Consider the following 57,671-nt stretch of genomic DNA (forward strand, 5'->3'; position numbering starts at 1 on the left):
GGCAAGAACCGGGAACACGAACAATCCGGGGAACACCGGACGGCCGAAGACAAAAACAACATGAGCATGTCCAACTTCAGTGGTAACAAAAAGCGCGTTCTGGCTTCGCGCAAATGGATCATTACAGCAGCATGCGGTTTATTCATCGCTGCATCGATCGGATTCGCAGGCAAACAATACGTTGCTGCAAACACCGTTCCATATTACAAAGTGATGGTCAAAGGCAATGAGATTGGCACCATCACGGATGAGGCGCAATTACAGAAATTATTTGCAGACAAAACTGAGGAATTCCAAAATAAATATCCAGAAGCGGAAATGGTGCTGAACACAGACGGTATCACGACCGAAACCATTAAAGCATACAAGCCCGTAGTGAACAGCGATGAGACGCTGGACAAGCTCGGTGACATGCTGACTGCCTATGCCAAGGGTGTAGAGCTCAAGGTAGACGGTGAAGTGATCGGCATTGTGAAGGATCAGGCAACAGCTGATGCGATTCTGGAACAAGTGCAGAACCAATACATATCGGCATCGGCTGTGCGCAGTTCGCTCAAGACGAAGTCGGTATCGGCAAACTCATCGAAGAAAGCTGAAGGGCCAAGCACAACGCTGAAGTCCGTTGGCATCAAGGAAGATGTGGCAACAGATGTGGTGAAGGCTGATCCAAACAAATTATGGGATGTGTCCGAGGCGGTTAAAGCTTTAACCGTTGGTAAAGACGCGCCTGTAACCTATGTCGTGCGTGAAGGAGATACGATCTCTTCCATCGCTGCGAAATACGAAATTACACAAAGCGAGATTCGCCAACATAATCCGGGCATCAAGGAAACGTCGCTGCAAATTGGGGACGAGCTTACGCTGACGGTGCCAAAGCCAGCGGTTACCGTTAAATCGGTGGAGCAGGTTGTTGAACAGATTGAGATTAAACCACAGGTGGAAGTACGCAAAAGTGCTGAGCTCAAAGCAGGCACAACGAAAGTGGTGCGTCCAGGTCAAAGCGGTCTGAAAAGCATGCAATATCGGATAACGAAGGAAAACGGTGAAGTCGTTCAGGAGGAATGGCTTGGCCAGGAAGTCATCAAAGCAGCGGTTACTGAAGTGGTCCTGAGTGGAACCAAAGTAGTCGGTGAAGGTTCAGGCGAATTTGCCTGGCCGGTATCCAACGCTACGATGAGCAGCAGCTTTGGACAACGCTGGGGTCGTCAGCACAAAGGTGTCGATCTGGTTGGTAACCGTGATGTGAAAGCGTCTGATGAAGGCGTGATTACTTTTGCAGGACAGAAGAGTGGTTATGGCAATGTTATTATTATTAACCATCGTAATGGGTACGAAACACTTTATGGACACTTGAACAGCATCGGCGTTAAGGTTGGACAAGTCGTTGAAAAAGGCGAGAGCATCGGCGTAATGGGCAACACGGGTCGTTCGACAGGAACACATCTGCATTTTGAGATCATCAAGAACGGAACGGTTGAAAATCCGATGACGTACTTGAACTAGTTATATCGCAATCCAGAGCAAGGTTGGCAGTTGATGCTGGCCTTGTTTTTTGCTGCTGTAAAAATTTTTCATTTTGGAGTACACATTGACCCTGAACGGGATGTGACGGTGCTTCAGGTATGTTAAACTATAGACTATAGGCAACAAGCCATATGATATGGACGATAGTCAAAGAATGAGATAGAAACAAGTTCAACGAGGCTTTGATTCAAGCTTAATATAAGAGAGATAGACCGCTCACGCGGATCAAGCAGGATATAGGGGTGAAGACAGCCGATGCAGGGGAAGATTTTGGTGGTGGACGATGAACAACCCATTGCGGACATTCTGAAGTTTAATTTGGAAAAAGAGGGGTACGAGGTCATCTGCGCTTTCGATGGCATTCGTGCGGTTGAACTGGCGTTATCCGAGAAGCCGGATCTGATGCTGCTGGATCTGATGCTACCGGGTAAGGACGGCATGGATGTGTGCCGCGAGGTGCGTGCCCATCTGGAGATGCCGATCATTATGCTGACCGCCAAGGATGGCGAGATTGACAAGGTGCTCGGTCTGGAGCTGGGTGCGGATGATTACGTGACAAAACCTTTCAGTACACGCGAGCTTCTCGCACGGGTGAAAGCACAGATGCGCAGACGGCAGAAGCTTGCCATCACGGCTGAGGCGCCGGAAGACGAGGAGAAGCAGGTCATGCGTTTATTTGATCTGGCATTCGATATGGATATGTATACAGCTTACAAAGGTGGAGAACCGCTGGATCTGACCCACCGTGAGTATGAGCTTCTCTATTACATGGCGAAGCATTCGGGTAAGGTCATGACCCGTGAACATCTGCTGCAGGCTGTATGGGGATATGAATATTTCGGGGATGTACGTACCGTGGATGTTACGATTCGTCGTCTGCGTGAGAAGATTGAGGAGAACCCGAGCAAACCGGAAACGATTCTGACTCGCCGCGGGCTGGGTTATCTCGTGCGCAGTCCCAAAAGCGTGGGGATATAATGGGGCGATTCTCGCGATTTTCGTTCTTTCGAACGATTCAGGCGAAACTGATTATTATCTATGTACTGCTGATTCTGATTGCGATGCAATTGATCGGCGTTTATTTTGTCAGTGCGATGAAGAACTCGCTGACCAGCAACTTCACGGAGGATTTGCAGGCGCGGGCTGAGATGCTGTCTGTGCTTGTGGGTGAGACGATGGCTGGTGGAGAAGCCGAGGCTGGCGAGGACAAAACGGAAAATCTGCGTGTGTTGGTAAACAATCTGTTCAACATTAACGGGGCCGAGATTCAGGTGCTGGATGCCAGCGGCAAAGTGCTGACCACTTCGCTAAGTTCCCATTCGGACTATGTTGGGCGCAAAAATACCCAGACCGTTGTCAGCCGTGCGCTGCAAGGCATTCGGGACAATGAGGAATATATCGTAGACGAGGATAATGTTCGCAAAAAGGTCGTTGCCAAGCCAGTGTTATCCGGCGGCAAGATTATTGGCGCGGTGTACATCGCCGCCTCGATGAATGAGTTATATGCCACAATGGAGGGCATTAACAAGATTTTTATTTCCGGCATTTTGATCGCCTTGGTATTAACCGCAGTGCTTGGTGTTATTCTGTCACATACGATTACGCAGCCGATCAAGGAAGTCACCCGAAGGGCGACGGCGGTTGCGGAAGGCAACTTCGACCAGCAGACCCCTGTATTCGGAACGGATGAGATTGGACAGCTCAGTCGGGCGTTCAACTATATGACCAGCAGGCTTCGCGATGCACTCTCCCAGAACGAAGAAGAGAAGGAGAAGCTGACGTCCATTCTCACGAATATGAGTGATGGCGTGGTCGCAACAGATGAATATGGAAAAGTCATTCTGGTGAACCGGCGTGCCAGCAGTATTCTGGGCATGCGTCCAGCGGACATTGAGGGACGACACTTTGCCGTACTGCTCGGCATTGATCCGGAAGATGCTGAAGCGTTAGCCAGTGGCTTCACGGGTTCGACGCTTCTCCAGATTGCGCCTGCTGGACAAGAAGACCCCGTTGTCATCCGTATGACATTTACACCGGTTCATCGCCGTGAGCTGGGCATTACGGGTACAATTGCTGTGCTTCAAGACGTTACGGAGCAGGAAGAACTGGAAGCATCGCGGCGTGAATTCGTGGCGAATGTATCCCATGAGCTGCGTACACCGCTGACTACCATTAAGAGCTATGCAGAAGCGCTGGATGATGGCGCTCTGGAAGATCCGCAGCTCGCTGGACGATTCGTTGGGGTCATTCAGAATGAGACGGAGCGCATGATTCGATTGGTTACGGATCTGCTGCACTTGTCACGACTGGATTCCAAGGAAGCTTTGCTGCGTAAACAGCCGACGGACATCATGGAGATGCTGGAAGAAGTATCAGACCGTTTTTCATTCCAGATGCATCAGAAGGATATTCAACCTGTGCTTTCTGTGGAGAACGGGATTCCAGCGGTTCCGCTGGATCGGGACCAAATTGATCAGGTACTTGATAATGTCGTGTCCAACGCGCTGAAATACACGCTTGAAGGTGGCACAATCACCATTGCAGCCAGACGAAATGATGATCATACTCTCGCTATATCGGTGACCGATACGGGGATGGGGATTCCACAGCGGGATCTGGATCGCATTTTTGAACGGTTTTATCGGGTAGACAAGGCTCGTTCCCGCAGTATGGGCGGTACAGGGCTTGGTTTGTCCATTGCCCGGGAAATTGTGAAGGCTCATGATGGTCATATCTCACTGGAGTCCGAGGTGGACGTGGGGACGACGGTAACGTTCACACTGCCCATGCGCGAGGAAGGGGGTGAGCACCTTGAAAGAGCGGATTAAATCTCTGGTGCTTGCTTCCCTCGTCGTTGCCAGCTTGGTACAAAGTTATTTCCTGATCTATCGTTTGCCCGGTGGGGGCGATTCGATTGTCACGTCAGAGACGAACTATGTGAAGACCGAGAATATGGGTCAGGAGCGCAATATTGAAGAGTTAATTTTTCCTGATCAGATGGTTATTCATCTGGGAGAGGACAAACATACGGTGTTTTATCCGGGCAATACGTTCTACCAGTTGATTTACTCACGGTTGCAGGGTCGTACGTTTGATGATTTTCAGCGACGTAGCGTGCAATCCATCAATTGGGATCAGATTCGCAAGGAGAATCCTGGCTTTGAGCTGTCGTTCAAGGAAGGCATCCCTGTAGCGTTATTACAGCGCGTGATGCGGCTCGGGACAGACTCTCTCTTCCAAGGGGAAACGATTAATCGGATCTCAATATATACAGCAAAAAATGAGACGAAGGCTCACGCACTGTTCTTTAGCGCCAAAGGCGATGTGGTCTACGAGGCGACGCAGGCGGATTTGACGGTACAGGACGTACAGCAGCACGTCGACTTCGGCAGCAACTGGACACCTTATACGCTGATGGATGGTGGATATTATATCCCGGCGGAGGCACTGGAAACCATTGAAGCCGACGTGCCTACAGGCCAATTCACTGTCGAGCAGATGCAGCGCAGCCTGTTCTTTGATCCAAGCATGACCCGAAACATTCGGGAAAAAGACGGTTCGGAGATCTATACGGATAGCAAACGCAGTCTGCAAGTCAAACAGGAACAACGCTGGATTAGCTACACCGACCCGGCGGCACCGCCTGCGGGACAGATTGATGCAGCGAAGGATGCGTTGTCCGCGGTTGATTTTGTCAATCAGCATGGCGGCTGGAAAGGTCGATCACGCATGATGCTGGATACGACCGATACGAAGACAAAGCTCCAATTCCAGCAATATTACAGCAGCTTCCCGATTATGGACTCAATGCAGTTCCGGTTCGGCACGATCAGCATGGAAATGCAGCAGGAGACGGTATCCAGCTATGAACGTTCGCTCGAATATCTGAACGAAGGTGCGGAGACGAAGAAATCGGTCAAGCTGCCCGGTGGGGACAAGCTGAAGGCGCTCATCCAGAAGGTGGCGGGCACCAACCGTAAGGTTGTAGACGTGTATCCAGCGTATCGTCCATCCAGCATTGAGGACGGGCTGAAGCTGATCCCGGTATGGGTAATCCGTTTTGGAAACGGGGAGGAAACCACCGTTTCTTGATGGGTTATAGGATATGAAGTCATTTGATATTCGGGCGAGGTTTAAGATCACACGTTAACGGAGGGGGCAGAAAAAACCTGAAGAAGCGAAGCGCTCGCCTTTATCACCGGATTTCTCCCTTAGGAAAAGGGAATCAAGAAATCTGGGGATAACAGCGATCGGAAGGTTGTTCTGACTGCGGAGTGAAAAGTGTGATAATAGTCGTTTTTATCAAATGGAGGAGGTGGATGTTTTGGATTGGGGACGGGCGAAAAATGTATTGATCTATGCCTTCCTGCTGCTCAATCTGGTGCTGGGATACCAGATCTGGATGGATGCGCGGGAGACGGCCGGAGCCAATCTGGACTTCACCTCGCTGGCAGATAATACACAGCAGGCGATGGAGGAAAAGGGCATTCAGGTATTGGCTCCTATTCCAAATGAAACGCCGAAGCTGCCGAAGCTGTCGTATGAGTTTATTGAAGATAACAAGGCAGGCATTGAGGTTGGACTGGAAAAACCTGTAGACAGCAAGCTGATCTTCTCGCAAAGCGAGCTGGAGGATGCACTGCAGGACGAAATTCCCCAGATCGGTACGTATCGATGGGATCAGCTGATGGCAGAGGATGGGGCATTTGTGCTTCATCCGTTGGTGGATGGCAAATGGCCGCTCTTCAATGTCAGTCTGGAGCTATTCTACAGCGACCAGAAAATTACGGGTTACCGTCAGACTCCGGTGCGGATTACGACAGCGGAGGAGAGCGATCAGCAGGTGCTTCCGGCGTCGAAGGCGCTGGGTACGCTGATCGAGAACTTTTTGCCGAATGATGCGATTGTCAAAGATATTCAGCTGGGCTATTATGGCCAGTTGTTCAATTCAGATATGCAGGTAGCGATGCCGGCATGGCGGTTCGTGCTGGAAAGTGGCGAAGTGTTGTATGTGCAGGGCATCAGTGGGGATGTATTCAGTCCCAAGACAGACAAACCAGGGGAGTAATGCGTTATGGGGATTTATTTTACCGTGTTATCCAGCGGTTCGACAGGTAATGCCACGGTCATACAGCATGGGGGCACCTCTCTCATGATTGATGCGGGTCTTAGTGCGAAGCGATTGGATGCACTGTTTCAGGAAAGGGAGATTTCTGGGGCAGAACTGGACGGGATTCTGGTTACACATGAACATTCCGATCACATTAAAGGACTAGGCGCGATGTCTCGGAAATATAATTTACCAATCTATGCAAATACGAGTACGTGGGCGGCACTGGAGAAGTCCGTTGGGGCGATTCCAGAGGAAAACCGGAGGGTATTTGAGACGGGTGAAAAGCATGATTTTGGCTCCCTGCGCGTGGAATCCTTTGGCATCTCCCATGATGCTGCGGAACCGGTAGGGTACACGTTCGATGATGGCAGTGAGAAGCTGTCCGTTGCGACGGATCTCGGGTATATGAGTGACAAGGTTCGCGATGCGATCTCGGATTCGGATGTTCTCGTGCTGGAGGCGAATCATGATGTCGAATTGCTGCGTATGGGGCGGTATCCATGGAACACCAAGCGCCGCATTCTGAGCGACATCGGCCATTTGTCGAACGAAGCGGCGGGAGCTGCACTGAGTGAATTGATGAACGGACGCATCAAGCGCACGTATCTGGCACATTTGAGTCGGGATCATAATATGATGGATTTGGCGAAAATGACCGTGCGTGATGCGATGGAGAGCCGTGGATGCTTTTATCGGGATCATGAGTTCAAGCTCTGTGATACGTATTACGACCGGCCTACGCCATGGGATAGGGTGGGTGAGCCATAAAGCTGTCGAGTTCGGTGGCTTTGCGCTCCACTTCCTCACGAGTCAGAATGCCTTTGTCGATGAGCAGTTCAATAATCGTGCTTAGAGCAAGGGTGTTGCGGTAGTGTTCTTCCTTGAGATCGGCCAGCTTGGCCGCCATATGAACTTCATCCATGGGTGTGAGTGTACGCGTGCGATCCATAGTGTGAATCCTCCTTCTATGAAGCTTCGAATTGTTTTTTACTATTATTGTAGTCAGGCTGAGTGGAAAACATTCCTCTTTTTGCCGCTATAATTACACGTAAGGGACGTGTATGCTGAACCAGGGGCCGCATTTTGCTTGAGAAGATGAAAAAGTTCACGGAAATAGGCCAAATTGCGCTTAGCGAACCGGATTTTGTGGTGATAGATACTAGAGACCTTTATTGTTAAGCGCGTTATAGCGGAAATTTCCGTTAATCTTCGTAATTATGCAACTTTTTGGGATTTGACGTGTTTAGTATATAGGGAGCTTTATAAAAAGAGGCTGATTTGCGCGCAAAAAAACATGTCGTAGAATGCGAGAGCATTTCTGATAGAGTCACAGACAGGATGAGATGTTCGTTCTGTTGTACATAGACGCTTCATTTCGAGTTAGCAGGGATGGCAGCGATATGCAAAACGATTTTTTATGCAGGAACGCATGGAAGAATGAGTTGGTATTTACGGTACACGCGTAACGGAGGACACAGAACGAAGCTGGAGAAGCGAAGCGTTCGCCTTTATCCCCAGAGTTCATCCTATGGAAAGGGATCGAGGAAATCCGGGGATAACAGCGATCGGAAGCTCGGCTGTGGCCGGAGTGGGGTAACGTAAGGACACAGTCGTTGGCCATGCGACAACGATTAGGCGGCAGTCAGGGTCTTGATGCGTGACAACGAAGGGGAGAGGATCACGATGGGATTGTTTGGAGACGATTTTTATTCAACCAAAGTATCAAGACGCGCCGAACCTGAACAGAAAGGTAAACTTCAGATCATTCGCCCTGGTGGCAGGGGCAGGGGACGTGACCGCTGGCAGAATCCACGCAAGTCACGCTCGGGCTTTAGTTCCACGGTCAAGGTAGCCGTGATCAGTTCGGTAGTTAGCTCCATCGTGACCGTTACGCTGTTCAGCTTCATCATGCAGCCCTCAGTGTTACCTCTGGCGAACGCTGCAGGGAACGGCGGAGGAGGTACACAGACAGCGCAGGCTGCAGATCCGTACGATCGGATTATTCAAGCAGCGGCGAAGGTTCGACCTTCCGTGGTGAGCATCGTGAACCATAAAACGGGCAGCAGTCTGTCGATGGAGGACTCCGCACTGGGGTCAGGGGTCATTTTCAAGAAGGAAGATGGCAAAGCCTACATCATGACCAACCATCACGTCGTAGAAGGTGCGAGTGATCTGGAGATTATGACGGTGGACGGGGAAACGCACAAGGCGAAGCTGGTGGGTAAAGACCGGGTGAGTGACATAGCCGTATTGTCCGTACAAGATGAAAAGGGCATCGGTCCTGCCGCAGAGCTTGGCGATTCCAGCAAACTTCAACGGGGTCAAACTGTGCTGGCGATCGGGAATCCGCTCGGCCTGGGCGGCACGCTGACATCCGGTATTGTCAGTTATACAGATCGGATCCTTCCGGTATCCATTAATCAGGACGGTGTGTACGACTGGGAACAAAACGTAATTCAGACGGATGCGGCGATTAACGAAGGCAACAGCGGCGGTGCGCTGGCCGATCTGAACGGCAAATTGGTCGGCATCAACACGATGAAGATCTCGGATACAGGCGTTGAAGGCCTCGGCTTTGCGATTCCGATGAACGAAGTGATGAAAACGGTCGATTCCCTGCTGCTGAACGGCAAAGTGTCACGTCCATATCTGGGCGTGTATACCGTCGATCTCAGCAATCCGTATGCCCCACTGGATGATGAGCAGCGCAAGGATCTGAAGCTTCCATCCCACGTAGATAGTGGTGTGGTTGTTTTGGAAGCGTCCGGTCCGGCATCTGATGCGGGCATGAAACTGAATGACGTCATTACGGAATTTGATGGGCAAAAAATTACCTCTACGCTTGATCTGCGGAAATATCTGTACGATAAGAAGAAGATCGGCGATACAATAGAGATCACCTTTTACCGGGATGGCAACGCCGAGAAGGTGTCGGTGAAGCTGACGGATAAACCGGAATAAAGAGAATGGCTTTGATGTGCTTGGCACATACAGAAATAGGATAATAAGAGAGAGTCGATCAACTCGTTGGTCAGCTCTTTTTTATTGCACCGATTCATGAGTTGATTATAAGCTAAATTCATGGGGTTAAATGGGAAGTTTTGTCGTTTCGCAATGACAGGCTAGGACCAGAGCCAAAGTCTCTGTTATAGAGGATTCCGGTTATGATACACTGTTGAGAATGTGTTGGTGATGTCGGGTTATGCGAGTAACATCTGTTTGTCGATCTGCATTCTCAGTCCGGAGTGGAAGGGGTTATTTTAATGAAACGTTTGACGAAAACCATGCTGGGGGGAACCGGTCTAGTATCTGCCCTTTTTGTTTTGTCTGCATGTACTTCCGAAGTACCCCCATCAGGGTCTGTTGATGTTAATGGTTTACAGGAGAAGATTACAGGTCTGGAGAAGAAACTTGCGGACCAGAGTGAGAAGAATAGTGAGCAGAACAAGAAGATCGCCGAACTTGAGAAAAAGTTGGAGGAACTGAATACTACCGTGATTGCGGTAAATGAGGCTGGTGGCAAAGCGCCTGCTTCCCCAGGAAGCAACGGATCGGCCGGGAAGGGCGATGGGGTGCTGATTACATTTGCCCAGTATGAAAAGCTTGAGGTTGGCATGTCGGTTGAGGAAGTTATCGAGATCCTTGGCGGAGAAGGTGAGGCATTGAGCGAAGCAGAAAATATGGTGGTCTATAACTATAAGGGCACCGGAAGCACGGGAGCCAATGCAGTCATCGCCATCCAGGGAGGCAAGCTGTTAACGAAGGCTCAGTTGGGGCTGGAGTAAGATTGATATTCGTGAGGATGGAATCGAATTAGGTAGATTTCGTATGTGCAGTAATCTGAATAGATGCAAATGAACGGAATAGGTAGGCTCGGAAATTAGTGAAGTGTTACTTTGGGATCCCCTCGGGGTGTCGAGAAGTGACGCTTTTTTGGGTTGGATTTTGCTGAAATGAGAGGATTGGTTGAAGTTGGACACGATAAATGGGGACTAGGGGTTTCTTTTCCGCGGCAGGTGTGATAGAACTGAGAAGTGGCTATCCTGTATGGATAAGCGGTTGTGAATCGGGAGCATAGCTGGATACAGAAAGGATGCTTGAACGGATGTACGTTGTATGCAAAGAACACGTGGACATCGCCATCGACATGTTTGTTGATGAGTATGAGGACGCTCCAGATATCGTTGATCTGAAGGAGACGGAATTTGCCGATTGGGACCCGCCTGCGAAGTGCGCCGAGTGCGAACAAAAGGCCGAGTATCTGGTCGTCTAGCGTACTGTGTAGGCATCCGCAGTTGGTGCGTCTGTCATGGATGCACTCGCTCGCCTGCCATCCGGTATGAACATCACAGGTAAGGAGCAAAGAGAGCGTGTCGGAGCGCTCTTTTTGTGTTTTTGGCGTGTTTTGGCTGTAATTGCGTGTCTCGGATTCTTTAGATTTTAAAGGAGCCGAAATGGGGCTAGCTAAGGTGTGTGGAGTTCGTTAGCTTTATTTATTGGAACAAACGATGCGTTGACGCATCTTACTTATAGATTATTTCGCAGGACGATTAGGAGGAATGGATCTTCATGTTGATTCAGATTATTGGCGTAGGCAAACTGAAGGAAAAATATTTGACGCTGGGCATTCAGGAATATGCCAAGCGCCTCGCCCCGTACATCAAGTTTCAGATGATCGAGGTCGCAGACGAAAAGGCGCCCGACACTCTGAGCGAAGCCGAGGTGCGGGTGGTGAAGGAGCGCGAGGGCGAACGCATTCTCGCGCATGTGAAGAGCGAGGCGCATATGGTCGCGCTCGCGTTGGATGGCCAGCTCTGGAGTTCCGAGGAGCTGGCTGTGGAAATCGACAAGCTCGGCACCTATGGGACGAGCCATGTCGTATTTGTCATCGGAGGAAGCCATGGGCTCTCCGATGAGGTGCTGCGCCGCGCGAAGCAGCGCTTGAGCTTCGGGCGCATGACCCTGCCGCATCAGCTCATGCGGCTGGTGCTGGTGGAGCAGATTTATCGGGCGGTGAAGATCAATCGGAATGAACCGTATCACAAATAGGGCGAAAAATTCTAAGCAGCCACTCGTTCCCAATACTCATTTTTCAGCTTATTATTTTCACTGTGCCAGTCATAAAGGAACATATTATTTGATGACCACCGAAAAATGAAGTATATCGAAGAAAAACCATGTTTGGCTTGTTAGCCAAAACACGGTTTTTTTCATTGTTCCACGGAACGCTAATCGGCTGTCACAGTCAAATTCGGCTGGATTTGGAGATATGGAAGCCAGACTTATTCACAAACCTACTATATTTTGTTCATATGTCCGGCTATCGTAAGTATTTTTATTAATCATAATTCTTATAAAAATGTTTTATTTTGTTATTATATGTACTATAATACTTATGTACTACTATTCTATTTTCCGAAAATAATTCGGTATAGTTTAGAAAAAAACTAAGAGGTACAATTTATGAAACATAAAAAGGCATTATCTGTATTACTTTTAGGAGCAGCATTAAGTATAAGTGCAAGTAGTGTTTTTGCCAGCGATCATTCCACTCCTATTACTGTTTCTAGTGAATCAATTACTTCTAATGGTAGTTATATTGACGAATTTCAAAAAAATCAACCAAGAATAAACAATTTAGTTATTAGTGATGCTGGAGTTTCAATGAGCAATGGTACATATGAAAGAACTTGGAATCAACCAGCAGCATGGAGTTATTATAGATTCTCTGTTAAAAATACTACAGCGACATCAGTAACTGTTACTATTCAAGAGCATGGTAACAGTAAAAGTCATACTTTAGCTGCTAATTCAAGTAACACATGGAATGCAGCAGGTGTTCCTGCTGGTGATCATACAATATCTGTAACAACATCTGATGGAAGAAAATTTATAGGGGATGTTGCGGTAACAATATCCAATTCTTTTCCTTTTTAAAGTAAAATAAAAATCAGTATATAAGTCAGACCTCTAAAACAATGTTTTAGAGGTTTTTTTACTGGATTTCTTAAAATTGAAAAGAACATTGAAATCTCCCTTTCCTGCACCACTACAGGAGCTATGCCCCCAACCAATAAAAGTACACGGCATGAAGTAGAGTAAGTATCCAGCGCCTTGTCATGTCACTATGACAGGTTTCCAAATACTCCTCCCCGAACCGTACGTACACGTCTCCGCGTTTACGGCTCCATTTTTCAATCTAGCTTCCCGTTGTGTAAATCCAGATGGGAGCTTCTGCAAAGAGCGAGGGTTTTCCGCTTACGCTCAATCATTCGCTTTTCCCATCTTTTCTTTCCCTTCAAATCCTTGAGCTTTCTTACGTGATGCATTTGAAGGGACACGCCCTCCATTTCACACCATTCACATTTGCTGGATAGAAGGCGGTCATCGAGTTTTGTCCGATTATAGATATAATTCCTTTTGTAATCTGCAAGGAGATCCACTTTCGAATCGGACTCCTCCGATTGCCCCTTTTTAAAACCTGCACTATAGAAGAAGGCAACTTTCGACCCTTTTTTTGTGTCGTATCTGACTCCAAAATGACCGTTAATTCTAAACTCAGCGTTGATTTTCCTAACGCTAGTTTTATACTTATTGGCGAACGTCTTGTACATGCTGTATTCCATAATGTGCTTGAAGCTATCCAGCTTGTAATAGTTGTATATGCCTCTAAATTCGGCATTGTAAGCCAGTAGTATTTCTAGGTCATCATTTTGTAAGTCCTCAATGAATGGATTTCTGAGAGATGGAACTTGAATTCATTCAAATTGATTCAGAGAAAATGTTGCTGTGGAATTACTTCAAAAGCATTAATGATGACACTAATGTTGAAATGTTACTGCATTCATACTTCAAAGTGCTAAAGAGTGAGATGAAATCTGGTGACAATCAAAATAATAAGAAATAAAGAAGCCACTCCATTTTTCTGGAGTGGCTTTGTACTCGGCTATTATACGGTGAACGGTATAATAGCGATCGTGATAAAGCAAAGGGTCGAGTGTTAAATCAGCCGTATGGAGACTGTGCAAAGACTACATTGTAGCTTGAACGGCGGCTATTTTCTACCTAGTGTCTCCCAAATTCCATGGAGCCAGGAGTCGAACTCAGCATCTTTGTTGCCCTCGTAAGTATCATAAATATCGAGACGTGTCTTTTGCAATTTTTCCTTAAATTGCTCAAATGTGTGACCTTCAGGAAGGCTTTTTTTAATCCGTAGCAAAATTTTGTTAAGACCTTTAAACAGCTCACCTTTGTTTTTGGCAGGCATTTGTACATCTTCATCCAACTGCTTGAGCTTGAGATATGCGGCTTCGCGCACTTGAAACACTTGATCATTTTTCAAAACATAATGTAGCAACTGTATGGTAGGGACTGTATCCCAGTTTCCCAATTCGTTCACCGCATTCAGTCTGTCTCTCCAGCTTGCCGACCGATTAGCCGCTCGTTTGAGCTCTTCAAAGTTTTCCGGTAGTTCGTTAACTGTTCCAATATCATGGTTGTTCGTCAAAGTTCAATCTCCTTAATCATCGCCATCTCGGCAGAATGATGAATGTTAATCAGGTGAACACCATTATAGCACGAACCTGGCTAAACTACTTCATTAAAGCCGATTGGTTAGCTTAAAAATCACATTGACCAATTTATGTTAGGCCGCTTGTTTTTGTATGTTAATCACAAGGGTGGCTTCTTTTTCATCAATAATAGGCTGTAGGTTACGGTAATTGCAATTTACCTTCACGTAATGTAAAATTACGTGATGGAAAAAACATGAAGGAGTGGGAGTATGAGGTGGAAACGAAAGACTTACATTCAGTCGACTTGCGTAATTTCATATTTCCATTCCATTAGGACACTAAAGCATTTATTGCTTTAGTGTTTTTATTTTATGGGGGTGTAATAATTGTCAAGGTACAAAAGGATTCTCGTTAAGCTAAGTGGTGGAGCAGTAGCAGGAAACTCTGAATTTGGTTTTGAGCCAGAAAGGTTAGACCATATTGCGGATGAAATTATGTCAGTAGTAAACTTAGGCGTTGAAGTATCGTTAGTTATAGGTGGGGGTAACATTTTCAGAGGTAATATGGCGGAAAGCTGGGGGATAGAAAGGGCAGAAGCTGATAACATTGGGACGCTTGCGACTGTAGTAAATAGTTTAATGCTTCGTGGAGTTCTTAAAGCCAAGACCAAAAAGGAAGTACGAGTAATGACGGCAATACCTATTACTTCAGTTGCAGAACCATACATCCGTCTAAGAGCAATCCACCATCTAGAAAAAGGCTATATTGTAATTTTTGCAGGGGGGAACGGTCAACCTTACGTTACAACAGACTATCCTTCAGTACAAAGAGCCATCGAGGTTAATTGTGACGCTTTATTAGTTGCAAAGCAAGGTGTTGATGGTGTTCTTAATGCAGACCCTAAATTTGATAAAGATGCAAGGAAATTTCGTTCGCTTCATTACAACGACGTTTTAAAACACAACTTAAAGGTAATGGACCAATCAGCTTTCATTTTAGCAAGAGACTACAATCTGCCAATGCATTTGTTTAACTTCGATAAACCAGGCTCGATGAAAGAAATTTGTGAAGGTAAGAATAACGGTACGATAATTAGTGGCGAATCAGTTTTAGAGTTGGAATGAAATATGTTAGAAATACTACTGATATGTATATCTTGTGGTCAAACTGTACTTTGTGCTTAGATACATCACGGGGAACCGTATCATAAATAGGGCGAACAATTTTATTGCGATTTCACTAATAGGTTTGGCTCTGCCCAACTTAAAATATCCACGACAGTAGCTTCATCTCTTCTGTACAATGAGGAAGTTAATCTGAAAGAAAAAAGCTCAGTACCTTTTTTGGCTACAGGGATAATGGTCACAGGCATACAACCTTCGTCATGGACATACGCATATAGCACTGCTATAATGGACGTATGAACACATATGACAAAATATTGGCAGCAGCTCTTAAGGTACTCGAAGAGGAGGGTGGAGCCCAATTTACGACGCGAGCCGTAACTGCGATCGCGCAAGTAACGGCTCCTACACTCTACCACCATTTCGGCAATGCCGATGGACTCCTGAGTGCAGCTATAGTGGAAGCGTTCAAACAGTTATTTGAAAGCAAGATTGCCGCAGTGGAGTCCATCATTCCAGAGATGGCTCTTCGTCAAGGATGGGATGACTATGTCCGCTTCGCGGCAGCCCGTCCTCGGATTTATGCGGCGATGATGGGGCGGTTGCTCGAGGGCGCCCATATCGAGGCGGCAGATCATTCGTACCAAGCACTAGTGCAAAATGTTCAGAGAGTCGCTGCCGAAGGCAAATTGGCTGTGTCAGCCGAAGCTGCGGCAGATCTGGTCTGGGCTTCCGCCAATACGGCCTCTTGGCTGTACGTGACGGCTCAGATTCGTAAAGCCCCCCCACCCCAATCCGACGTCGTTGATCTCATTCGGGAAAGCGTAATGCAGATCATTTTGATCCAAAGGCCGGACGCCGATTCAAAATGAGGGATTCGATGACAGAGCCTGGAGACTTTAGGCAAAGCCCTAATTTAAGAGACGTATAAGAAAGATCGCCTATCCAACCTGGACCTCCAGGAGGATGGCGATCTTTTTTATGTTTGGAGGATGCGAGCATTAGTTTTCTTGGATTTGTGCCAAGTATTTGGAGAACTGTGGCAGTCTTGGCACGAAGAGGCTGACCCCCATTTCCATAAGTTCAACGCAACGATAAATCTCAACCCCTCCCGCCATGGTACTTCGTGAGCGCCGAGTGCATCACGCAACGCCCGCCAAAACGATGTTCGGGCCACAGGACAACACTTTGAAAAAAAATGTATAGCACTGCTATAGACAGCTATATATAGCGGTGCTACAATAACCGTATAGCAGTGCTATACCGTGATCCATATCTTATCAAACCTAGGAGGGTTACTATGTCATTCAAAACTCAAGAACTGGTCATAGTCACAGGTACGTCCAGCGGCATCGGTAGGGCTACCGCGGAGCAGCTGGCCGCTGCAGGATTTCACGTTTTGGCGGGGGTTCGCCGTCAGGAAGATGCCGACAAAATTAAACAAAAAAATATCGAACCGGTGATTCTCGATGTTACCAATATCGACACACTAAAGGCGCTGGCCGAACGGGTGGAGAAAGATCCGCTTGGTCGCCCTTTGCGGGCAGTGGTCAACAATGCCGGCATCGCCGTTAATGCACCTCTTGAGATGGTTCCGCTCGATGAATTTCGCCGCCAGATCGAAGTCAGCGTGATCGGACAGGTCGCGGTTATTCAGGCGCTCACACCGGCCTTGCTGAACAGCGGCGGACGCGTAGTTAATATTGGTTCGCTTGGCGGCAAGGTCTCCATGCCTGGTTTCGGGATATATTCGGCAGCAAAGTTTGCCATGGAAGCAATCAATGACAGTCTCCGGAGGGAGATGTCTTCGTTTGGCCTCAAGGTGATCATGATCACTCCGGGTGGTGTCAGCACTGGTCTGTCGGAGCAAGGGATTACGACAGCGGAGCGGCTGGCCAAGTTGATGACGCCGGACCAGCACCGTCGCCATGATCGTCTTTTTGACGCCGTGAAGGCTCAAGCTGAAACGTGGGCAAAGGACGGTATACGCCCCGAGAAAGTGGCAGCAGTGGTTTCACGAGCAATCCACGTAAGTAAGCCGCGCACCCGCTATACGGTCGGTCGCGATTCGGCACTGCTGACCCGACTGGTCCGTATTCTCCCAGACAAACTCCTCGATCGGATGCTCCGCAGCCAGATGAAACTGCAGTAACGGGCAGTTTCACGAATCCTCTTGGACAGAAAGCTAAAATGGGGGAATGAAATATGCCACAAAACAAGTTTGAACATGCCATTATTGTAGGTGGATCTTTAGGTGGTCTAATGATGGGGCTTGCGTTATCTCGTTCTGGTTATACAGTTACCATTCTTGAACGTGCAGATTCATCATTAAGAAATGGTGCTTTTATTCGTTTACAAACAAAGCCTTATCGTAATAGTGAGATTGAACGAGAATTAAGACACTTGGCATCCAATGGTAACAACAATGTTGAAGCCTGGTCAGCCATTCAAGAACGTTTGCGCAATGCGGTCGCTAAAGAACCTGGTATTACCCTTCAGCACCATACACGAATTGTTAGTATTGGGCAAAATGAATCATCTGCTTGGGCTACCAGTGAAAAGGAGCAGACGTTTAAAGGTGACTTTTTGATTGGCGCAGATGGATATCGCAGTATTGTCCGCCGTTATTTAAGCCCTGACAGACCATTTGCAGATTATGCTGGCTATCTGGTTTGGGTAGGGAAGGTGGACGAAGAACTGCTGCCAAAGAAAGACTGGAAAAAACGGCAACTTTCGAGTGCTTATTTTAACAATAGTGCTGCCGGTACATTGACAACTGCGGTGATGCCAGGGGTAGAGGGGGGGACCAATCCTGGCCAGCGATGGATAGGCTTTTGCTGGTTTGATCATTCGCATAATCAATTGCTGTCTGAATTAGGCGTGTTAAAGGACGGGATTGCCCAGCATTCCTTATACGGTGAAGCTATTCCGGATTCGCTACTGGAAGAACTATCACAAACCAGCCAAGCCAATTGGAGCAAAGAAGATGATGCAATTCTGCAAATCGCGATTAAGGATCGCAGTTTAATCGGGGCACCTGTTAATGAATACATCCCTAATATATTGTCAAAAGGAAGAATAGCCATGATCGGCGACGCAGCTCATACCATGTCGCCAATGACTGGCGCAGGCTTTAATGACTCACTTGACGATACGGTTGCCATTATGGACTCCATTAAACGGTATCCGAATTCGATAACAAAAGCTTTGGGTGAATACCAAACACGTCGTTTAGATGTGGTTCGTCAAGATGTTCTTGCGGGCCAAGGCTTTAATCGTTCTTTTGGACGATTATAACAGCATTAAACTAAGCCATTGATACACTGGCATTTCAAGCATAAACGGGGAATTCCCCCATTTGAGAAAACGGTAAAGTAAAAAAATACGAAGTATTTATAAATTAGGAGGAATTAGCATGAACGATACAAAGAACCGTTACGTTACTGTACTCTGGGAGGCGAGAGCTAAGGCAGGGAGAGAAGCCGAGATGAAGGCATTCATGACGGCTGCTGTCACCCCGTCGCGCAACGACCTGGGCAACATTGACTACGAGGCTCACGAGGTAGAAGGCCAGCCTGGCACATTCATCATCTACGAACGCTGGGAAAACCAGGATGCTCTCGATCGGCACCTGAACGCCCCCCGGATGCAGGAACTGGTACCCCAGCTCTTAGAATTGATGGAGGGATCCATTGAGGAAGGGATTCGACTCCTGAAGCCGTTTCGCCCAGCGCAGTAAAATGCAACACCGAGCGGAACTCATTATGTTCTGTCCGGAAAGCGTGAGAGATATTTTCGTGAGCGGTTAAAGACTTTAGTGGAGGAGGTAAAACATTGGCAACGATCGATGATTTTGCAGCACTAGATATCCGTGTTGGAACGATTAAGGAAGCGGAGTTTTTTGAAGAAGCAAAAGTCCCTGCGATAAAGCTTAAGATTGATTTTGGACCGGAGATCGGGATGAAATCCTCAAGTGCACAAATAACTAAGCGTTACAAGGTTGATGAAATTGTAGGAAAACAAATTATAGGAATCGTCAATTTTCCTCCTCGGCGCATTGCGGGATTCAAATCGGAAGTATTAGTTTTGGGAGGAGTCCCGGAAAAAGGAGATGTTATTCTATTAAAGCCGGATACTGAAATACCTAATGGTACTCCTATTGCGTAAAAATAAGACTCTAAAAGCGGCTCAACCTTAAAATCAGTGCCCAAGCTTTTGTTTGGACTTGTTCGCTCATCTCCGGCATAGGATTTCCTTTCAAAGGGCAGGGAGATGGCGTACGGTTCGCATCCCATTTGTTCCTTTGCGATTTTGCCGATAAGCGACCGGAACGGCTTCGATATGAAATTCTTCACAAACAGAATCTGGTTCACTTGTAGCTCTGGTATGTTGAGAATTTCGTTGAATGTATGAACCTCACTCTCCAATTCCATAATAGAAGCATGCATGCAAATTCAAAGCATGTCTTAACAGGAGGGTGATTATGAAGGCTGTAACTTTCAATGGCATGAAGGACATGCAAGTGAAGCAGGTCGCTGATCCGACGATTCAGAGAAAAGACGGGATTATCGTCAGGATCACCTCGACCGCCATATGCGGTTCCGATCTCCATATATACCAGGGGGCGATTCAAGCCCAAACCGGATACGTGGTCGGACATGAACCGATGGGCATCGTCGAAGATGTGGGCCCTGAGGTGACAAGGGTCAAAAAAGGGGACCGGGTCGTGCTCCCGTTCAATGTCTCGTGCGGCAGCTGTCATTACTGCCAGCATGATATGGAGAGCCAATGCGACAACTCCAACCCCAATCCCCAAGTGGATACGGGAGGTTATTTTGGGTTTACCGAACGTTACGGGAATTATCCGGGCGGACAAGCCGAATTGCTTTACGTGCCGTACGGCAATTTCATGCCGTTCGTTATTCCGGAGTCATGCGAATTGGAGGATGAAAAGCTTCTGTTCCTGTCCGACGTGCTGCCGACAGCCTATTGGAGCGTGGACAACGGCGGCGTAAAGCAGGGGGATACGGTGGTGGTGCTCGGCTGCGGCCCCGTCGGTTTGATGGCGCAAAAATTCGCCTGGATGAAAGGGGCCAAACGGGTCATCGCGATCGACAATATCCCGTACCGGCTGAACCATGCCAAAAAAATGAATAACGTCGAAATCTTCAACTTTGAAGATTTCCAAGACATGGGGCTGCATATAAAAGAAATAACACGCGGGGGTGCGGATGTCGTCATCGATTGCGTCGGAATGGACGGCAAGAAGACGCCATTGGAGGAGGAAGAGCAGAAGGCCAAGCTGGTTGGCGGAACGCTCAGCGCGATCAACATCGCGATGAATGCGGTGCGGAAATTCGGCACGATTCAGATTACGGGGGTATACGGTTCTAAATATAACCAGTTCATGTTCGGAAACATTTGGGAACGAAACGTGAAGCTGACCATGGGACAGGCGCCCGTGATCCATTACATGCCGATGCTGTATCAAAAAATCATGGCAGGCGAGTTCGATCCGACGGAGATCGTCACGCATAAAGTGCCGCTCGATCAGGCGCATAACGCGTATAACACCTTTTACAACCATGCGGACGAATGCATTAAATTCGTCTTGAAGCCTTAAATGATGGCATGAAGAAGAGGGGCTGTTCCACAGGGTATTGTACCCTGAGGGACAGCCCCATGTGTTTAGCCGATCTCCTCACATAATGGTTTATAATCAAGTGGAGAGCACTCTAACAAATTGAATGAGGTGAAGAATGGTAAAAGCATTAGAAAATGTACATGTTGTCATTACCGGTGCCTCCGACGGCTTAGGTTATGCCATGGCAGAAGCCCTTCTTGATGAAGGGGCAAAAGTAGCAGTGGCATCCCGTCCAGGGTCAAAATTAACTGAAGCCGTAAAAAAACTTGAAGAAAAGGGATATACGACTGTTTTTGAGCTTCCACTGGATGTGAGGTCAGAGGGATCGGTAGAAGATGCGGTGAAATGGGTGAAAGCGGAATGGGGTAAAATTGATGTCCTTGTCAACAATGCCGGCATCGGGATGCGAACGGTTAACCCGCGTTTTCTGACGGAGTCGCAGCCCTTTTACAAGGTGACGCCGGGAGGCTTCCGCGATCTTATCGAAACCAATCTCACCGGTTATTTTCTGGTAGCGCGAGGATTTGCCCCACTCATGATCGAACAAGGAAAAGGACGAATCATCAATATTTCCATGAATCATGAGACCATGAAAAGAAAGGGTTTTGTTCCGTACGGTCCGTCGCGCGCAGCAACAGAATCGCTGTCGGCGATCATGGCGGAGGATCTGAAGGAATCTGGAATTTCGGTCAACATGTTGCTTCCGGGCGGAGCAACGGCCACGGGGATGATTCCTGATGATCTGCGCAGGGAGATCGAGGCGGGATTCCAGCTGATGCAGCCGGAGGTTATGGCGGAGCCTATTGTCTTTTTGGCTTCACCGGAAGCGGAGGGCATCACGGGGGAACGCATTGTGGCCTCCGAATTTGAAAGTTGGTTAAAGGAAAAAAGCAAATAATAGGGAGAGGCGAATACTTCTATATCATTTTGCTCAACATCTGTGTGATTCGAACTTCCGCAGGATCGCACTTGGCAATCCGCTCTCTTTCCCCAATGACGAAGAAGGCTCTCAGGTCCTTCTTCGCTGGGTTCGAATAAACGCATCCCCTGTTTTTTTCAAGTGAATTCTAAAGTGTGTTTTCCAAGAACAGGTGTTTAAACAAAATTCTCTAGAACAACCTTGCCAATCGTCCTATTGCTCTCCAATAGCTTGTGGGCTTGGCGAAGATGCTCTGCTGAGATCGGTCCAAGTACTTCGGAGAGCGTTGTCTTCAATTTTTGATGATCCACAGCATCAGCTATCAGATTGAGCAGTAAGTGTTGCTCGATCATATCATCCGTTTCATAAAGCGAGCGCGTAAACATAAACTCCCACACGAAGGTGGCGCTTTTTTGCTTAAGCAATTTGAGGTTGAGCGGAGAGGTAGGATCATCAATTGCGCAAACGACTCCTTGGGGAGAAACGGCTTCACTTATGCCGGCCCAGTGTTTTTCCAAAGCGTTCAGGCAGAAAATATACGGAACGCTTGAAAACCCGATTGCTTCAAGCTGCGGAAGGAGCGGGTCATGGTGATTAATGGTATAGTCGGCGCCCATTGATTTAACCCAATCGACGGTTTCCGGGCGGGAAGCAGTCCCGATTACAATGAGCCCAGCTTGTTTTGCAAGCTGGATGGCAATGGACCCTACACCCCCAGCGGCCCCGATGATCAGCAGGGATTTTTTTTCGTTGGCGACCGGATCTTGAGAAATCGACATTCGGGTAAATAATGCTTCCCAAGCTGTGATAGAGGTTAAAGGAAGAGCTGCCGCTTCCGCGAAATTCAAGGAAGCTGGCTTGCGCCCTACAATACGTTCATCAACCAGATGGTATTCGCTGTTTCCGCCTTGTCGTGCAATGCTGCCCGCATAAAAAACTTCATCCCCCGGACGGAACAACGAGCAGTTCGGTCCCGCCTCTTCAACAATTCCTGCAACATCCCAACCTAAGATTTTTGGAACTTCTTCAACTCTGTCTTTAGGCGCACGTACCTTAGTGTCAACGGGATTGACCGATATGGCCATAACTTTGACCAAAATGTCACGGCCCGTCGCTCTTGGTTTCTCCACCACTACATCTACCAAGCTTTCTTGATTTTCAATTGGAAGGTATCGGGTTAGTCCTACCGCCTTCATTGTAGCCATGATAAACCACATCCTTTCCTTACTATTATACCCATTGTGAGGCACCACTTAAAAATTTGAGTTAATGATGCATCTCAGTATTACTACATCGGAATACAAGCTTGAGCAGGCTATTAGGTCCGGAGAGACGGTGGTGTCGGTTCGGCAACCATGAGCTGAGTATGAATCAATCTATAGGGGCACCACGGCCACAAATTATAACATTGGTGCCTTCCTTGGCAAACGCGACTGCAATTGCTTTTCCAATACCTTTACTGCCGCCTGTCACGAGTGCCGTTATATCAATTAATCCCAGGTTCACTTTAGATCCAATCCTTTCTATGAAGAAGGGAAACCACTAAGATGGTTTCCCTTTAAAATGTTCCTTCTTATTTTGTGTAGGTTATATTCTTATACTTGCTGAGCAAGGACAATTATCATCACGATTCCCATTTTTTGTTGAACAATTCAAGGAAGCAGAGATGGTATGAGATAAGTGAACTCCTTATACAATAGGAAGCCATCCAGGGAAGCTAGTATAGTACTCCCACATTTTATCAGAAATAGCTAGTTCTTTTTGATCTTTTTTAGATAATGTTGTACGGATTTTGTCTTCTTCACCGACTTGTACTTTTTGTATCCACTGAGGTTCCATTATCAATTCCCTTCCTAAAGCGATTAAAGGGACTCCTGTTTCAAAAGCTTTCATCACTTCATCGGGTGTCCGCAGCATCCCAACACCCATTACAGGAACACGATCGCCGACACGCTCATGGATCATAACAACTCGGGATGTCTGATCGTTATCATCACGGATTGATCCGTTCCAAAAGGCGCCGACAGAAATGTGGAGATAATCCAGGTCCTGGTCCGCTAACTTGTCCACTAATTGCAGCGTATCTTCCATGGTGATGCCTGGATTTTCTCTTTCTTCAGGTGACAACCGATAGCCGATGATAAAAGGTTTTGTTGCATGGTCTGAAACTGCTTTTTTAACAGCGTCAACTACAGCAAGCGGGAAGGACATACGTTTTTCCAGCGTTCCACCCCACTTGTCAGTTCTACGATTTGAGTGTGGAGAAAAGAATTGCTGGAGCAAATACGTATTGGCACCATGGATTTCAACTCCATCGTAGCCAGCTTCGATTGCTCTTCTGGTTGCTTCACCAAATGCTTTAATAATTTCTTCGATTTCGTCTGCTGTCATTTCCCGAGGTACCACGGCATCGTCCCGGTCCGCTGCTACCGCACTCGGAGCAATTGGTTGACGATCGAGCAATTCTTCAGGCGGGCACATTCTGCCACCGTGAAAAATTTGTAAAATCGCCTTTGAACCTTTTTCCTGTATAGCTGTCGCCACACGTCTTAAACTAGGAATTAGGGAATCGGAATCTGCACCAAATTCACCCGGGAATCCTTTTCCATTCCTGGTGACGTATGTGCATGCGGTGATTACCGCTCCTACACCACCGGCACGTTCTTGATAATACGCAACTTCTTCGTCTGATACTTCACCATTTTCATGTGCCGCCGTATTGGTCATGGGTGCCATTGTAATATGGTTCTTTATTTCAACTCCAGAACGGAAGGTAAATGGTTTAAAAGCAGCTTCATATTTCGGATTCATCTTTTTTTCTCCTTTTGTTTACATCAAGTTTGTTATAGGGTTTTGCTATTTAGCAACTGGATACCAGTTTTGACCTATTTCAGCTGAGTAATTTCTGCCAATAGTTCATAGGAATGGAGGCGGGCCTTATGATCGTAGACCTGGGCGATTGCCATGATTTCATCGGCTTGACTTTCATCCAGAAACTTTTCCAGCTTTTCTTTTACGGTTTGAGGACTGCCGACAATCGAAGTTCCTAACTGATTCTCAAGGGCAGCTAGTTCATAGTCTCTGGCTAAATCATTAATATTATCCACTGGCGGCTGCAAGGGCACTTCCTTCCCGCGCATCAAATTCAAGAACTGCTGCTGCAAGGTTGTAGCGAGCCGCTCAGCTTCTTGATCTGTGTCGGCCGCAATGATGTTCAGCCCTACCATTGCATGCGGCTTGTCCAGTACTTTAGATGGCTTAAACGAACTGCGGTACAGCTGGATGGCCGGCAGTGTGTTATGCGGCGAGAAATGGCTTGCAAATGCAAACGGCAGTCCAAGCTCTCCTGCCAGCTGGGCACTGTATCCGCTTGAACCCAACAGCCAAACAGGTATGTTCAATCCTTCACCCGGAATGGCTTTAACATGACGATGTCCTTGTGCCAGGGAAGGGTCAAAGTAATTCCGGAGCTCAGCCAGCTGCTCAGGGAAATCTTCTCCTGAACTTCTCAAGTCACGTCTCAATGCACGTGCGGTAAGCTGATCGGTGCCTGGTGCACGTCCCAAGCCAAGATCAATACGTCCTGGATATAAGGATTCGAGAGTGCCAAATTGCTCAGCAATAACAAGAGGCGCATGATTCGGCAGCATAATGCCGCCTGAACCTACCCGGATTTTTGATGTTCCTGCTGCAACATGGGAAATGACTACGGAAGTTGCAGAGCTGGCGATAAATGGCATATTGTGATGCTCAGCGAGCCAATATCGGTTATACCCCAGCTTTTCAGCGAGCCGGGCCAGCTCCAAAGTATTGCGAAAAGAATCAGCCGGCGTACTTCCATCTGCAATTGGAGAGAGATCCAGGACCGAGAATGGAATATCCGTAATTTGTTTGGTATCCTTTTCAGGCATATGCTCATCTTCTTTCTTTAGTAAGTTCGTCGTTTCAAACACCCGGTTAATTTATTGCAGCCTGAGCCAAAATTTCATAAGAGCGCAGCCGTGCCTTATGATCAAAAATCTCTGTATGAGCCATGATTTCATCTGCGTCAGTCTTTTCTAATAACTCATGGAGCTGCTGCTTCACACCTGCAGGGTCCCCGATGATGGAAGTGAACAGCTGTTCTTCAACCGCCCTGCGTTCATTATCGTTCCAAAGCTCGTCCATATTATTAACAGGAGGCAAAATGGGCGAAGGCTGTCCGCGGGTTAACAAAAGAAATTTTTGATACATCGAAGTGGAAAGCCTTTGTGCCTCCTGTTTCTCATCAGCAGCCACCACTTGAACGGCTAACAGTACATAAGGCTCCTCCAAAAATTGAGACGGACGAAAAGAATCCCGGTACAGTTTTATGGCCTCCATCATGTTGCCTGGAGCAAAATGCCCAGCGAAAGAGAACGGCAACCCAAGTATTCCAGCCAATTGTGCACTATAAAACGCTGAACCTAACAGCCAAATGGGCACATTTGTTTTTTCGCCGGGAATGGCGTGAAAGCTGAATGAACCATTCTTAGTGGCTGTTCCTGTACCATAAAGATAGGCGATAAGCTCCTCAAGCCGGGCATCAAATTCAGGTTCACCAGCAACCCGCTGCCGCAATACATTTGCTGTATATTGGTCGGTGCCAGGTGCCCGCCCCAATCCAAGGTCGATCCGGCCAGGGAAGAAGGTTTCTAATGTTCCAAATTGCTCAGCCACGGAAAGAGGAGAATAATGGGAAAGAAGCATTGCGCCTGATCCAATACGCATTTTTTCCGTGACAGAGGCAACTCGTCCAATTACGATCGGGGATGCGGAACTCGCCATTCCTGCCCAATTATGATGTTCAGCAAGCCAAAACCGTTTATATCCCCACTGCTCTGTTTTCTTTGCTAGATCAAGCGTGTTTTGAAGGGAAAGTTCGGCTGATCCTCCCTCGACAATTGGGGAGGGATCTAGTACGGAAAGTTCTATTTTCTTTGTCATCATTCTTCCTCCTTTAAACCATTCAATTTTTTAAAACGGGCCGGTACCTTTATGGGTTGGGAAGTAAGGTACAACAAATTCTCCAAGTTCCTGGATTACTTCCTCTGGAGGACGCCTGGAAAAATACAGAACAAACGCCAAATGATTGACGCCAATCGCTTGAAATTGATGAAGCAGATCAACTAAACGTTTTCTTCCCACGGAATAGCCTAAGGGTATGGGGATAGGTATTTCATCTGGATTTTCAGATAAATCGATGAACAAGCTTTGAGAGAAGGGTTTGAAATCTCCTGGAGCATGAACTTCCGTTAAAGCACGATAATCCTGAATAAGCTGCGCCTGTTGAGTAATGCTTCTTGGGTATTGAAGCCACCCATCCCCATTCCTGGATATCCAATCGATAGACTGATTGCTAAATCCAGTCACCATGGTCGGAATCGAAGATACAGGCTTTGGGATTAACCTCATATCTGTACCATCGATCAGCCCGGCGTGGCTGTGAATTGTCGGCTGATCCTCTTTTAACAGCCGGTCGAGAATTTCGAAATTTTCTTTAAATAACGGACCGCTCTCTTGCTTAGATATCCCTAAAGCTGTAAAGTCTTTTTCCCTGTCCCCGGATGCCACTCCCATAATCAACCGACCTGGAAACAATTGATCGATTGATGCAGCTTCCTTCGCTACCCTGACGGGGTGGCGCAAAGGGAGAACTACACTTCCAGTCACCAACGCAATGTGCTTCGTATGGGCAGCAAGATACGTCAAATAAATCCATAAATCGTACATTTGGCCGTTATCATCAATATTCAAATTCTGCATCGTAATATCACGGAGCCATAATGAAGCAAAACCATATTCCTCCATTTTACGGGCAAGCTCCAACTGATTCTCCATCAGCGGATTTTTAGACATCCTGGCAGTCGGGAGGACAAATCCGAGTGTCATTTTGTCTTTCTGGTACATGCTGTTATAGGCACGATGATTTTGAAAACTCACCCTTGGTCCTCCTTAAAAGATCATATTTTTAAGCCTATATACTTTTCAAACTGTTTAATGGTTTCCTCATTGCGTCGATAATAAGTCCATTGTCCGATTCGTTTCATTTCCACCAGCCCGCTTTGCAATAGGATAGATAAATACTGGGAGGTAGTGGACTGCGATAGTACTACTTTGCTTTGAATATCACTAACACAAACCCCGCCATCAAAGCCTTTTTCTTTGATGACATGGGCCTGCGGGGAAAAGTTATTATCAGGTTCTTTCAACATTTGCAGAATATTTACTCTTATTTGATTTGACAGAGCCTTGAAAATTTCAACTGCCTGTTCGTCATTTATCATATTTGATTCCCGATTCAACGGTGCCCGCCCCTTTCTGATCATATTAAAATCTATTTTGCTTGGAATGAGTACAGATTAATCGAACAAAAGGATATTGATAATTTGCGATATGTCTATATTACTTTGCTTTCTACCCAAAATCAAATGTTATTCTTTAGGCAGGGCTAGGAAGCGTTGGTCCAGCAATTGGTTGAGTTTCATCTGAAGGCACTGGGGCGAAAAATATGGCAAACGGCTGCAAAGGCTCCTTTATAAAAACATTATTGGAACAATGTAATATATTCTTATAAACTTCGGCAATTTCATTGGATATCAATCCATTTCACAGCCGTAACGATTTTCGTTTGGTAAAATATACGGTTAAACAAGAGCATAGCCAAAACAAATGCCAGTGTTGTTGACAATTGGATCTCCAAATCACTCCTTCCCGTAACAATCCGCCCAGGGTCTGAACATACGAACCATTCTGAGTACCAACGTTCAAATTCGTGGCTTAATGCCGAAAGCAGTCATGCTGTTTCCCTACGTTCGACATTGGAATGAGCATCTTGCAATAGGGTATCTTTGTTTCCGGTTTATGGAAGCTGTTTTTATTGCGATGGGTCTTGTAACCATATTGGGTTTGTTACAACTTAGTTCATATTTTGATACAACCAACTTAGCAAGTAAAACCAATTTTGAACCCATAGGGCTGTTGATGCAGTCGGTTTATCGCTGGACGGCTATGCTGGGTCCAAATTTCATGTTGGGCATTAATACAAGTCTGTATAGTTATTTGCTTTATCGAACAGGCTATGTGCCTAAACCGCTAGCGATTTTCGGAATGATTACAGCGGTTATGGTATTTTTAGCGGGTTTGCTGCAAATGTTTGGGATCATCGGACCTTATTCGGCGGTAAAAGGATTGATTGCGCTTCCTGTGGGCGTTTACGAGATGAGTTTGGCAGTCTGGTTAATTATGAAGGGATTTCATGGGGAGAACCTGGCTAAATTGAGAGCATAAACAGCTTCTTGGTCTTTAGTAAAATAATCAAGATTTCTTTGATCGGGAGATTAAGAGGTGATGATGATTCAACTCATATATAGGGCGAAATTTGATGGGAAGAACTCCTTATCTAATTAATCGTTCTCGATTAGCTCTTGTTGAATGTGATGCTCGTATTCGGTGAACGCTTCCGACATCACCCATCCGAGGTCGGACATCAGTGATTGATTGCGCCAGACAGATTGTCTAATTCCTTACGGCGGATAGCCATCAGGATTCTCTCCTCTGTGATCGTGAACTCGCACCGAAGAGGAATAGGGATAAAATTTTGTGCTCCCGGGCATGTTAGGGAATAACATCGATGGGGAGTGCTGTATGATGGCAAGAAGAAGGAGAAAATATGCAGTGCCAGGGGTCGAACAAGGAATGCAAGCTTTCAAAGCAGATGTAATGAAGCGCGAAGGATATACTGTAAATCCGAATCAACCAGACGACGTAAAATACGAAGTGGCGAAGGAGCTTGGTGTTCCTCTTCACCCAGGAAACAATGGTCAATTGACAACGGAATCAGCAGGCCATGTCGGCGGCAAAATTGGCGGTTCCATGGTTAGGGAATTGATCCGTCTCGCTAAGGAGCAAATAGCGAACAGGGAGTAATCCTGAACTGAAACCTACTGAGATCGTGGGTCAAAAATTGCTGAGCACTGACTTGAAATAACATCCATTGGTTTTTATAACGATAATTTAACCCTTTCCACAAGAAGGGGTTTTTGTCTTGCCTTTCATATTACACTGTCATGCCAAGTGGATGACTGTTGTGAATATCGCCGGTTTCTATTCCGCGCTAAGATACGAACGGAACGGATGATGGACGTTATGAAGGAGCATAGCGGCAGATACGAAAGATGTTAGAGATGTAATCTGATTTAACTTTGTGAGGCTGGTGAAGGATGCGATTGAAAAAGTCGAATCGTTTATTGACATTGATCGATCGTTCGATTATATTTTGGGTATGAAAACTAAATCCGAAAGCAAAGTGGACCTTATTTATCAGGCTACGATTGAACTTCTCAATGAAAATGGTCTTTCTGAAATATCCATATCAAAAATTGCTAAAAGGGCGAAGATCTCTTCCTCGATCATTTATTTTTATTTTGAAAGCAAAGAGGATATGCTGATCAAGTTGTATTTTTTGCTCAAGGATCAAATGCACCAGCTCATGTTTCATGGTGTAACAGAGAGTACACCCGTAAAAGTGGGGTTTGAGAAAATTCTGCGAAATTATTCAAATTACATCTTGAATAATAAGGACAGCTTTTTGTTAATGGAACAGTTTATTGGCTCACCCTTTATACGTAAAAAGTGTAAGGATCAAAATGGCGGTGTGTTTAAGCCGATGTACCCTTTGTTTGAAAGGGGAATTGAGGAAGGTTTGTTTAAGGATTTGGAAACGAATCTATTGGTTACATACTCCTGTTTACCTTTTGTCGAAATGGGAAAAGAGTATCTAAATGGGGCGTATGAGTTCAGTCCAACAAATATTGATAAAATGATTCAAATGAGCTGGGATGCTATCAAAGTATAATCAGCTCTTTTTTTACTCTAAATTGATCGATCGTTCAATATATTTTTTTGAATATTTTTGATCGATCGTTCGATAAATATACAAGAAGGGGGTGATATTCATTTTTGCGGTCGAATGTTTTAGGCATGGATTCCCATAGGTTAGAAGTGATCCAAAAGAAGAAAGTGTATTATTTCAAATAATAAAACAATAGATTAGGGGACCAATTTTTTCATGAAAAACTACAAATGGATTATATATTTGCTTGCATTAGGCGCAACCGTGGTCGGTACGGCCGAATCAATTATTACAGGTATTCTGGACATGGTTGCCACGGATATAAATGTCTCTATTGGCTTGGCTGGACAATTGGTGTCCATGTATTCTATAGCCTACGCGGTAGGAACGCCAATTCTGATTGCGATCACTTCAAAAACAGATCGAAAAAAGCTGCTGTTCATAGCACTTCTTACGTTCATTATCGGTAATATCATCGCTGTTCTGAGTCCTAACTTTACGATATTGATGATATCCCGTGTTATTTTGGGCGTGAGCGCTGGGGTATTCGCAGTAGTGGCTCTGGGAATTGCAGCACAAATAGCTCCTCCAGAGAAAAGAGGAAGTGCGATTGGCACGATCTTGATGGGTACGAGTCTTGCGCTCGTTGTCGGCCTTCCTTTAGGAACATTAATCGGTGAATATATGGGGTGGCGCTGGATCTTCGCAATTCTTGGAATTATCACGATCATTCCTATTATTGCGATTGTAAAAGCGATACCTAAAATGTCTGGACAAGAAACGATTCCATTATCCAAGCAATTGGCTATTCTCAAAGATTTCAAAGTAATCAGCGGTATATTAGCTTCCTTATTCTTTATTACCGGCTACTCTGTTGTTTCCACGTACATTGCGCCGTTACTACGCGAAAACGCTGGCCTCAATAGCAATACAATTAGTCTCGTCTTGCTTGGCATGGGTTTAATGGCTGTTGTTGGGGCGCGTGTTGGAGGCTACGGCGCTGATAAATGGGGGATTGCTCGAACACTGATTGTCAGTCTGTTGATTCATGCTATTGCCTTGTTCTTCCTCCCTTTGGCTGCAGTTACCTTTGGAGGTGCCATGTTTATTCTCGCACTCTGGATGCTTGGAGCTTGGACAACTGCTCCTGCACAACAGTTCTATCTGGTAACTATGGCTCCTAAATCAGCCGAAATTATATTGAGCTTGAACTCATCCGCCTTCCACCTTGGTGTTGCCCTAGGTGCAGGCTTGGGCGGAGTCGTTGTAGAGCGGTTAACCTTGTCGTCGATCGGCTGGGTTGGTGGTTTAATCGTCATACTTGCGACTGTATTTACAGTGATTTCTATTTTAATGGGAAAGAAAAAAGAGCATTAATTCAGCGACCCGAGGATTTGATTGAAGACTATTAGACGCAGCTTTTCCAGATTCCAGATTTCAAGGGAGAAGACATCGTACCGATTCTGGGTATAGGGCTTCCCCTTGCGTCGGGGATAAATGACGGATATAATGTGATTGATCAATTACTAACGAAAGAGGTTTGCTATGATTAGGTCAAAAGGACAGGATCGCAAGCAGGAAATCCTTGAGGCAGGTTTGGAGTTATTTGCCCAACGGGGATACTATAACACCACGACTGCCCATATCGCAGAGAAGGCCGGGATCTCTCAGCCTTATGTGTTTCGTTTCTTTCCGACGAAGGAGGAACTGTTCATCACCGTTTTGAATCGGGCGTTCGACCGGATACTCCAAACGTTTAAAAATGTCGAGTCGAGTCCGGATCAGTTGGACAACGACATGCTCAAAGCTTATGAAGAATTGTCGGCCCAATATCCCAATGAGATTGCTTTGCTGGTGATCGGTATTGGCATCACCGAAGAAGCAATTCAGGTGGCAACCAAAGAGGGGTTATCCCGCATCAGAACTTATGTCCTGCAAGAGTTTAAAGCAGCAGGCATGCCCGATGCAGAAAGAAACGCAACGATTTTTATCGCCATGGGCATGATGTGCAACATTTCGTACTTTTTGGATCTTCCCGAGCTATTTGAGTTCAATGAAAATAAATAACCGTCCGAGGTTATTTATTTTTGCATCAAAGTAATTGATTAATCAATATCTACCTATAAAACTATTTATAGCCGGCCCCATACGGAGCAGTACGCGTGAACGTCACCGAGCCGTTCGTATCCGTGGCGGAGAATAGCGGTAGCCTCTCGATATGTTTTTGCTGCCCATGCTTCTGCTTACCCTCCTTAGCATTCCTCATTGGCAGAGGTCTACTGAAAAGATACTCGAACCCCAAGTAGCGGAGGGGGATTCCCCGCGACGCCTTCCGATTGCTCCAAGCTTTGCCGAGAAACAGCAAAAACCCCTTGCCATCGCTGGGATGGAAGGGGCTAATTCTACGTCTAGCGAAACCCAAAACGCTACTGACATTACGTTGTCAGTAGCGTTTTTGTATATTAGGAGCATGCGAAGAGCGCAGTGCATTGGAGATAGGGAAACCTTTTCTTCAAAATCTATTATTGAGGTGGAATTTTCATGAGCAATGTTAAATGGGAAGTAGATCCGGATCACAGCTCCGTTGAGTTTTCGGTGACGCATTTAATGATTAATCAAATCAAAGGAGTCTTTGAGCAATTTGAAGCGATCTTAAGTTTCGACCCTAACGATGTAACAACCCTGGGTATTCAGGCTTCTATCGACACAAATAGTATCACAACTCGCCAGCGGCAACGAGATGAACATCTGAGGAGCGAAGACTTCTTTCATACGGCCAAGTATCCAGCCATTACATTTCAGAGCATCAGCTGCGCCCCTACTGGCGAACGGCAGTATGAACTTATGGGCAATATAACTCTGCATGGAGTAACAAAACCCGTCATTTTCCATACCGTTTTTGAAGGACTTAACAAAGACCCTCGTGGCCGAGAACGTGTGGGATTTCATTCAACAGCCAGTATCGAACGCAATCAATTTGGCTTGAGCTTCAACTCGCCTCTGGAAGCGGGTGGAATTGTCGTCGGAAATGAAGTAAGCATCGAGCTTTATATCGAGGCCATTAGAATAGATTAACAATCCTATAAGCTTCTTGAACACTCACTCGTCATAACTATGGCGAGTTTTTTCTTTGTGTATACCTCAGTCCTATTTCTAGTATTATTCACCTATAATTAGCACAAATGCGAATACAACTTTTTTACCAAAATATATACAAGTTGCTCGTTTACTGTCTACCATTTCGGTGTTATACTCACAATATTCAAAAGGAATTTGTGAAAATATGTCGAATTGAGGCTTAATAGGATGATTATGGATAAACATAAGGACGGCGAAACGATTATCCTCATTCCATCGCTTGAGCCAGATGAGAGACTTCTGTCCTATGTACGGCAATTGCGAAAATATGGTTTGACCCATATTGTTATTGTGGACGACGGATCTGGCGAGGCATATCAGTCGATTTTCGATGAGCTCCGTGAGAGCGGGTGTGTCCTGCTGCGGCATACGGAAAATCGGGGAAAGGGCGCCGCACTCAAGACGGGATTTCAATATATCGGACAGCAGTTCGATGCGTCCTCTTCCTTCATTGTCACTGCTGATTCAGATGGACAGCACGCTGCAGAGGATGTATATAGGCTCGCCAAAGAAGCCAGGCGCGATCCTGATGCGTTGTTTCTCGGAGTAAGGAACTTCAGCGAGGGAGGAATACCGCCGAAGTCTTTGCTGGGCAATCGGATGACGTCCTTTATTTTTGCTATGCTTTACGGGAAAAAACTATCAGATACCCAGACCGGGCTTCGTGCCTTTGGCCCCGGGCTGCTTGCCTTTATGCAAGATGTTCGTGGCACCCGGTTCGAATACGAGCTGCAGATGCTCATCTCGTGTATTCAATCCGGCATCCCGATTCATACGGTGCCGATTCAAGTCATTTATGAAAATGGAAATGCCGGAACCCACTTCAAAGCGATTCAAGACAGTGCTCGGGTAATGGGTGTCTTGTTCTCCAACTTCCTGCGTTTTATTTCCTCGTCAGTTGTGAGTTCTGTTGTCGATTTGGGAATTGCATGGTTTTTGATCGACTTTTTGCGGCCCATTTTGGGTCAGCAGGATTATCTAAGAATTTTGCTCGCAACCGTGATTGCGAGAGTTATTTCCATTGTCGTCAACTATGTACTGAACAGGCATTTTGTATTCCGCAAAGAAGATAGTCAGGGCAGTCTATGGCGCTATTTGACGTTGTGCGGAGTCGTGATTGTGCTTTCCAGTACAGGGGTATATTTGTTCCATACGATTTTCTTCGTGGATGAGAAAATTGCGAAATTTGTCTGTGATGCCTTGCTGTTCCTGCTCAGTTTTCAATTGCAGCGAAGATGGGTATTTGCAGCAAGGAGGAAGCAGCTGTAGTGCAAAACGAAAAAAGGCAACATATTTTCTTTGTCATCACCATGATCCTGATGTCGATTTATTTGTTATGGCGGATGTTCTTTACATTGCCATGGGGAGAAGGTGTACTGAACGTTATCTTCGGCATTCTGCTCATTGTGGCTGAGACGGTAACCGTACTAACCACCTTTGAATTGTTCTTCCAAAAGATGCAAAAGGAACGTACGCAGCTCGACTTTCCCATCGTTCCTCCGGAGTATTATCCGGATGTGGATGTGTTCATTGCCACGCATAACGAGCCGGTCGATCTGTTGTATAAAACGGTAAATGCCTGTACGTTCATGGATTATCCGGACAAGCAAAAGGTCCATATCTATATATGTGACGATGGCGGAAGACCTGAAGTGGAGGAGCTTGCAAAGCAGTTTGGCGTTGGGTATCTGGGGCTCCCCGGCAACAAGGATGCCAAATCAGGTAACCTGAATAATGCCCTGAGCAAAACCTCTTCCCCACTCATTGCAACCTTTGATGCAGATATGATTCCGCAACACACCTTTCTAATGAAAACCGTCCCGTATTTCCTGCTCTCCACATTTATAGAAGAGAACGGGCAATGGCGGCTTCGCTGTGAGGATGAAATGGATAAAAAGTTCAAGCTGGGGCTGGTACAGACCCCTCAGAGCTTCTACAATCCGGATCTATTCCAGTTCAACCTCTATGCAGAGCAAGGAATTCCGAATGAACAGGATTTCTTCTCCAGAGAAGTTAACATCCTGCGTAATGCCTCCAATGCGGTAGCCTATACAGGAAGCAACACGATTATTTCCCGGCAAGGTATGGAAGACATCGGCGGTTTTCCGCTGAATACGATCACCGAGGACTTTGAGACAAGCATCCGTTTACAGCAGGAAGGCTATATTACCTATGCGACTCAAGAGGTTCAAGCTGCCGGACAGACAACAACAACAGTTCCGAGCATGATTAAGCAGCGAATTCGCTGGGCAAGGGGCATTATTCAGAGCCTTCAGAATACGCGTGCTCCTCTGTCCGAGAAGCTTCCTTTCTGGACGAGGGTGACCTATTTAAGCAGTTTCTTATACTGGTGGTCTTTCTTTAACCGGTTGATTTTCATTTTGGCGCCAATTTTGTTTGCCTTATTCGATTTCAAGATTGTAAACACAACCTTCTGGCAGATCCTAATATTCTGGCTTCCGTCCTATTTCTTCTACAGCGTATCGATGCGTTATCTGTCCAGCAACATTCGGAATCAGCGCTGGAGTCAGGTCATAGATACCATATTTATGCCTTATCTGATCTGGCCGGTTCTCCTCGAAACCCTGGGTATTCGCGAGAAAAAATTCAAGGTTACGAACAAAAGCAGAGCGAGCGGTCGGAAATGGATGTCTGCTCTGTTATATGCACTTCCGCATATCTTCCTGCTCCTGCTATCGATTGCGGCTGTAATTCGGTATGTTAACGGCAAGTACGGCATTGCGCTGTTCTTCAGCAGTATCATTATTTTCTGGCTCATTCATAATATGATTGCACTGTGTTATGCACTGTTCTTCATGATCGGCCGTCGTGCGTATCGGGAGACTGAGCGGATTCGGGCACAAGAGGATGTCACGATCCATGATCAGGACACGAATCTGCGTTATCAGGCCAAGACGGTAGATGTATCCGAACAAGGTATTGCCTTCTATGTCCCGTATCCCATCTATTTACCTGAAAAGAAGACGATCTCTTTGGTCGTAAAATCCGAGCGATATGAGGCGAATCTCAATGCGGTCATTGTTTATGTGAAGCAGGATGGAGAGGGCTGGCGCTATTCTGCAACGGTTCAGCCAATCGACGAGACGGATAACCGCCAATATATGCAAATCATCTATGACCGTAAACACTCATTGCCAGAGCAGATGAATCTGTGGGATACCGCTTACGACGATATGCTGCGTAATGTGAAAAAACGTATTGTTCAGCCGAGATCAGATCAGCGGAAAATGCCGCGGCTTTCCTTGCAGCTTCCAGTCCATTTCACCAATCACGCGGGCTGTACACTGCGCAGCTTCAATTATCGTTTCTTTTCCGCCACGGGTCTCCATGGTGATATTGCGGCAGGGGCGATCGTTTCTTTTTACACGAAGAGTAATATTGAAGTCATTTTGCAGCATACCGGGAAAACAACAGCCAATCGTCGCGAAGTGCTTCTCTCGGTGGAGAATATTGATGATATCGTGGAGCGTGGCTTGATTGATCAATTGCTGAGTGATTTGACCCATCCACATGCCGAGAGCTTCACCAGAGAGGGTTAGGAGAGATAAAAATGCTGTTTGTGTTTCAACTTGTGATGGGAGTTTTATTGATATTCTCCTTTATTGGTTACATGCAGTTTGTTCGAAAGGCACTATCCATACGTTGGGAGTTCATCCCTGTATTTGTGTTTTCCTCAATAGCATGTCTTGTTTTTCTTAGCGGTTTGGCAGGGCAGCTCTTCATTGGCAGCCTTGTCCTGCTTATCGTCGGATTACTATTGTATGGAAGAATGGTGTTTCTCGGAATGCGCCGAGGGGCATCCTTTCGCATTTCTTTTTCTTTATTCCAATTTTCATTTTTGGCAGGGACTTTTATTTTCTTACTGGTACTCTTCCAGAACCAATTGACGCACTACGATAATTTTTCCCATTGGGCGATTGTCTTGAAGCAGATGCTCAGCACCGATGCTTTTCCGACACCGGATTCGAACCTGATTGATTTTAAAAATTATCCGCTAGGGACCTCGTCATTTATTTATTATGTCTGTCGCTTTATGGGACATTCCCAGTCCGTGATGCTTCTGGCACAAGGTCTGCTGATCTTTTCCTGTTTTTACGCCATGTTCGGCATCGTTTCCGAGAAGAAACGTTTTCTGTTGTACGCGTTTCTCGGACTCGGGTTATCTACACTGTCCTTCTTCAACCTTACGATTCGGATCACTAACCTGCTCGTCGATTTCTTGCTCCCCATCTATGCGCTGGCCATTCTGGCAGTGGTCTACCAGTATCGTCATAATATCAAGCGAGCGTGTATTGTCGTTCTTCCGCTTGCGGGTTTGCTGACAATCATCAAAAGCACCGGTATTATTTTTGCGGCCGTCGGCCTGATCTTCCTGGTGTACACATGGCTGACTCACGGACAAAAGTCCGGTTGGAAAAATGTACTCACTGTGGTGGGAACGATCTGCGGGGTGCTGATTCCTTACTTCGGCTGGAGCTGGCGAATGGCGACGGTATTCCAAGGGGTAGATAACAAGTTCGATGTTGCTGCTTCCGGGATTCAATCCGGCAAAACGGCAGAGCAGATGCATGAGATTCTGTGGCTGTTCATAAAATCGAGTACGGATATTACGACACGGCCGGTCATCGGTATTATTGTTTTCCAGATTGTAGCAATTGCAGCTTCGGTATTTGCCTATGTGGTGCTTAAGAAGAAATGGAATTTGTGGAAAGTACTGATTGCGCTGGATGTCGTATTGTTGCTGTATTATGCAGGGATTCTGGCGTTGTATCTCTTCTCCATGCCGCTGGATGAGGCCATCAGGCTGGCAGGTTTTGAACGTTATGCGTCGAGTATCGTGGTACTGTTCGCGGGTGGACTGGTGCTGTGCGCTGCGATTGACCTGGAGCGTTCTTTCCACTATCGGATTGGTGAAGTGCCTGATTATCAAGCCTTCAAGACGGTCGAGACCAAGGGTCATTATCAAAAAGGAATTATCGGCTGTATCGCGATTGCGGCGACCATCCTTTTATCGGAATACAATGGGATCGTCTCGATTGCCAAAACCTACGACACGACACTCCCTTACAAGATCCATGCAGTAACTGGTGATCGCTGGTATAAAGGGGGTCAGGAGGATAACAACAGATATTTATTCTACGCCTCGGACAGGGACCAACAGGTCACGAATTATTACATGCAGTATGTCGGGAAGTATTTCTTGTATGCTCCGCATGTGGACGGAATCGTACTGTTCTATGAGGATAATATGGACAATCTTCTGAGCGGTTACGATTATCTGGTCGTCGTGGAGACGGATCGTAACGCAAAGTGGTTGCTGAAAAAGCACTATGGCATTGACATGCAGGAAGGGATCTACAAAATTACCCGTTCCGGGGAAAAGATCGTTCTTACGCTAACTTGAGATCATTTCAGTGGACTTTGATTTGGTTCATGGCTTATGTATAATGTAACTAGCCTGGAAATGAAGGGACTGAACTATGCGCAGATATCAATATTTTAAACCTAACTATTAAATCTAATGGGAGGAAAAAGTATTGATTACAGAGTTACACACAGAACGTTTACATTTGAGAAAAATGAAGGTATCGGATTCTTCGAGCTTGTTTACGGTTTGGTCTGATCCGGATGTTACTAAATTTATGAATGTTCGTTGTTTTACTGACGTAGAGCAAGCGAAAGAAATGATCAACCTTCTGGATGATCTTTCTCGGGATCGTAAGGCTATTCGTTTCACCATAATTAAAAAAGAGTCCAACGAAATTATAGGTTCATGCGGTTATAATTCTTTGGATTTTGACAACTTAAAAGCTGAAATTGGATATGATCTTGCTAAATCATCTTGGGGAAGAGGATATGCTTCAGAGGCGGTCTCTTCTTTGGTGGATCACGCATTCTCATCTTTAAAACTGAACCGAGTCGAAGCCAAGGTTGATCCCGAAAATGTGAGTTCTATAAAGCTCTTAGAAAAGCTCCGTTTCACATTTGAAGGAACACTGAGAGAATATGAACGTGTAGAAGGGACTTTTAACGATCTCCATATGTATTCAAAGTTAATATCAGATTGATGTCATGTTCCCATTGGCATAAGAAAAGGGATACATGAGTTTTATATAAGAACTTATTCAAAGAGGCCATTCCATAGTTGGAATGGCCTCTTTGTCCATATACAGCGATATCGATATTAATTTAGTCGCATGTGGTTCGCAGGCGATTTATTCAATTAGATTTTTCGTTGTGTTATACATCTGTTCTGCATACTTGTCGATTTCATCCCGAGACATGCGTAAGCGAGCAACAGAGGTACCGTATCCAATTTCCTTGTGCCCCTCTTCTAATCCCTTGAAAATTCCGTCTGCGAAGGCATCCAATGGTTCTCCATGCGTATGCAGCCCTGCTCCACCCAGGTCTGTACTTACTGCCGGAGGAGCAACTTCAATGACCTCTACAGACGTATCCGAAAGCTGGTGTCTAAGGCTGATTGTAAAGGAGTGAAGTGCCGCTTTGGTAGCTGAGTATATCGGTGCAATCGCAAACGGCGTAAAAGCTAAACCAGAAGTGACATTAATGATCGTGGCCTCTTCTTTGGCTGCAAGATAAGGAGCGAACAGCATGGATAGATGCAAAGGTGCCTCAATATTCGTTGTAATTTCTTTATTGAAATAACTCCAATCGTTCTTCACATCTGACTTGAGCACATTAAAACGCTGTTGAATTCCGGCATTATTGACCAATGCATTTACTTCCGGATAGTTCACGGTTACCCAATCAAACAATGCCACACGCTCGGACTCCATATTCAGATCATTCACATACGTAATGAGGTCTGGGTGTGTTTCTTTTGCATGTTGAAGTACATCTGCACGTCGACCAGTAACAATGACTGTATTCCCAGCTTTTAAGAAGCGCTCTGCAAACGCTAATCCAATGCCAGCACTTCCGCCGGTAATGAGTACTGTATTTCCTGAAAGTTTCATTATAGTTTCTCTCCTCTTAGGTTTCTTTTTCTTCGTTTCTTTCCTGTATCTGATGAGTATAACGATTAATTTTAAAATCAATTCCCTTTAGGGATTCCTGCATCAACGAAATTTCATCCAGCACTGCTTGCTTGTGGTTTTGCATCATTTCAAGCCTGGCCTCAAGCGTACAATTCCCTTCTATGATCCAGTCCATATATTGCTTAATTTGACTAATGGGCATATGCGTGTTTTTTAAGCGAACAAGGGTTTCCAATAAAGCCATCTGATCTTCTGAAAATAATCGTCTGCCAGCATCATCGCGCTCAATCATGGGCAGAAGTCCCTTTTTCTCATAAAAACGTAATGTTGAGTCTGGAATATTCAATTGGGCAGAAGCTTCGCTAATGGAAAAATACTTCATGTTGGAGACCTCCAAATGGATGTTAACTCTGTCGACAGGAATAGCATACGACTTAAACCATGGTTTAAGTCAATAAGGTAAGATCAATTATTTTTGGATGTAATCAGTCTCACGGGTAAAGGGAATCTTTTATTATCAGATTTTCATATTCTATAGCTACTTAAATGAAATACAATGCTATTATAGGTAAGGGCATCCACTTGGATGCCTTTAAATATAGCAATGAAAAGGGTACATACACACCGAAGGTGTCGACATTAATTTAAAGTGGTGAGTGGATGAAAGAATTGTGCAGTCAGGTCAACCGAAAAACCTATTATATTTCCATGTTAACGCTCATTGCTCTTATGCTAGCCGGATTAATACTATCGACGACAGAATTAAACGGGATTACCTTGGGGTATGTGATCCATTTTTCATGTGTGGCCATTCTAGCGGTTTGTTTGTTGGTCTACCCCAAGCATGAAACCTATTTTTTCAGAAAGGTCATCATTTTATTTGGCTTTGCTTATTTCTATACCCTGTTTTTCTTATATCCAGAGACGTGGACTACCTATATCCTCATTTGTCTCATTCCTTCACTTGCCATTCTGTTTTTTGATTTAAAATTGTTTTATTTCTCCATCATTGTGAATGGATTTTTAATATTGATTACGTTTGGTTATATCATTCTGATTGATCAAGGGAATGTATATTCATATTTACATCATGATATCCTAGGGAACCTCATTAATATTATAGCGAGCCAGGTTTTATTATTTCTCATCTTCCATCTATCCTTTAGTCGTATGAAAAAGCAGCAGCTCTACCATGAGCAATTACAACAATCGGAGCGTCTAAAGATGATAGCTCATTTGACGGCAGCTGTAGCGCATGAGATTAGAAATCCAGTCACCGTTGTTCGAGGTTTTTTGCAGCTATACAGAGAAGATCCTGCATTTGATGAACCAATCAAAAACAAGTTCAAATTAATGATAGATGAGCTGAATACCGTTGAACAGATTACCTCCCAATTTCTAACCCTCTCCAAACCTAATAAAGATCAGAAACCGGAAAAAGTGGATGTGAAAGATGCTCTACAGAGCGTAACAGGTCTGGTCCGTTCCTATGCGATGTTATCTGATAATCAGATGAATATCGAGGCAGAGGAGAATTGCTTCATTTTTATTAATCCCATTGAGTTTAAGCAGTTGCTGATGAATTTAATTAAAAATGCTTTGGAAGCTTCAAATATGGGAAAACCTGTGACTGTGATTGCCAAAAGAAATCATCATTATATCGAGATCAGGATCATTGATGAAGGGAACGGGATGTCAGAGGATGAGGTGAAGTCGCTCGGGACGCCGTTTTATTCATTAAAAAGTAATGGAACGGGACTAGGATTAATGATCTGTTTTAATATTGTAGAAAAATATGACGGGGAAATTAATTATGAGAGTGTGAAAGGTGTGGGAACAACCGTTACGATTCGCTTCCTGGCGACGGTTGGAGAGTGAAGCTATTTCAGATCCGCATTGGGGCTTGCAAGGATACCCTCCATGTAAGGATATGCTTCTTCATAACCAAGCTAATATGATGGAGAATTGCGGTATTAGGACTTGAAATAATTGAGAGAACTGGCGGTTGGTGCGAGGCAGTAGGTATCCGAATCCAAAATCACCTCAGAGCAGGCCTTCGAAATAATAGTAGACGGGCCCGGTATTCTACCGTTATATAGAAGCATCGTTGTTGGACGATGACAGAGAGGGTGTATTCATTCATACACCAATCAGGGTGGTAACGCGGAATAGACTCCGTCCCTAATGGGATGGAGTTTTTTGTGTTTTTATAATGATCGAGGAGGAATGGGTATGTGGCAAAAGTTTGGTGTAAAAGATCGAGTACTGCGTCAGAATATGTTTATGGCTGACGAAGTCCAGTACAATCTTATTCATCGTATTTGCGAGTCAGAGTGTTCAACCTGCCTAAAGGCTTCTAATGAAACAATGATCTTTGCCCAGTCAGAAGGGCACAACGCTTGGTTATGGATTTCCAAGGAACTTGCAGCTGAGGAAAAGAACAAGCTCCTGCAAGAACTTTTAGAAGTTATCAAGGGAACGGAGCTTCCTGGTATATCAGGTGACCGAACGACTGTTGATCACTTTGCTGACGTATATTCAGAGTCTAATGGGCTCCAATACGTTCCTTATATGATTATGGAATCCTACGTTTGTTCAGAGGTAAGGAAGCCAGTTCGTGTAGAAGGGAATTTGCACCTAGCTACTAGACATCATTTGGAGACAGTTGCGGAATTTTTAGCTGGTTTCTCGGAAGGAGCTTATGGAGTCAAGGTTGAGCCGTCTAGTCAAATTCAAGCAGCGGAGTCGGTCATGGAGACAGGTAATTTGTATCTCTGGCTAGTAGATGGACACCCTGTATCCATGGCTAATATTGCACATCGTTCTCCAAGACATGCAAGAATTAATGCAGTATATACGCCGTATGCCTTTCGTAAGAAAGGATATGCTAGTGCAGTTGTAGCAGAATTATGTTCTATCCTTAAATCAGAGGGGTTAGTTCCTATGCTTTATGCAGATTTGAAGAATCCTGATGCGAATAAGGTTTATCAAAATATAGGTTTTGTTGAAAGTGGTCAAGTAGCTGACATTAAATTCAAATAGGAGAAAAGCGATGTAGAGCATGACTTCACTGAGAATCAATTTAGGCATATATAGTATTTTTGTTTTGACTCTCAGTGGCATGCTGATCAGGAGTTTTGGTAAATCTTATCTATTATCCATTGGATTTTGGGATTGCCAAAGTTCGCTTAAATGCTTCTATATTGTCTGTCAGAAAATCGCTATTTTCTAATCCAGCATGGGCGATCATGTTCTTGATATTTTGGACTTTGCTTGAGTGAGAGCCAATTCCAGCAATGCTGAGATAGAATGACAGCACCTCTTGGTGCGGTGAGATCTGGTTCCAGTGACATAACTAAAAGAATCCCTTATGCATTCCCTTTGGAATTATCATGGACAAAGACATACAAAGGAAGTACCATAATAGATGTTCATTTCTGGAAATTTTATATAATTACAGATGAGACTTCATTTAAAATGCTTAAAAGGAGATTCGATATGCCCACTCAATTCGTAAAAAGGTTGATCGTATTCTGTTTGGTTCTCGTGTTATTGCCGGCAACAACCATGTCTGCTGCTCCCGTTATTAAAGACGCGGCTCTGGCCAAAGTTATTCGGACAACATTGAAGATATCGTCTAAAAAAGAAGTGAAAACGAGCGATTTGAAGAAATTAAAATTGATATATGCCGAGGATAACAAAAATAAGATTTCCAATCTGCAAGGGCTTGAAAATGCCGTTAACTTGGTGGAGCTAATTCTGCCCGGACATAATATAAAAAATATTACTTCGCTCAGCAAGTTGAAAAAACTGGAGTTCTTAGTTCTTGAAGGGAATCAGATCAAAGATCTCACCCCACTCACCGGGTTAAGCAATTTAGAAAGTCTCTTAATTAGTGGTAACCAAATTAAAAATCTAACGCCGTTGAAAAATTCACATAAGTTGACCAGTTTGCTTGCCAGCGACAATCAGATAGCAGACCTAAGTCCACTTCAGAAATTAAATCTGGAATGGATCATTATGGATAAAAATAAAATTCAAGATTTGACACCATTAAAGAACCATCGGACATTGGAGTACCTTTATGTGGAGGATAACCTCATTCAGGATATTGCAGTGCTCGAGACCATCCCCCATTTAGTGGAGGTGTCCTTGGCCGGCAACCCGTTGAATGAACAGGCGGAGCAAGTTATACAGAATCTGGAGAAGAAAGGTGTCATTGTGAGTTTGGAAAAGGATGAGGAGCAATAAGGCGAGATAGGCTTGAATTTTGGACTATTAGCTCTTGTTCTTACTCAAATCTAAAGTTAAAGTAAAAAATCAAGGCTGCCATTTTGGCAGCCTTTTTTTGTCTCGACAGAAAAACATCGTTACTACAGACGAAGAGCTGGTGGTTGAGGGACTAGAATTTTATTTTCATGCCGCAATTCAACCAACCCACGTCAACCAAATCTCGGTCCACATACTATTCCAACTCGATTTCTTTCACCGTCTCACCCTCAACCAGCACGGGCTGGTAGTAGGTGTTAGTGGGTAAATCCTTTTTGCCTTGCAGTTTCTTGATGACCCAATCCGCTGCATCACGGCCCATTTGCTCTTGGGGGTGGGTTAACGTCGTAAGTTTGATGTTGGCATTCTTGGCGATGTAAGAATTGTCCTGGCCGATAATGGATAACTCGTCCGGGATCGAAATTCCCAGCTTCCTACACGCATGTACGACCTCCAGCCCCACTTCGTCGTTGTAACAGACAAGGGATGTCAGCACATCTCTGTTTTCCTCCAGGAACACCTCCAGATTGGTGGAGAGATCCGGCTTCGATGCCGTATCGAACGAAAGTACCTGTTCGGGATGAAATCGCAGCTTGGCTTCGCCCAGCGCTTTGATGTATCCCTTCATCCGATACTTCCCTTGCAAGTCATCCATTTTCGCGATAATGCCGATCTGGCTATGTCCTTTGGCGATCAGCTCCCGGGTAGCAAGATAACTAGACTGCACGTCATCCAGACAGAAGAAAGGCACCTCCAGCTCTTCATAAAAGGCATTGATCATCGTGAACGGAACGTCCTGCTCTTTAAAGGAAAGATAATAAGCAATGTTGGGATTGTACAGATTGCTTTTGGTCGGTTCAACAATCAGCCCATCGACGCCGTAAGCCAGCATCATTTCGAGCGCTTTTTTCTCTTGGGCAACGTCGTTATTCGTGCTGGCTAACAGCAACGAGTAATTATCTTCATTCAATCGGCCTTCAATGCCGCGGATGATGGAGGGGAAGATGTAATCGGAGATATACGTCGTGATGACGCCGATTGTTTTTTTCATCGTGTTCCCGCCGGTTCTGGATCGATAGAGATTGCTTACATAGGTGCCGGAACCTTTCTCGCTTCTCAAAAAGCCCTCGTTCGACAGCTCCAAAATGGCCTTCCGCACCGTCTGGCGACTCACGTTGTAGCTGTCCTGTAATGCGGATTCGGTAGGAATTTGTTCGCCTACGCTATAGGTTCCAGACAGGATATTGCTCTTGATATCATCAATGATGACCTGATACTTTGGCTTCACACAGTCCACTTCTTTCATCGTTACTTATCTATAAAAAAACATCGTCATATCCATAGTTGTACGTACATATTTTATCATGATTCAAATGGAATGGAAATGCAACAGCAGTTTTTTTGAATTGAAACGTACAACTCCCATTACAAAACAGAGATATGTACCTGACAACAAAGCCTGTTGAGTACAGAAATTAGATCATTTAGACGGTATATTTCAGTTAATGTAAGTATAACTATTATAAATTATTGACAAATGTACGTACAAAAAATATACTAAGGCTGTCGGAAAAGGAAAGCGCATTCTTTTCAATAAACCAGAATATGAATTCATTTCAATCATCCTAAGCCAAAACTATTTTTACTTTTACCTACTGTGGTCAGAGAGGGGACTACGTGATCATGAGTCATGTGGATATGAAAGAAGCGATTACCAAGGGAGCCACTTCACTAGGCATCGAATTTGGATCGACACGGATCAAGGCGGTGCTGATCGACGAACGTTTTGAGACCATTGCGTCAGGCAGTTTTGAATGGGAAAACCTCCTGAAAGACGGATATTGGACGTACAACCAGGAGGATATTATCACAGGTCTTCAGACCGCATATCGTGAAATGAAGCAAGACGTGGAACGGAAATACGGTTTCACGTTGCAAACCGTAGGTTCCATCGGATTTTCCGCCATGATGCATGGATATATCGCATTGGATGGTGCGGGAGAACTGTTGGTACCGTTCCGGACGTGGCGTAACGCGACTACGGGGAAGGCTGCGAGAGAGCTTACGGATCTTCTTCAGTTCAATATCCCCGAACGCTGGAGCATCGCTCACTTATACCAAGCGATCTTGGACGAAGAGGCTCATGTGCCTCGCATCGACCACCTGACAACCTTGGCTGGCTACATACACTTGCTGCTGACGGGTAATAAAGCCATCGGTATTGGCGACGCTTCGGGCATTTTTCCAATCGATGAGTCTACGCATAATTATCACCCATCCATGATCAAGCAGTTCGATGAACGGATCGCAGACAAAGGCTATTCGTGGAAAGTCGAGGACCTTCTTCCCAAGGTGTATCTCGCAGGTGAGAACGCTGGTGAGTTAACCGAAGCGGGAGCCAAGCTACTGGACCCTTCGAATGATTTGCAGTCAGGCATTCCGCTTTGTCCGCCGGAAGGTGATGCGGGAACGGGCATGGTGGCAACGAATAGCGTGAGAAAGCGTACGGGCAACATCTCCGTCGGCACGTCCGTGTTCGCGATGATCGTATTGGAAAAGGAATTATCCAAAGTCTATCCCGAGATCGATATGGTTACGACGCCGGATGGCAGTCCGGTAGGTATGGTACATGCCAACAATTGCTCCAGCGATATCAACGCATGGCTGGGCTTGTTCCGTGAATTTTCCGAGGCGATGGGATACGAAGTGGATACCGGCAAATTGTTCGGCGTGATGTTCAATAAGGCGTTGGAAGCCGACCCGGATGGTGGCGGTTTGCTGAGCTACGGTTATTACTCAGGTGAAAACATTACGGGCCTCGACAAAGGTCGTCCATTGTTCGTTCGTTCACCGGAAAGCAACTTTAATCTGGCGAATTTCATGCGCACGCATCTATTCACTGCTTTCGGTGCACTCAAGCTTGGCATGGACATTTTGACGAAGAACGAGCATGTGGCAATTGACAGCATTTTGGCTCATGGAGGTCTGTTCAAGACCCCTGTTGTCGGACAGCGGATCGTAGCTGCAGCGATGAACGTGCCGGTGTCAGTGATGTCTACAGCGGGTGAAGGCGGTGCATGGGGAATGGCGCTTCTGGCCTCGTACATGATCAACAAGGATCAGCAGGAGAGCCTGGATGTGTTTCTTGAGCAGAAGGTCTTCCATGATGTCGAGGGTGAAGAAGTTACGCCGGATGCATCGGATGTCAAAGGATTTGAAGCATTTATCGAACGTTATCGGAAGGGCCTCGCGATTGAGCAGGCGGCGGTAGATCATCTGGTAGAGAACGGGAGGGGCTAACACATGTTAGAACAACTGAAAGAAGAGGTCTATGAGGCGAATCTGGAGCTTCCTAAGCACGGACTGGTAAAGTTCACATGGGGTAATGTTAGCGCGATGGATCGAGACAGCGGTCTATTTGTCATCAAACCGAGCGGTGTCAGCTATGACAAGATGAAACCAAGCGACATGGTTGTGGTTGATCTGGACGGCAATGTGGTGGAGGGCGAAATGAGACCTTCTTCTGATACCGCAACTCACGCGGTGCTGTACAAACATTATCCGGAAATCGGCGGTATCGTGCACACTCATTCCACCTGGGCGACCATCTGGGCGCAAGCTGGCCTGGACGTACCTGTGATGGGAACGACGCATGCTGATACCTTCTATGGTGCCGTACCTTGTGCCCGTTTCTTGAACCAGGGAGAGATCGATCGCGGCTACGAAGCGGAGACAGGCCATGTCATTATCGAGACATTCGAACAGCGCGGACTGGATGTGATGGCGATCCCGGCAGTCCTGCTTCATGGCCATGCACCGTTCACGTGGGGCAAAGACGCCAAGTCGGCTGTCGTAAACAGCGTCGTGCTGGAGGAAGTATGCAAAATGAACCTGTATGCACGGCAATTGAATAACTTTGCCAAAGAACTGCCACAGGGCATTTTGGATAAACACTATTTGCGGAAACACGGAAAAGACGCGTACTACGGACAGAAGTAATAATTAGTACTGACCTTATGTAGTGCCTGATTTTTACACGGTAACGGAGAGTGCAGAACCAATCTGGAGAAGCGAAGCGCTCGCGTTTATCACAGGATTTTCCCTTTGCAAAAAGGGAATCAAAAAATCCGGGGATAAACAGCGATCGGAAGATGGTACTGCAATCGGAGTGGCAAGTGTAAACGAGTTGTAAATACATTAAAAGAGAAGAGGATGATTACATGTCAGCAACAGCAGCTAAACAGTTTTGGTTCGTCGTAGGTTCGCAGCATCTGTACGGTGAAGAAGCACTGGGCGAGGTTAAAGCCAACGCACAGAAAATTACGGATGCTCTCAATGCAAGTGGCGTGCTGCCATATCCGCTCGTATTGCAGGATTTGGCGGTAAGCGCAGATAAAATCACGAGCATCATGAAAGAAGTGAACTATCGCGACGAGGTGGCGGGTGTAATTACTTGGATGCATACGTTCTCGCCTGCAAAAATGTGGATTCGGGGTACGAAATTGCTGCAAAAACCGTTGCTTCATCTGGCGACCCAATTCAATGAAAGTATTCCTTGGGCGACCATCGACATGGACTTTATGAATCTGAACCAAGCCGCTCACGGTGACCGCGAATATGGTTTCATCAATGCACGCCTGAGAAAACAAAACAAAATCGTTGTTGGCTACTGGGAGCGCCCAGAAGTGCAGCAGCAAGTTGCGGATTGGATGGACGTAGCGGTTGCCTATAACGAAAGCTTCAACATCAAGGTTGCCCGTTTCGGCGACAACATGCGTAATGTAGGCGTGACCGAAGGGGATAAAGTGGAAGCACAGATTCAATTCGGATGGACTGTTGATTATTTTGGTATCGGCGACCTCGTACAATACGTGAATGCCGTAACAGAGCAAGAAATCGATGATCTGATCGCTCAGTATGCAGAGCTGTATGAATTCCATTATGGCACGAACAGCAAAGAAGCTTGGGAAGCTAGCGTACGTGTACAAGCAAGCTATGAAATTGCGATCAAACGTTTCCTGGACGAGGGAGGATACAGTGCCTTCACCACCAACTTCGAAGATCTGCATGGCATGAAGCAGCTTCCGGGTCTGGCTGTTCAACGCCTGATGGCCCAAGGGTATGGCTTTGCTGGGGAGGGCGACTGGAAAACGGCTGCACTCGACCGCCTGCTCAAAGTTATGGCCCATAACGAAAACACAGGTTTCATGGAGGATTACACATACGAAATGGCGGCTGGTCAAGAGGCGATCCTTCAATCCCATATGCTTGAAGTAGACCCGACACTCGCCAGCAACAAACCGAAAATCATCGTGTCCCCACTGGGTATTGGCGATCGTGAAGATCCTGCACGTCTCGTTTTCGATGGCAAAGCAGGAGAAGGTGTCGTGGTATCCATGGCAGACTTCGGAACGCATTACAAATTGTTGATCAACGAAGTATCCGCATTCGAACCGACAGTTCCAGCGCCTAATCTGCCGGTAGCACGTGTACTGTGGAATGTGAAGCCCAATTTCCAGGACGGGGTTAGAGCTTGGATCGAGAATGGCGGCGGTCACCATACCGTAGTTTCCTTGAACCTGACAACAGACCAGATTGTTACTTATGCTAAATTGGTGAACCTGGAGTACGTTGTGATTAAATAAGTTTGTTATTCATGAAATTCATTCATGAACTCATACAAATTCTTTCCTTTTGGCCGGGGGGTTCCCCGGCCCTTTGTCTTGCCGTGAGGCGCATGGTATGCGGCCGAAACGGATCTTGTGCTCACGCCAAGACAAAGGATAACGTTAGTACCGTCGACTACGCTCTATTTTGCTATAATAGCCCAAAGGAGGTTATCCATTAATGATGCATACCCAAGAAAGTTTACTCCACCAACTGCGCCAGCTCGGTATCGATGACCAAGGAACGCTGCTTGTTCACTCTTCCATGAAAAGCATGGGCGAAGTCGAAGGCGGCGCGGATACAGTGTTGGATGCATTGACCGAATATATGAAGGAAGGACTGCTGGTGTTGCCAACGCATACATGGTCCACGATCAATGCGGACAACCCGATGTTCCACGTGGAATCTTCACCCTGCTGCGTCGGTATTCTGCCTGAGCTGTTTCGCAAACGGCCTGACGTAGTACGTTCTTGGCACCCTACACATTCGGTAGCTGCTCTGGGGCGAGATGCCGAAGCATTTACGAAGGACGATCATCTTTATGATACACCGTGCGCGAGAGGCTCCGCCTGGGGTAAGCTGCTTGATCGAAAGGCAACCATCCTGTTGGTCGGCGTTGATCTGAAGAGGAACACGTTTATCCATGGCATCGAAGAATGGGTGGACATCCCGGGCAGGTTAACGGATGAGCCTGAGATGTTAAGCACAGTTTTACCCGATGGAACCGAGATTTCGGTACCTTCACGTAGACATTGCGGATTGTCGTGGTCGGAGCATTTTTGGAAAGTGGATGACGTTCTTGAACGTAAAGGCGCAATGCGTAAGGGGCAGCTTGGTGATGCAGTTGTCAGAGTGTGTGATGCGGCGATGTTGACGGAAGTCATTACGGACATGCTCCAAGATAATCCGGATTTATTCTCAGACAATTTGCCTTTGGAAGCGATGTACGAATGAGGAGTGGGCCGTCCGGTGACGGAGGGCTCTATATACGCATTTCCGTACCTCCTACGACAGCTAACAAGGTCTTCTTCCCTCCCGGTTTGCATCAAAACGTTCAAATTCTTTCACGAAAACGCAAAAATAGAACAAAATTCAATCAGAGGTTGGTTGGATTGCCATTGTATGGGCTACTCAGTCCAGTAGCGGTATGATAAGATGTGGTTAATTTAACCAATAGCAGTAGTGTAGGAATATCTTTTATAGATTTATCGAAGGTTCACATTAGCGTAAGCAGCGTTATGAAATACCCCAGTTCAATACTATCCTCGTTGTCGCATGCAAAAAGGAGAAGATTCGTGAGCCTATTAGTATGGTATGATCTCTTTCTATTCGTCCTATTGTTTGTTGTGTACGTATATGTTTTTGCTACAGTTAGAATTACGAACTTACATAAGGTTTACTTTTTGTTTCATGGGTTGATGATGCTGTGGCCATTCTGTCAGTTTGCGAGTACGTTGACGGATGATCCCGGCTTGCAGTTGTTCTATGTTACGTTATCTTTTGTCGCGGTTTCCTTGCTCGGGGGCGGTTGGCTGCTGCTTACCATCTTTATTACTGGTGAGGCGGAGCGATTAGGCAAAATAAGATCCTTCCTGCTATTTATTCCCGCGGTTATTGGCGCTGCAGGCGTGGTCCTGAACCCGTGGAGCTGGTTTGTAACTCCGCTGGAAGGCGGTTATGTTGAGCGGGCCTATGGACCCTGGTTCTGGGTTGTCATGTTTATTCTCGTGAGCTACTTTGTGACCTCCCTCTTTATTTTGTTCCGGGCACTTTATTCTTCACGAACGTCCACCATGATTAAAAACCAGGTGAAAGTTACGCTATGGGGCATATTCGTGCTAGCTGTTTTTGCAACCATCGACGCTCTGCTTAATGTAGTTCTAAGAGCGTATTTACCATTCATCATTCCCGGACTGACTTCGCTGGGGATTTTCCTGTCTGACCTTTTCTTCGTTTATGTAATTAAAAGATACAATGTGTTCGATCTGGTTTCCATCGCCCATGAGGATGTGATCAATACCATTCCTTACGGCATCCTTGTATTGGATGAGAATGAGATGATTATTGAATTGAACAAAGCCTCGCGATCCTTTATGGATCTGCATGTGGGGGATTCTTTTGATATGGCAGCATTTCTGAATTCTGTTCGTGTAGAGGGCAGCAGTCAGACGTTTCTGGATCAGTATAAGCAAAAGGACAATATCCTGTCTCAAATTGAAATTATCACGCAGCGCGACATTATGCGTCATTATATTCTCCAATCGTCTCCGATTGTGGATTCTTCTCGCAAACCTATTGGTCATATCCTTACGTTCCAAGATGTCTCTCAAGAGCGCTTCTATGTAAAAGAAATGAATCGGCAGAATGAGACGCTTCAGGAGCGTAATCATGCCCTGGATCGCATTCGTTTGGAGTTGTCCGAGGCCAATCGCAAGCTGGAAGAACTCGCCCTGACGGACAGTCTGACGAACTGCTACAACCGCCGTTATCTGACTCAACACCTGAATCACGAGGTCATCACCAACATTCAATACAAAACGCCGTTTTCACTCATACTCCTGGATATTGATTACTTCAAAGCGATCAATGATCGCTACGGACATGTCATCGGGGATGAAGTGCTGCATCGCACCGCTCAGGCCGTCAAAGAATCCATTCGGAGTACCGATATTCTAACGCGATATGGCGGGGAGGAATTTATGATCTACCTTCCGCATACCGAACGACAGTTAGCTCAACAAATAGCGGAACGCGTGAGATTAGCGGTGGAGTCGAACCTCATTGTGGTGGATCATGAGATCGAAGAGGTGTCTATTACGATTAGCATAGGGATTCTGTCTATCGAGGATTTCGAATGTGAGCATGTACCGGACAATCCGGAGGGGTACTTAATTAAGTTGTTCGCTGCGGTAGATAAGGCGTTGTATCAGGCGAAGCAGAATGGGCGTAATCGGATTGAGTTTGCGGAGTTTGAGGGTGTTGTTCTGTGAATTCATGAAATTAAGAAAGAGTGAGAGGTTATCTCCACTCTTTTTGATTTCAATGCTGATATTTTCAATCAGAACCTTTTTGTAGTTTTTCTATAGTCATAAGAATCTCTTTGTTAATTTTCGTTAAGGATGCAATTTCATCTGAACTTTTACCACTTATTAAAGTTATATGTTCATCCAAAGCTCTTTTGTACTCGGATTCTTCCTGGAATTTAAAAATTTCTTCAGCCGGAACCTGAAAACCATTTATAATTTTTTCTAGAGTCTCCAGAGAAATATTTCGATCTCCCCGTTCAACCCCACCAATGTAACTGTAATGAAGACCTGCTGCTTCTGCTAATTGTTCTTGAGTCCAGCCTTTTGCCTTTCTTAACTCACGTATCCGATTTCCTACACTTTCTGGTAAATTCATGTGATCACCTCCACTTAAGGTTAGAAGAGGTTATTGATTCGTTACAGACTAATATATGCAAATTGATTTTAGAAATAACAGTACTTATATGTACAATTTATATTGATCTTCTTTTGACTTTTCTATACAATTACATGAAAACGGAAAATTAAGGAGGATTATCTTTGCGAAAATCTATCCTAAAATCACTCAAACCGGACATTATTGTTGAAATGTTGGAGATGGCTGTTGCTTTTGAGAATTGGAACAAGGTGATGGAGACAGCGGACGTCTTGTACCAATGTGTGCAGTGCATCCATGAAGAGCGACAGGAGCATCGGGCCAAGGGATTGCCTTTACCCTATATCCGTACCGAGCGTCCGTTGATCTATTATTACGGGTTCAGTCTCCAGATGCGAGGCATGGCTCACCAGATGATGGGACAGGTGGATCAGGCGTGGGCGTGTATCGACCAGTATGCAGAACTAGCATGGACGGAAGAGCTGGATGAGGAGGGAATGCAAGTAGTGCAGGAGTTTAGGCATCGAGCACAGGTGAATCGGTATGCGCTGGAGATTAATGCGGGGCATGCAGAGCTGCTGGAGGAGTATGTGAATTTTCTGCTAGAGCACCCAGATGAATGTATAGCAGGTTTGAGAACGATTGTGGGGGCGGCGGTCCGGTATCGTTGGCAGATTGATCGAGTTTTACATATGATTGCGAGTCAGGTTCAAGGTAGTGGCAGAGAAATAGATTCTTCAAACAACGATGATATGTACCATTACTGTTTTCACCGGGCTTTATACGAACAAGGGATGGGGAGGCAAAAGAAAGCGGTGGAGTTCATTTTGCAGGCGCTCAGGTTAGCGGATGAGCTTGAGATGAATCCGTATTTCAAAAAATGCGCAGCACTACTAGAATCGTTGCGGGAAGATGCGACAGTGGAGCAGATTGGGCGGTATCGGGCTTTTTTGGAGGAGATAGGGTAAGGGGGATTTGCTGGTGATAAGTGCTTTGAAATGGGTAAATGCATATAGGACCATAGCACCGATGAGTGGTACAGCTTATGTTTTAGAAATGGTCAAATCAGGATGTTAGCCGGATGGTCTGTCATACAAACTTCTGCTAACATTGGTTAATCCTATTTTAAATGAGCGGAGAAACGTATGAGTACAATCAAAGTAACCCCTGAGCAACTACATCACGTATCGAATCAGGTGGATCAGGCAAGACAACAGTTGGAGCATATACGTGGTGATCTGACGAGACAGATCATGTTCATTCAGATGATGTGGATGGGTGCGACGCAGGAGCGGTTTTACTATGAGTTTGAGCAATCGCGCCCTATACTGGATAAAGCGCTGGAGAGTATGGTGAACACATCCAAGGAATTGAAGGACATCGCTACGCGCTTCCAGGATGCAGATGCTCAGTTGGTAAGTCTGGGTGGTGCAACTGGAGCAGTCGGTGCCGCGGCTATGATGACCAAATCAGCAGGTGATTCAAGCTCGGGTGATAAGGGCTATCGGATGGCATATAACTCTATGTTTGGAAGATGGATGCCTGTGAACGAGAAAGGTGTTACGGATCAGGCCGCCCTTCAGGCTTATGAGAGGGATCAGGGCCATCTGGATGTTAATCGCATGCAAGCTGTGAAGGTTGAACCGCCTGGGGAGGATATATTCACACTACAGATCAAGGCATTTCAGAATGGAATACATCCCTATACAGGTGAATCTGTCTCTGCTTCTTATGCTCAAACCATGGTTACCTCTCTAAAATTTGCACAAGTGTTTATGGCGATTCAGATGGTTCGCGGGAGTGTTCCGGGAGGCAAGGGTCCATTTCGCTTACCATCATCTAGTTCAGCTGTGGCGAAAATTAAGAAGAATATGGAGGCTGCTAAAGAGAAGACAGGTAAGGGCCAGGGCATAGGTTCTAATGGAAAGATAGAAGCTAATAAGAAATTCTCTGATATGAATGTAGATGAACAATTAGCTATATCGAAACGATATGCTCAAACTGCTCCAATTGAGATTCCTGAAAGTGCGAATATGAAAGCTAAATCAATGAATGATGGCTATGAACAGATAACCTATAAATGGAGTGACGAGACATATAAGTATGAAGTTAGATGGCACACTAGAACATCTGGTGCCCCTATTGACCAAGGGAACACGTGGGTAATTCAAAGAACAATTCCGGGTAATGGGGGCAACAGGCCACAGTCTTTTTACAAGATTGGAGAAAGCGAGTGGGTTGAGGGATATAAGTGGTATGATGCAATAGCTGCACGAAAAGCAGGTACTGCTACGCCGGAACAAGTCAGGATTTTAGATCAAGGACATTGGAAGGAGTAATACGATGAAAGAAGAACTAGTTAATGATTCCTTTTATGTTGGATTTGAAGGGCAACCCGAGATATTAATTCTTTTTGAGAACCCTACCGAAAAGAATATTCTGAAAATGTGGAATGGATATTTTGAGACATTATTAGATCTTATGTGCCAATACGAGCCTTCTGACGAAGGTATCTTACATGAGTATTATGCTCATGAAGGTTGGTATGAAGAAAGTCCATGGGAAATACAGGACCTTGATTCAGCTATTCATTTATTTAATTCCTTCAATGTGAGTAAAGTAACTGGTGAGCAAATAGAGAATGTTAAGAATATTGTTCCTACTCTCCCAGAAGTAGCACATCAGATATCAACATTTTTAGAACTAGCCAAAACGAACGGTTGCAGCGTGTATATTGAATACGACTGATTGAAATCAAGGAACATACTTTCAAACGATAACGCAGTTACCAGGGCTGTATTTTTAGTCGTTACCTTGTATACGTAACTCTAAATAGGTTTAATAAAAATTATATCGAGCCTGGTAATTTGCTGCGGTTATTTAGAAGTTGCTGAATTAATAGATCAAGGATTAGATGAAGCAATTCAATACATCGATCTTTACGACCGAAAATAAAATTCTTTGAGCAAGGCGGGAGTTTTACCATAAGACAAGGCGAAATGGTTGTAAGTGGTGCAGCATCCTCATAAGTATTAGAGACATCTAAATATTTCAGTACAAGATATTAGCGACATCGCTATATAGAGAGTTGATAAGGAATGATAATAGATGAACTAAAATTAAGTGCTAGTATTTTAAATCAAGATTTCTATAAATAAAAGCGACAACGACCGATTGAACTCTTTTCAGAGTTAATCGATTGTTGTCGCTTGTTAACAAGTGGAAAGATTAGATAAAAAGACTGAAATTAAGCTATAAAAATAAGAGATTTTTATACAGGCATTGCAAACAAAATTTCCTTAATGTCAAGCTTACTCAATGCCCTTGCTCGTTGGTTGATATGTCTGTAATTTGTAAAATCCCCATAATGACTAGAAATATGGTCATTACAATAAGAGCAGACCCAATCCAGAGCATTGTTTTTCTGTTTTGACTACTAATTTCCAGAGCTCGTCCACGAATAATA

54 protein-coding genes and 1 pseudogene (2 of these 55 cut by a window edge) are annotated in these 57,671 nt (G+C 45.5%); 40 read left to right on the plus strand and 15 right to left on the minus strand.

Going from position 1 to position 57,671, the window contains the following annotated elements; all coding sequences use genetic code 11:
- From P364_RS0107650 to P364_RS0107675, 6 genes are all read left to right on the plus strand, one after another.
- On the plus strand, positions 1-1,503 hold the 3' portion of the coding sequence (locus tag P364_RS0107650) for a peptidoglycan DD-metalloendopeptidase family protein (protein ID WP_024629554.1). The gene continues 30 nt to the left of window position 1, outside the view; 1,503 of the gene's 1,533 nt are visible here — the last part of the coding sequence; the start codon falls outside the window, past its left edge; the stop codon is at positions 1,501-1,503.
- A gap of 276 nt (positions 1,504-1,779) precedes the next feature.
- A complete protein-coding gene (gene yycF, locus P364_RS0107655; protein ID WP_024629555.1) occupies positions 1,780-2,502 on the plus strand; it encodes a response regulator YycF in 723 nt (240 codons plus the stop codon).
- Positions 2,502-4,352, plus strand: coding sequence for a cell wall metabolism sensor histidine kinase WalK (walK, locus tag P364_RS0107660; RefSeq protein WP_024629556.1), 1,851 nt, complete (start codon positions 2,502-2,504; stop codon positions 4,350-4,352). The genes yycF and walK overlap by 1 nt, the downstream gene beginning before the upstream one ends.
- Positions 4,336-5,616 carry a YycH family regulatory protein gene (locus tag P364_RS0107665; protein WP_024629557.1) on the plus strand — a complete coding sequence of 427 codons (1,281 nt, stop codon included), beginning with the start codon at positions 4,336-4,338 and terminating at the stop codon, positions 5,614-5,616. Before walK ends, P364_RS0107665 begins: the two co-directional genes overlap by 17 nt.
- Positions 5,617-5,848: 232 nt before the next feature.
- Complete coding sequence (gene yycI, locus P364_RS0107670; protein WP_024629558.1) at positions 5,849-6,592, plus strand: two-component system regulatory protein YycI; 744 nt, start codon at positions 5,849-5,851, stop codon at positions 6,590-6,592.
- 6 nt (positions 6,593-6,598) lie between these two features.
- Positions 6,599-7,405, plus strand: coding sequence for an MBL fold metallo-hydrolase (locus P364_RS0107675; protein ID WP_024629559.1), 807 nt, complete (start codon positions 6,599-6,601; stop codon positions 7,403-7,405).
- Here P364_RS0107675 and P364_RS0107680 read toward each other — a convergent pair.
- Positions 7,374-7,586 carry a hypothetical protein gene (locus P364_RS0107680; protein WP_024629560.1) on the minus strand — a complete coding sequence of 71 codons (213 nt, stop codon included), beginning with the start codon at positions 7,584-7,586 and terminating at the stop codon, positions 7,374-7,376. The genes P364_RS0107675 and P364_RS0107680 overlap by 32 nt on opposite strands.
- Before the next feature lie 734 nt (positions 7,587-8,320).
- On the opposite strand from P364_RS0107680, the gene P364_RS0107685 reads away from it, so the two are divergent.
- From P364_RS0107685 to P364_RS0107705, 5 genes are all read left to right on the plus strand, one after another.
- Positions 8,321-9,598 (plus strand): S1C family serine protease, encoded by a 1,278-nt coding sequence (locus tag P364_RS0107685; protein WP_024629561.1) that lies wholly within the window; start codon positions 8,321-8,323, stop codon positions 9,596-9,598.
- A gap of 302 nt (positions 9,599-9,900) precedes the next feature.
- Positions 9,901-10,422 (plus strand): hypothetical protein, encoded by a 522-nt coding sequence (locus P364_RS38115; RefSeq protein ID WP_024629562.1) that lies wholly within the window; start codon positions 9,901-9,903, stop codon positions 10,420-10,422.
- Positions 10,423-10,742: 320 nt separating this feature from the next.
- Positions 10,743-10,910, plus strand: coding sequence for a CxxH/CxxC protein (locus P364_RS36575; protein WP_063870633.1), 168 nt, complete (start codon positions 10,743-10,745; stop codon positions 10,908-10,910).
- 296 nt (positions 10,911-11,206) lie between these two features.
- Entirely contained in the window at positions 11,207-11,686 is a 480-nt protein-coding gene (gene rlmH, locus P364_RS0107700; RefSeq protein WP_024629563.1) for a 23S rRNA (pseudouridine(1915)-N(3))-methyltransferase RlmH, read from the plus strand.
- 414 nt (positions 11,687-12,100) lie between these two features.
- A complete protein-coding gene (locus P364_RS0107705) occupies positions 12,101-12,574 on the plus strand; it encodes a hypothetical protein (protein ID WP_024629564.1) in 474 nt (157 codons plus the stop codon).
- A gap of 257 nt (positions 12,575-12,831) precedes the next feature.
- Here P364_RS0107705 and P364_RS0107710 read toward each other — a convergent pair whose 3' ends face one another.
- Both P364_RS0107710 and P364_RS0107720 read right to left on the minus strand, forming a co-directional pair.
- Complete coding sequence (locus P364_RS0107710; protein ID WP_081717932.1) at positions 12,832-13,395, minus strand: HNH endonuclease; 564 nt, start codon at positions 13,393-13,395, stop codon at positions 12,832-12,834.
- A 296-nt stretch (positions 13,396-13,691) separates the two neighbouring features.
- Positions 13,692-14,144, minus strand: coding sequence for a HEAT repeat domain-containing protein (locus P364_RS0107720; protein WP_024629566.1), 453 nt, complete (start codon positions 14,142-14,144; stop codon positions 13,692-13,694).
- 393 nt (positions 14,145-14,537) lie between these two features.
- Between P364_RS0107720 and pyrH the strand changes: the two genes are divergently transcribed.
- The 8 genes from pyrH (at position 14,538) to P364_RS0107760 (ending at position 21,817) form a co-directional block, all read left to right on the plus strand.
- Entirely contained in the window at positions 14,538-15,275 is a 738-nt protein-coding gene (pyrH, locus tag P364_RS0107725) for a UMP kinase (RefSeq protein ID WP_024629567.1), read from the plus strand.
- Positions 15,276-15,571: 296 nt separating this feature from the next.
- The gene (locus P364_RS0107730; RefSeq protein ID WP_024629568.1) at positions 15,572-16,147 is read left to right on the plus strand and encodes a TetR/AcrR family transcriptional regulator; all 576 of its coding nucleotides are present in this window, start codon (positions 15,572-15,574) and stop codon (positions 16,145-16,147) included.
- A 428-nt stretch (positions 16,148-16,575) separates the two neighbouring features.
- Complete coding sequence (locus P364_RS0107735; RefSeq protein WP_024629569.1) at positions 16,576-17,427, plus strand: SDR family oxidoreductase; 852 nt, start codon at positions 16,576-16,578, stop codon at positions 17,425-17,427.
- Positions 17,428-17,480: 53 nt separating this feature from the next.
- The gene (locus P364_RS0107740) at positions 17,481-18,572 is read left to right on the plus strand and encodes an FAD-dependent monooxygenase (protein WP_024629570.1); all 1,092 of its coding nucleotides are present in this window, start codon (positions 17,481-17,483) and stop codon (positions 18,570-18,572) included.
- Between the two features lie 118 nt (positions 18,573-18,690).
- A complete protein-coding gene (locus tag P364_RS0107745) occupies positions 18,691-19,014 on the plus strand; it encodes a putative quinol monooxygenase (RefSeq protein ID WP_024629571.1) in 324 nt (107 codons plus the stop codon).
- A 95-nt stretch (positions 19,015-19,109) separates the two neighbouring features.
- Entirely contained in the window at positions 19,110-19,442 is a 333-nt protein-coding gene (csaA, locus tag P364_RS0107750) for a chaperone CsaA (protein ID WP_024629572.1), read from the plus strand.
- A 316-nt stretch (positions 19,443-19,758) separates the two neighbouring features.
- Positions 19,759-20,898: a zinc-dependent alcohol dehydrogenase gene (locus P364_RS0107755; RefSeq protein WP_024629573.1), complete on the plus strand. Its 1,140-nt coding sequence runs from the start codon at positions 19,759-19,761 to the stop codon at positions 20,896-20,898.
- A gap of 136 nt (positions 20,899-21,034) precedes the next feature.
- A complete protein-coding gene (locus P364_RS0107760) occupies positions 21,035-21,817 on the plus strand; it encodes an SDR family NAD(P)-dependent oxidoreductase (RefSeq protein WP_024629574.1) in 783 nt (260 codons plus the stop codon).
- Positions 21,818-22,014: 197 nt separating this feature from the next.
- On the opposite strand, the gene P364_RS0107765 is transcribed toward P364_RS0107760, so the two are convergent.
- From P364_RS0107765 to P364_RS0107795, 7 genes and pseudogenes are all read right to left on the minus strand, one after another.
- Positions 22,015-23,043, minus strand: coding sequence for a zinc-binding alcohol dehydrogenase family protein (locus tag P364_RS0107765; protein WP_024629575.1), 1,029 nt, complete (start codon positions 23,041-23,043; stop codon positions 22,015-22,017).
- A 184-nt stretch (positions 23,044-23,227) separates the two neighbouring features.
- Positions 23,228-23,344: pseudogene (locus P364_RS36780) on the minus strand (SDR family NAD(P)-dependent oxidoreductase); the annotation flags it as partial.
- Positions 23,345-23,527: 183 nt separating this feature from the next.
- The gene (locus P364_RS0107775) at positions 23,528-24,649 is read right to left on the minus strand and encodes an NADH-dependent flavin oxidoreductase (protein ID WP_024629576.1); all 1,122 of its coding nucleotides are present in this window, start codon (positions 24,647-24,649) and stop codon (positions 23,528-23,530) included.
- Between the two features lie 74 nt (positions 24,650-24,723).
- On the minus strand, positions 24,724-25,749 hold the full coding sequence (locus P364_RS0107780; RefSeq protein ID WP_024629577.1) for an LLM class flavin-dependent oxidoreductase: 1,026 nt from the start codon (positions 25,747-25,749) through the stop codon (positions 24,724-24,726).
- A gap of 46 nt (positions 25,750-25,795) precedes the next feature.
- Positions 25,796-26,803, minus strand: coding sequence for an LLM class flavin-dependent oxidoreductase (locus tag P364_RS0107785; protein ID WP_029880818.1), 1,008 nt, complete (start codon positions 26,801-26,803; stop codon positions 25,796-25,798).
- A gap of 30 nt (positions 26,804-26,833) precedes the next feature.
- Positions 26,834-27,799, minus strand: coding sequence for a TIGR03571 family LLM class oxidoreductase (locus tag P364_RS0107790; protein WP_024629579.1), 966 nt, complete (start codon positions 27,797-27,799; stop codon positions 26,834-26,836).
- A 20-nt stretch (positions 27,800-27,819) separates the two neighbouring features.
- Complete coding sequence (locus tag P364_RS0107795) at positions 27,820-28,143, minus strand: ArsR/SmtB family transcription factor (RefSeq protein ID WP_029880819.1); 324 nt, start codon at positions 28,141-28,143, stop codon at positions 27,820-27,822.
- Between the two features lie 496 nt (positions 28,144-28,639).
- Here P364_RS0107795 and P364_RS0107805 point away from each other — a divergent pair, with 496 nt between their 5' ends.
- The 10 genes from P364_RS0107805 to P364_RS0107855 all read left to right on the plus strand — a co-directional run bounded on the left by P364_RS0107805 (position 28,640) and on the right by P364_RS0107855 (position 39,937).
- Complete coding sequence (locus tag P364_RS0107805; RefSeq protein ID WP_024629581.1) at positions 28,640-29,146, plus strand: DUF4386 domain-containing protein; 507 nt, start codon at positions 28,640-28,642, stop codon at positions 29,144-29,146.
- A gap of 357 nt (positions 29,147-29,503) precedes the next feature.
- On the plus strand, positions 29,504-29,785 hold the full coding sequence (locus tag P364_RS0107810) for an alpha/beta-type small acid-soluble spore protein (RefSeq protein ID WP_029880821.1): 282 nt from the start codon (positions 29,504-29,506) through the stop codon (positions 29,783-29,785).
- A gap of 286 nt (positions 29,786-30,071) precedes the next feature.
- A complete protein-coding gene (locus tag P364_RS0107815; protein ID WP_236642187.1) occupies positions 30,072-30,713 on the plus strand; it encodes a TetR/AcrR family transcriptional regulator in 642 nt (213 codons plus the stop codon).
- Between the two features lie 213 nt (positions 30,714-30,926).
- Positions 30,927-32,087: an MFS transporter gene (locus P364_RS0107820; protein WP_024629584.1), complete on the plus strand. Its 1,161-nt coding sequence runs from the start codon at positions 30,927-30,929 to the stop codon at positions 32,085-32,087.
- A gap of 168 nt (positions 32,088-32,255) precedes the next feature.
- A complete protein-coding gene (locus tag P364_RS0107825) occupies positions 32,256-32,777 on the plus strand; it encodes a TetR/AcrR family transcriptional regulator (protein ID WP_024629585.1) in 522 nt (173 codons plus the stop codon).
- Positions 32,778-33,251: 474 nt separating this feature from the next.
- Entirely contained in the window at positions 33,252-33,785 is a 534-nt protein-coding gene (locus tag P364_RS0107835) for a YceI family protein (protein WP_024629587.1), read from the plus strand.
- A gap of 237 nt (positions 33,786-34,022) precedes the next feature.
- A complete protein-coding gene (locus tag P364_RS0107840) occupies positions 34,023-35,117 on the plus strand; it encodes a bifunctional glycosyltransferase family 2/GtrA family protein (RefSeq protein ID WP_029880822.1) in 1,095 nt (364 codons plus the stop codon).
- Complete coding sequence (locus P364_RS0107845; protein ID WP_024629589.1) at positions 35,117-37,408, plus strand: glycosyltransferase family 2 protein; 2,292 nt, start codon at positions 35,117-35,119, stop codon at positions 37,406-37,408. The genes P364_RS0107840 and P364_RS0107845 overlap by 1 nt, the downstream gene beginning before the upstream one ends.
- Before the next feature lie 11 nt (positions 37,409-37,419).
- Entirely contained in the window at positions 37,420-39,273 is a 1,854-nt protein-coding gene (locus P364_RS0107850) for a hypothetical protein (RefSeq protein WP_024629590.1), read from the plus strand.
- Between the two features lie 133 nt (positions 39,274-39,406).
- Positions 39,407-39,937, plus strand: coding sequence for a GNAT family N-acetyltransferase (locus P364_RS0107855; RefSeq protein WP_024629591.1), 531 nt, complete (start codon positions 39,407-39,409; stop codon positions 39,935-39,937).
- A 147-nt stretch (positions 39,938-40,084) separates the two neighbouring features.
- Here the strand turns inward: P364_RS0107855 and P364_RS0107860 are convergent, their stop codons facing one another.
- Positions 40,085-40,846, minus strand: coding sequence for an SDR family oxidoreductase (locus tag P364_RS0107860; protein ID WP_024629592.1), 762 nt, complete (start codon positions 40,844-40,846; stop codon positions 40,085-40,087).
- 16 nt (positions 40,847-40,862) lie between these two features.
- Positions 40,863-41,249, minus strand: coding sequence for a MerR family transcriptional regulator (locus P364_RS0107865; protein ID WP_024629593.1), 387 nt, complete (start codon positions 41,247-41,249; stop codon positions 40,863-40,865).
- Positions 41,250-41,527: 278 nt separating this feature from the next.
- Between P364_RS0107865 and P364_RS0107870 the strand changes: the two genes are divergently transcribed.
- The 3 genes from P364_RS0107870 (at position 41,528) to P364_RS35165 (ending at position 45,118) form a co-directional block, all read left to right on the plus strand.
- The gene (locus P364_RS0107870; protein WP_024629594.1) at positions 41,528-42,745 is read left to right on the plus strand and encodes a sensor histidine kinase; all 1,218 of its coding nucleotides are present in this window, start codon (positions 41,528-41,530) and stop codon (positions 42,743-42,745) included.
- Positions 42,746-43,099: 354 nt separating this feature from the next.
- Positions 43,100-43,909, plus strand: coding sequence for a GNAT family N-acetyltransferase (locus tag P364_RS0107875; protein ID WP_024629595.1), 810 nt, complete (start codon positions 43,100-43,102; stop codon positions 43,907-43,909).
- A gap of 456 nt (positions 43,910-44,365) precedes the next feature.
- Entirely contained in the window at positions 44,366-45,118 is a 753-nt protein-coding gene (locus P364_RS35165; protein WP_024629596.1) for a leucine-rich repeat domain-containing protein, read from the plus strand.
- Between the two features lie 214 nt (positions 45,119-45,332).
- On the opposite strand, the gene P364_RS0107885 is transcribed toward P364_RS35165, so the two are convergent.
- Complete coding sequence (locus P364_RS0107885; protein ID WP_024629597.1) at positions 45,333-46,424, minus strand: GntR family transcriptional regulator; 1,092 nt, start codon at positions 46,422-46,424, stop codon at positions 45,333-45,335.
- A 395-nt stretch (positions 46,425-46,819) separates the two neighbouring features.
- Here P364_RS0107885 and P364_RS0107890 point away from each other — a divergent pair, with 395 nt between their 5' ends.
- From P364_RS0107890 to P364_RS0107910, 5 genes are all read left to right on the plus strand, one after another.
- Positions 46,820-48,436 carry a xylulokinase gene (locus P364_RS0107890; RefSeq protein WP_024629598.1) on the plus strand — a complete coding sequence of 539 codons (1,617 nt, stop codon included), beginning with the start codon at positions 46,820-46,822 and terminating at the stop codon, positions 48,434-48,436.
- 3 nt (positions 48,437-48,439) lie between these two features.
- A complete protein-coding gene (locus P364_RS0107895; protein WP_024629599.1) occupies positions 48,440-49,135 on the plus strand; it encodes an L-ribulose-5-phosphate 4-epimerase in 696 nt (231 codons plus the stop codon).
- Positions 49,136-49,356: 221 nt separating this feature from the next.
- Complete coding sequence (gene araA / locus P364_RS0107900; RefSeq protein ID WP_024629600.1) at positions 49,357-50,781, plus strand: L-arabinose isomerase; 1,425 nt, start codon at positions 49,357-49,359, stop codon at positions 50,779-50,781.
- A gap of 205 nt (positions 50,782-50,986) precedes the next feature.
- Positions 50,987-51,757: an AAC(3) family N-acetyltransferase gene (locus P364_RS0107905; RefSeq protein ID WP_024629601.1), complete on the plus strand. Its 771-nt coding sequence runs from the start codon at positions 50,987-50,989 to the stop codon at positions 51,755-51,757.
- 341 nt (positions 51,758-52,098) lie between these two features.
- Positions 52,099-53,793, plus strand: coding sequence for a histidine kinase N-terminal 7TM domain-containing diguanylate cyclase (locus P364_RS0107910; RefSeq protein WP_024629602.1), 1,695 nt, complete (start codon positions 52,099-52,101; stop codon positions 53,791-53,793).
- 64 nt (positions 53,794-53,857) lie between these two features.
- Here the strand turns inward: P364_RS0107910 and P364_RS0107915 are convergent, their stop codons facing one another.
- Complete coding sequence (locus P364_RS0107915) at positions 53,858-54,205, minus strand: helix-turn-helix domain-containing protein (RefSeq protein WP_024629603.1); 348 nt, start codon at positions 54,203-54,205, stop codon at positions 53,858-53,860.
- A 164-nt stretch (positions 54,206-54,369) separates the two neighbouring features.
- Between P364_RS0107915 and P364_RS0107920 the strand changes: the two genes are divergently transcribed.
- The 3 genes from P364_RS0107920 (at position 54,370) to P364_RS0107935 (ending at position 56,953) form a co-directional block, all read left to right on the plus strand.
- On the plus strand, positions 54,370-55,173 hold the full coding sequence (locus P364_RS0107920) for a hypothetical protein (RefSeq protein WP_024629604.1): 804 nt from the start codon (positions 54,370-54,372) through the stop codon (positions 55,171-55,173).
- 177 nt (positions 55,174-55,350) lie between these two features.
- Positions 55,351-56,544, plus strand: a complete 1,194-nt coding sequence (locus P364_RS36085; RefSeq protein ID WP_052016547.1) for a WXG100 family type VII secretion target — start codon at positions 55,351-55,353, stop codon at positions 56,542-56,544.
- A 4-nt stretch (positions 56,545-56,548) separates the two neighbouring features.
- Entirely contained in the window at positions 56,549-56,953 is a 405-nt protein-coding gene (locus P364_RS0107935) for a hypothetical protein (RefSeq protein WP_024629605.1), read from the plus strand.
- A 567-nt stretch (positions 56,954-57,520) separates the two neighbouring features.
- On the opposite strand, the gene P364_RS0107940 is transcribed toward P364_RS0107935, so the two are convergent.
- On the minus strand, positions 57,521-57,671 hold the 3' portion of the coding sequence (locus P364_RS0107940) for a hypothetical protein (RefSeq protein WP_024629606.1). It continues 44 nt past the right edge of the window; 151 of the gene's 195 nt are visible here — the last part of the coding sequence; the start codon falls outside the window, past its right edge; it ends in the stop codon at positions 57,521-57,523.

The sequence above is a fragment of the Paenibacillus sp. MAEPY2 genome (assembly GCF_000499205.1).
GTDB classification, from domain to species: Bacteria; Bacillota; Bacilli; order Paenibacillales; family Paenibacillaceae; genus Paenibacillus; species Paenibacillus vandeheii.

Coding starts and splice junctions, on each gene's coding strand:
- yycF (WP_024629555.1), top strand. CDS start 1,780: ATGCAGGGGAAGATTTTGGTGGTGGACGATGAACAACCCATTGCGGAC.
- walK (WP_024629556.1), top strand. CDS start 2,502: ATGGGGCGATTCTCGCGATTTTCGTTCTTTCGAACGATTCAGGCGAAA.
- P364_RS0107675 (WP_024629559.1), top strand. CDS start 6,599: ATGGGGATTTATTTTACCGTGTTATCCAGCGGTTCGACAGGTAATGCC.
- P364_RS0107680 (WP_024629560.1), bottom strand. CDS start 7,586: ATGGATCGCACGCGTACACTCACACCCATGGATGAAGTTCATATGGCG.
- P364_RS0107685 (WP_024629561.1), top strand. CDS start 8,321: ATGGGATTGTTTGGAGACGATTTTTATTCAACCAAAGTATCAAGACGC.
- P364_RS38115 (WP_024629562.1), top strand. CDS start 9,901: ATGAAACGTTTGACGAAAACCATGCTGGGGGGAACCGGTCTAGTATCT.
- P364_RS36575 (WP_063870633.1), top strand. CDS start 10,743: ATGTACGTTGTATGCAAAGAACACGTGGACATCGCCATCGACATGTTT.
- rlmH (WP_024629563.1), top strand. CDS start 11,207: ATGTTGATTCAGATTATTGGCGTAGGCAAACTGAAGGAAAAATATTTG.
- P364_RS0107705 (WP_024629564.1), top strand. CDS start 12,101: ATGAAACATAAAAAGGCATTATCTGTATTACTTTTAGGAGCAGCATTA.
- P364_RS0107730 (WP_024629568.1), top strand. CDS start 15,572: ATGAACACATATGACAAAATATTGGCAGCAGCTCTTAAGGTACTCGAA.
- P364_RS0107735 (WP_024629569.1), top strand. CDS start 16,576: ATGTCATTCAAAACTCAAGAACTGGTCATAGTCACAGGTACGTCCAGC.
- P364_RS0107740 (WP_024629570.1), top strand. CDS start 17,481: ATGCCACAAAACAAGTTTGAACATGCCATTATTGTAGGTGGATCTTTA.
- P364_RS0107745 (WP_024629571.1), top strand. CDS start 18,691: ATGAACGATACAAAGAACCGTTACGTTACTGTACTCTGGGAGGCGAGA.
- P364_RS0107755 (WP_024629573.1), top strand. CDS start 19,759: ATGAAGGCTGTAACTTTCAATGGCATGAAGGACATGCAAGTGAAGCAG.
- P364_RS0107760 (WP_024629574.1), top strand. CDS start 21,035: ATGGTAAAAGCATTAGAAAATGTACATGTTGTCATTACCGGTGCCTCC.
- P364_RS0107765 (WP_024629575.1), bottom strand. CDS start 23,043: ATGGCTACAATGAAGGCGGTAGGACTAACCCGATACCTTCCAATTGAA.
- P364_RS0107775 (WP_024629576.1), bottom strand. CDS start 24,649: ATGAATCCGAAATATGAAGCTGCTTTTAAACCATTTACCTTCCGTTCT.
- P364_RS0107780 (WP_024629577.1), bottom strand. CDS start 25,749: ATGCCTGAAAAGGATACCAAACAAATTACGGATATTCCATTCTCGGTC.
- P364_RS0107785 (WP_029880818.1), bottom strand. CDS start 26,803: ATGACAAAGAAAATAGAACTTTCCGTACTAGATCCCTCCCCAATTGTC.
- P364_RS0107795 (WP_029880819.1), bottom strand. CDS start 28,143: ATGATAAATGACGAACAGGCAGTTGAAATTTTCAAGGCTCTGTCAAAT.
- P364_RS0107805 (WP_024629581.1), top strand. CDS start 28,640: ATGCCGAAAGCAGTCATGCTGTTTCCCTACGTTCGACATTGGAATGAG.
- P364_RS0107810 (WP_029880821.1), top strand. CDS start 29,504: ATGATGGCAAGAAGAAGGAGAAAATATGCAGTGCCAGGGGTCGAACAA.
- P364_RS0107820 (WP_024629584.1), top strand. CDS start 30,927: ATGAAAAACTACAAATGGATTATATATTTGCTTGCATTAGGCGCAACC.
- P364_RS0107825 (WP_024629585.1), top strand. CDS start 32,256: ATGATTAGGTCAAAAGGACAGGATCGCAAGCAGGAAATCCTTGAGGCA.
- P364_RS0107835 (WP_024629587.1), top strand. CDS start 33,252: ATGAGCAATGTTAAATGGGAAGTAGATCCGGATCACAGCTCCGTTGAG.
- P364_RS0107840 (WP_029880822.1), top strand. CDS start 34,023: ATGGATAAACATAAGGACGGCGAAACGATTATCCTCATTCCATCGCTT.
- P364_RS0107850 (WP_024629590.1), top strand. CDS start 37,420: ATGCTGTTTGTGTTTCAACTTGTGATGGGAGTTTTATTGATATTCTCC.
- P364_RS0107860 (WP_024629592.1), bottom strand. CDS start 40,846: ATGAAACTTTCAGGAAATACAGTACTCATTACCGGCGGAAGTGCTGGC.
- P364_RS0107865 (WP_024629593.1), bottom strand. CDS start 41,249: ATGAAGTATTTTTCCATTAGCGAAGCTTCTGCCCAATTGAATATTCCA.
- P364_RS0107870 (WP_024629594.1), top strand. CDS start 41,528: ATGAAAGAATTGTGCAGTCAGGTCAACCGAAAAACCTATTATATTTCC.
- P364_RS0107875 (WP_024629595.1), top strand. CDS start 43,100: ATGTGGCAAAAGTTTGGTGTAAAAGATCGAGTACTGCGTCAGAATATG.
- P364_RS35165 (WP_024629596.1), top strand. CDS start 44,366: ATGCCCACTCAATTCGTAAAAAGGTTGATCGTATTCTGTTTGGTTCTC.
- P364_RS0107890 (WP_024629598.1), top strand. CDS start 46,820: ATGAGTCATGTGGATATGAAAGAAGCGATTACCAAGGGAGCCACTTCA.
- P364_RS0107895 (WP_024629599.1), top strand. CDS start 48,440: ATGTTAGAACAACTGAAAGAAGAGGTCTATGAGGCGAATCTGGAGCTT.
- araA (WP_024629600.1), top strand. CDS start 49,357: ATGTCAGCAACAGCAGCTAAACAGTTTTGGTTCGTCGTAGGTTCGCAG.
- P364_RS0107905 (WP_024629601.1), top strand. CDS start 50,987: ATGCATACCCAAGAAAGTTTACTCCACCAACTGCGCCAGCTCGGTATC.
- P364_RS0107915 (WP_024629603.1), bottom strand. CDS start 54,205: ATGAATTTACCAGAAAGTGTAGGAAATCGGATACGTGAGTTAAGAAAG.
- P364_RS36085 (WP_052016547.1), top strand. CDS start 55,351: ATGAGTACAATCAAAGTAACCCCTGAGCAACTACATCACGTATCGAAT.
- P364_RS0107935 (WP_024629605.1), top strand. CDS start 56,549: ATGAAAGAAGAACTAGTTAATGATTCCTTTTATGTTGGATTTGAAGGG.